General features: G+C 61.1%; 60 protein-coding genes (1 of these 60 only partly in view). 30 read left to right on the plus strand and 30 right to left on the minus strand.

The annotated features are described in order from the left end of the window. Positions 1–97: 97 nt before the first annotated feature. The 3 genes from lysA to argH all read right to left on the minus strand — a co-directional run bounded on the left by lysA (position 98) and on the right by argH (position 3,755). The gene (lysA, locus tag ASE94_RS05160; RefSeq protein ID WP_062629486.1) at positions 98–1,357 is read right to left on the minus strand and encodes a diaminopimelate decarboxylase; all 1,260 of its coding nucleotides are present in this window, start codon (positions 1,355–1,357) and stop codon (positions 98–100) included. A gap of 81 nt (positions 1,358–1,438) precedes the next feature. Continuing rightward, positions 1,439–2,164 (minus strand): gamma-glutamylcyclotransferase, encoded by a 726-nt coding sequence (locus tag ASE94_RS05165; protein WP_162236047.1) that lies wholly within the window; start codon positions 2,162–2,164, stop codon positions 1,439–1,441. A 142-nt stretch (positions 2,165–2,306) separates the two neighbouring features. Beyond that, positions 2,307–3,755, minus strand: coding sequence for an argininosuccinate lyase (argH, locus tag ASE94_RS05170; protein ID WP_082460933.1), 1,449 nt, complete (start codon positions 3,753–3,755; stop codon positions 2,307–2,309). Between the two features lie 23 nt (positions 3,756–3,778). On the opposite strand from argH, the gene ASE94_RS05175 reads away from it, so the two are divergent. After that, on the plus strand, positions 3,779–4,438 hold the full coding sequence (locus tag ASE94_RS05175; protein ID WP_062629488.1) for a TlpA disulfide reductase family protein: 660 nt from the start codon (positions 3,779–3,781) through the stop codon (positions 4,436–4,438). Between the two features lie 113 nt (positions 4,439–4,551). Here ASE94_RS05175 and ASE94_RS05180 read toward each other — a convergent pair whose 3' ends face one another. The 5 genes from ASE94_RS05180 to ASE94_RS05200 form a co-directional block, all read right to left on the minus strand. Further along, complete coding sequence (locus tag ASE94_RS05180) at positions 4,552–4,758, minus strand: hypothetical protein (RefSeq protein ID WP_061908190.1); 207 nt, start codon at positions 4,756–4,758, stop codon at positions 4,552–4,554. A gap of 5 nt (positions 4,759–4,763) precedes the next feature. Continuing rightward, entirely contained in the window at positions 4,764–4,946 is a 183-nt protein-coding gene (locus tag ASE94_RS05185; protein ID WP_046143266.1) for a putative motility protein, read from the minus strand. Positions 4,947–5,152: 206 nt separating this feature from the next. Continuing rightward, a complete protein-coding gene (locus tag ASE94_RS05190; protein WP_200913595.1) occupies positions 5,153–5,734 on the minus strand; it encodes a rhomboid family intramembrane serine protease in 582 nt (193 codons plus the stop codon). Positions 5,735–6,016: 282 nt separating this feature from the next. Next, the gene (locus tag ASE94_RS05195; RefSeq protein WP_061908188.1) at positions 6,017–6,217 is read right to left on the minus strand and encodes a twin transmembrane helix small protein; all 201 of its coding nucleotides are present in this window, start codon (positions 6,215–6,217) and stop codon (positions 6,017–6,019) included. A 20-nt stretch (positions 6,218–6,237) separates the two neighbouring features. Then, a complete protein-coding gene (locus ASE94_RS05200; protein WP_062629490.1) occupies positions 6,238–7,128 on the minus strand; it encodes a LysR family transcriptional regulator in 891 nt (296 codons plus the stop codon). Positions 7,129–7,220: 92 nt separating this feature from the next. Between ASE94_RS05200 and ASE94_RS05205 the strand changes: the two genes are divergently transcribed. Beyond that, on the plus strand, positions 7,221–8,168 hold the full coding sequence (locus ASE94_RS05205) for an NAD-dependent epimerase/dehydratase family protein (protein ID WP_062629491.1): 948 nt from the start codon (positions 7,221–7,223) through the stop codon (positions 8,166–8,168). An 80-nt stretch (positions 8,169–8,248) separates the two neighbouring features. Here the strand turns inward: ASE94_RS05205 and gluQRS are convergent, their stop codons facing one another. Next, positions 8,249–9,094 (minus strand): tRNA glutamyl-Q(34) synthetase GluQRS, encoded by an 846-nt coding sequence (gene gluQRS / locus ASE94_RS05210; RefSeq protein WP_062629492.1) that lies wholly within the window; start codon positions 9,092–9,094, stop codon positions 8,249–8,251. On the opposite strand from gluQRS, the gene ASE94_RS05215 reads away from it, so the two are divergent. The 5 genes from ASE94_RS05215 (at position 9,093) to ASE94_RS05235 (ending at position 11,702) form a co-directional block, all read left to right on the plus strand. Then, positions 9,093–9,770, plus strand: a complete 678-nt coding sequence (locus tag ASE94_RS05215) for a DNA-3-methyladenine glycosylase (protein WP_062629493.1) — start codon at positions 9,093–9,095, stop codon at positions 9,768–9,770. The genes gluQRS and ASE94_RS05215 overlap by 2 nt on opposite strands. Beyond that, positions 9,767–10,420: an alpha/beta hydrolase gene (locus ASE94_RS05220; RefSeq protein ID WP_062629494.1), complete on the plus strand. Its 654-nt coding sequence runs from the start codon at positions 9,767–9,769 to the stop codon at positions 10,418–10,420. Before ASE94_RS05215 ends, ASE94_RS05220 begins: the two co-directional genes overlap by 4 nt. Positions 10,421–10,509: 89 nt before the next feature. After that, positions 10,510–11,067 carry an HNH endonuclease gene (locus ASE94_RS05225; protein ID WP_062629495.1) on the plus strand — a complete coding sequence of 186 codons (558 nt, stop codon included), beginning with the start codon at positions 10,510–10,512 and terminating at the stop codon, positions 11,065–11,067. 78 nt (positions 11,068–11,145) lie between these two features. Continuing rightward, the gene (locus ASE94_RS05230; RefSeq protein ID WP_062629558.1) at positions 11,146–11,406 is read left to right on the plus strand and encodes a type II toxin-antitoxin system ParD family antitoxin; all 261 of its coding nucleotides are present in this window, start codon (positions 11,146–11,148) and stop codon (positions 11,404–11,406) included. Continuing rightward, positions 11,403–11,702 (plus strand): type II toxin-antitoxin system RelE/ParE family toxin, encoded by a 300-nt coding sequence (locus tag ASE94_RS05235; protein WP_062629496.1) that lies wholly within the window; start codon positions 11,403–11,405, stop codon positions 11,700–11,702. Before ASE94_RS05230 ends, ASE94_RS05235 begins: the two co-directional genes overlap by 4 nt. Here ASE94_RS05235 and ASE94_RS05240 read toward each other — a convergent pair. Further along, entirely contained in the window at positions 11,699–12,202 is a 504-nt protein-coding gene (locus tag ASE94_RS05240; RefSeq protein WP_062629497.1) for a disulfide bond formation protein B, read from the minus strand. The two genes, ASE94_RS05235 and ASE94_RS05240, sit on opposite strands and share 4 nt — an antisense overlap. A gap of 78 nt (positions 12,203–12,280) precedes the next feature. Beyond that, a complete protein-coding gene (locus tag ASE94_RS05245; protein WP_062629498.1) occupies positions 12,281–13,108 on the minus strand; it encodes a DUF72 domain-containing protein in 828 nt (275 codons plus the stop codon). Between the two features lie 145 nt (positions 13,109–13,253). Here ASE94_RS05245 and ASE94_RS05250 point away from each other — a divergent pair, with 145 nt between their 5' ends. Next, positions 13,254–14,048: a thermonuclease family protein gene (locus tag ASE94_RS05250; RefSeq protein ID WP_244483976.1), complete on the plus strand. Its 795-nt coding sequence runs from the start codon at positions 13,254–13,256 to the stop codon at positions 14,046–14,048. Beyond that, positions 14,045–15,523 (plus strand): M48 family metalloprotease, encoded by a 1,479-nt coding sequence (locus ASE94_RS05255; RefSeq protein ID WP_062629499.1) that lies wholly within the window; start codon positions 14,045–14,047, stop codon positions 15,521–15,523. Before ASE94_RS05250 ends, ASE94_RS05255 begins: the two co-directional genes overlap by 4 nt. 151 nt (positions 15,524–15,674) lie before the next feature. On the opposite strand, the gene mutT is transcribed toward ASE94_RS05255, so the two are convergent. The 4 genes from mutT to ASE94_RS05275 form a co-directional block, all read right to left on the minus strand. Further along, complete coding sequence (gene mutT, locus ASE94_RS05260; RefSeq protein ID WP_062629500.1) at positions 15,675–16,085, minus strand: 8-oxo-dGTP diphosphatase MutT; 411 nt, start codon at positions 16,083–16,085, stop codon at positions 15,675–15,677. Then, entirely contained in the window at positions 16,082–16,846 is a 765-nt protein-coding gene (locus ASE94_RS05265; RefSeq protein ID WP_062629501.1) for a GNAT family N-acetyltransferase, read from the minus strand. The genes mutT and ASE94_RS05265 overlap by 4 nt, the downstream gene beginning before the upstream one ends. 113 nt (positions 16,847–16,959) lie before the next feature. Beyond that, complete coding sequence (gene argJ, locus ASE94_RS05270) at positions 16,960–18,195, minus strand: bifunctional glutamate N-acetyltransferase/amino-acid acetyltransferase ArgJ (RefSeq protein ID WP_062629502.1); 1,236 nt, start codon at positions 18,193–18,195, stop codon at positions 16,960–16,962. 243 nt (positions 18,196–18,438) lie between these two features. Further along, positions 18,439–18,669: a hypothetical protein gene (locus tag ASE94_RS05275; RefSeq protein WP_156351881.1), complete on the minus strand. Its 231-nt coding sequence runs from the start codon at positions 18,667–18,669 to the stop codon at positions 18,439–18,441. A gap of 97 nt (positions 18,670–18,766) precedes the next feature. Between ASE94_RS05275 and ASE94_RS05280 the strand changes: the two genes are divergently transcribed. Further along, on the plus strand, positions 18,767–19,384 hold the full coding sequence (locus tag ASE94_RS05280; protein WP_062629504.1) for a TetR/AcrR family transcriptional regulator: 618 nt from the start codon (positions 18,767–18,769) through the stop codon (positions 19,382–19,384). 64 nt (positions 19,385–19,448) lie between these two features. Here ASE94_RS05280 and ASE94_RS05285 read toward each other — a convergent pair whose 3' ends face one another. Next, positions 19,449–20,393, minus strand: coding sequence for a peptidylprolyl isomerase (locus tag ASE94_RS05285; protein WP_244483977.1), 945 nt, complete (start codon positions 20,391–20,393; stop codon positions 19,449–19,451). A 477-nt stretch (positions 20,394–20,870) separates the two neighbouring features. On the opposite strand from ASE94_RS05285, the gene secA reads away from it, so the two are divergent. Next, positions 20,871–23,573, plus strand: a complete 2,703-nt coding sequence (gene secA, locus ASE94_RS05290; RefSeq protein ID WP_062629505.1) for a preprotein translocase subunit SecA — start codon at positions 20,871–20,873, stop codon at positions 23,571–23,573. 198 nt (positions 23,574–23,771) lie between these two features. Here the strand turns inward: secA and ASE94_RS05295 are convergent, their stop codons facing one another. From ASE94_RS05295 to ASE94_RS05310, 4 genes are all read right to left on the minus strand, one after another. Then, entirely contained in the window at positions 23,772–24,764 is a 993-nt protein-coding gene (locus tag ASE94_RS05295; protein WP_062629506.1) for an esterase-like activity of phytase family protein, read from the minus strand. Continuing rightward, positions 24,761–26,650 (minus strand): cobaltochelatase subunit CobT, encoded by a 1,890-nt coding sequence (gene cobT / locus ASE94_RS05300; RefSeq protein WP_062629507.1) that lies wholly within the window; start codon positions 26,648–26,650, stop codon positions 24,761–24,763. The genes ASE94_RS05295 and cobT overlap by 4 nt, the downstream gene beginning before the upstream one ends. A gap of 163 nt (positions 26,651–26,813) precedes the next feature. Continuing rightward, entirely contained in the window at positions 26,814–27,797 is a 984-nt protein-coding gene (gene cobS / locus ASE94_RS05305) for a cobaltochelatase subunit CobS (RefSeq protein WP_062629508.1), read from the minus strand. A gap of 135 nt (positions 27,798–27,932) precedes the next feature. After that, the gene (locus tag ASE94_RS05310; RefSeq protein WP_062629509.1) at positions 27,933–28,559 is read right to left on the minus strand and encodes a J domain-containing protein; all 627 of its coding nucleotides are present in this window, start codon (positions 28,557–28,559) and stop codon (positions 27,933–27,935) included. A 77-nt stretch (positions 28,560–28,636) separates the two neighbouring features. On the opposite strand from ASE94_RS05310, the gene ASE94_RS05315 reads away from it, so the two are divergent. Continuing rightward, the gene (locus ASE94_RS05315; RefSeq protein ID WP_062629510.1) at positions 28,637–28,897 is read left to right on the plus strand and encodes a BolA family protein; all 261 of its coding nucleotides are present in this window, start codon (positions 28,637–28,639) and stop codon (positions 28,895–28,897) included. Here the strand turns inward: ASE94_RS05315 and aroB are convergent. Both aroB and ASE94_RS05325 read right to left on the minus strand, forming a co-directional pair. Then, the gene (gene aroB, locus ASE94_RS05320; RefSeq protein ID WP_062629511.1) at positions 28,894–30,009 is read right to left on the minus strand and encodes a 3-dehydroquinate synthase; all 1,116 of its coding nucleotides are present in this window, start codon (positions 30,007–30,009) and stop codon (positions 28,894–28,896) included. The genes ASE94_RS05315 and aroB overlap by 4 nt on opposite strands. Positions 30,010–30,023: 14 nt before the next feature. Beyond that, positions 30,024–30,599: a shikimate kinase gene (locus ASE94_RS05325; protein WP_062629512.1), complete on the minus strand. Its 576-nt coding sequence runs from the start codon at positions 30,597–30,599 to the stop codon at positions 30,024–30,026. A 130-nt stretch (positions 30,600–30,729) separates the two neighbouring features. Between ASE94_RS05325 and ASE94_RS21630 the strand changes: the two genes are divergently transcribed. The 5 genes from ASE94_RS21630 to ASE94_RS05350 all read left to right on the plus strand — a co-directional run bounded on the left by ASE94_RS21630 (position 30,730) and on the right by ASE94_RS05350 (position 34,904). Next, positions 30,730–30,948, plus strand: a complete 219-nt coding sequence (locus ASE94_RS21630; RefSeq protein ID WP_320408915.1) for a hypothetical protein — start codon at positions 30,730–30,732, stop codon at positions 30,946–30,948. Beyond that, positions 30,945–31,850: a site-specific tyrosine recombinase XerD gene (locus ASE94_RS05335; protein ID WP_062629513.1), complete on the plus strand. Its 906-nt coding sequence runs from the start codon at positions 30,945–30,947 to the stop codon at positions 31,848–31,850. The genes ASE94_RS21630 and ASE94_RS05335 overlap by 4 nt, the downstream gene beginning before the upstream one ends. A 139-nt stretch (positions 31,851–31,989) precedes the next feature. Beyond that, positions 31,990–32,943 (plus strand): acetyl-CoA carboxylase carboxyltransferase subunit alpha, encoded by a 954-nt coding sequence (locus tag ASE94_RS05340; protein ID WP_062629514.1) that lies wholly within the window; start codon positions 31,990–31,992, stop codon positions 32,941–32,943. A 198-nt stretch (positions 32,944–33,141) separates the two neighbouring features. Next, positions 33,142–34,119 (plus strand): murein L,D-transpeptidase family protein, encoded by a 978-nt coding sequence (locus ASE94_RS21240; protein WP_200913597.1) that lies wholly within the window; start codon positions 33,142–33,144, stop codon positions 34,117–34,119. Positions 34,120–34,190: 71 nt separating this feature from the next. Beyond that, complete coding sequence (locus ASE94_RS05350; RefSeq protein ID WP_062629515.1) at positions 34,191–34,904, plus strand: hypothetical protein; 714 nt, start codon at positions 34,191–34,193, stop codon at positions 34,902–34,904. On the opposite strand, the gene ASE94_RS05355 is transcribed toward ASE94_RS05350, so the two are convergent. Then, positions 34,901–35,596, minus strand: coding sequence for a queuosine precursor transporter (locus ASE94_RS05355; protein ID WP_062629516.1), 696 nt, complete (start codon positions 35,594–35,596; stop codon positions 34,901–34,903). The two genes, ASE94_RS05350 and ASE94_RS05355, sit on opposite strands and share 4 nt — an antisense overlap. Positions 35,597–35,718: 122 nt before the next feature. Beyond that, on the minus strand, positions 35,719–36,003 hold the full coding sequence (gene rpmB / locus ASE94_RS05360; RefSeq protein WP_061908160.1) for a 50S ribosomal protein L28: 285 nt from the start codon (positions 36,001–36,003) through the stop codon (positions 35,719–35,721). Between the two features lie 235 nt (positions 36,004–36,238). Between rpmB and ASE94_RS05365 the strand changes: the two genes are divergently transcribed. The 5 genes from ASE94_RS05365 to ASE94_RS05390 all read left to right on the plus strand — a co-directional run bounded on the left by ASE94_RS05365 (position 36,239) and on the right by ASE94_RS05390 (position 42,720). Next, the gene (locus tag ASE94_RS05365) at positions 36,239–37,012 is read left to right on the plus strand and encodes a DUF3108 domain-containing protein (RefSeq protein ID WP_062629517.1); all 774 of its coding nucleotides are present in this window, start codon (positions 36,239–36,241) and stop codon (positions 37,010–37,012) included. An 885-nt stretch (positions 37,013–37,897) separates the two neighbouring features. Next, positions 37,898–40,900, plus strand: coding sequence for a helicase-related protein (locus ASE94_RS05375; protein ID WP_062629519.1), 3,003 nt, complete (start codon positions 37,898–37,900; stop codon positions 40,898–40,900). A 3-nt stretch (positions 40,901–40,903) separates the two neighbouring features. Continuing rightward, positions 40,904–41,308: an RNA-binding S4 domain-containing protein gene (locus ASE94_RS05380; RefSeq protein WP_062629520.1), complete on the plus strand. Its 405-nt coding sequence runs from the start codon at positions 40,904–40,906 to the stop codon at positions 41,306–41,308. 169 nt (positions 41,309–41,477) lie between these two features. Next, entirely contained in the window at positions 41,478–41,816 is a 339-nt protein-coding gene (gene fdxA / locus ASE94_RS05385) for a ferredoxin FdxA (protein ID WP_061908156.1), read from the plus strand. A gap of 337 nt (positions 41,817–42,153) precedes the next feature. Beyond that, complete coding sequence (locus tag ASE94_RS05390) at positions 42,154–42,720, plus strand: CarD family transcriptional regulator (protein WP_061908155.1); 567 nt, start codon at positions 42,154–42,156, stop codon at positions 42,718–42,720. A gap of 226 nt (positions 42,721–42,946) precedes the next feature. Here the strand turns inward: ASE94_RS05390 and ASE94_RS05395 are convergent, their stop codons facing one another. The 4 genes from ASE94_RS05395 to ASE94_RS05410 all read right to left on the minus strand — a co-directional run bounded on the left by ASE94_RS05395 (position 42,947) and on the right by ASE94_RS05410 (position 46,918). Next, positions 42,947–44,962, minus strand: coding sequence for a methyl-accepting chemotaxis protein (locus ASE94_RS05395; protein WP_244483978.1), 2,016 nt, complete (start codon positions 44,960–44,962; stop codon positions 42,947–42,949). Positions 44,963–45,141: 179 nt separating this feature from the next. Continuing rightward, positions 45,142–45,534, minus strand: a complete 393-nt coding sequence (locus tag ASE94_RS05400) for a cupin domain-containing protein (RefSeq protein WP_062629522.1) — start codon at positions 45,532–45,534, stop codon at positions 45,142–45,144. A 17-nt stretch (positions 45,535–45,551) separates the two neighbouring features. Continuing rightward, positions 45,552–46,088 (minus strand): AAA family ATPase, encoded by a 537-nt coding sequence (locus ASE94_RS05405; protein WP_062629523.1) that lies wholly within the window; start codon positions 46,086–46,088, stop codon positions 45,552–45,554. A gap of 2 nt (positions 46,089–46,090) precedes the next feature. Beyond that, positions 46,091–46,918, minus strand: a complete 828-nt coding sequence (locus ASE94_RS05410) for a hypothetical protein (RefSeq protein WP_062629524.1) — start codon at positions 46,916–46,918, stop codon at positions 46,091–46,093. A 56-nt stretch (positions 46,919–46,974) separates the two neighbouring features. On the opposite strand from ASE94_RS05410, the gene ASE94_RS05415 reads away from it, so the two are divergent. From ASE94_RS05415 to ASE94_RS05440, 6 genes are all read left to right on the plus strand, one after another. Then, entirely contained in the window at positions 46,975–47,772 is a 798-nt protein-coding gene (locus ASE94_RS05415; protein ID WP_082460939.1) for a ComF family protein, read from the plus strand. A 30-nt stretch (positions 47,773–47,802) separates the two neighbouring features. Continuing rightward, the gene (grxC, locus tag ASE94_RS05420; protein ID WP_061908150.1) at positions 47,803–48,057 is read left to right on the plus strand and encodes a glutaredoxin 3; all 255 of its coding nucleotides are present in this window, start codon (positions 47,803–47,805) and stop codon (positions 48,055–48,057) included. Between the two features lie 21 nt (positions 48,058–48,078). Further along, positions 48,079–48,906 carry a carbon-nitrogen hydrolase family protein gene (locus ASE94_RS05425; RefSeq protein WP_062629525.1) on the plus strand — a complete coding sequence of 276 codons (828 nt, stop codon included), beginning with the start codon at positions 48,079–48,081 and terminating at the stop codon, positions 48,904–48,906. Between the two features lie 64 nt (positions 48,907–48,970). After that, entirely contained in the window at positions 48,971–49,396 is a 426-nt protein-coding gene (locus ASE94_RS05430) for a DUF1178 family protein (RefSeq protein ID WP_062629526.1), read from the plus strand. Further along, entirely contained in the window at positions 49,393–49,752 is a 360-nt protein-coding gene (locus ASE94_RS05435; protein ID WP_062629527.1) for an MmcQ/YjbR family DNA-binding protein, read from the plus strand. The genes ASE94_RS05430 and ASE94_RS05435 overlap by 4 nt, the downstream gene beginning before the upstream one ends. A 68-nt stretch (positions 49,753–49,820) precedes the next feature. Then, positions 49,821–50,687: an aldo/keto reductase gene (locus ASE94_RS05440; protein WP_062629528.1), complete on the plus strand. Its 867-nt coding sequence runs from the start codon at positions 49,821–49,823 to the stop codon at positions 50,685–50,687. 306 nt (positions 50,688–50,993) lie between these two features. Here the strand turns inward: ASE94_RS05440 and ilvD are convergent, their stop codons facing one another. After that, positions 50,994–52,847, minus strand: a complete 1,854-nt coding sequence (ilvD, locus tag ASE94_RS05445) for a dihydroxy-acid dehydratase (RefSeq protein ID WP_062629529.1) — start codon at positions 52,845–52,847, stop codon at positions 50,994–50,996. Between the two features lie 208 nt (positions 52,848–53,055). Between ilvD and ASE94_RS05450 the strand changes: the two genes are divergently transcribed. Next, positions 53,056–53,427 (plus strand): hypothetical protein, encoded by a 372-nt coding sequence (locus tag ASE94_RS05450; RefSeq protein WP_062629530.1) that lies wholly within the window; start codon positions 53,056–53,058, stop codon positions 53,425–53,427. 31 nt (positions 53,428–53,458) lie between these two features. Here the strand turns inward: ASE94_RS05450 and ubiG are convergent, their stop codons facing one another. Then, positions 53,459–54,196, minus strand: a complete 738-nt coding sequence (gene ubiG / locus ASE94_RS05455) for a bifunctional 2-polyprenyl-6-hydroxyphenol methylase/3-demethylubiquinol 3-O-methyltransferase UbiG (RefSeq protein WP_062629531.1) — start codon at positions 54,194–54,196, stop codon at positions 53,459–53,461. A gap of 223 nt (positions 54,197–54,419) precedes the next feature. Here ubiG and ASE94_RS05460 point away from each other — a divergent pair, with 223 nt between their 5' ends. After that, on the plus strand, positions 54,420–55,227 hold the 5' portion of the coding sequence (locus ASE94_RS05460) for an aspartate kinase (RefSeq protein ID WP_062629532.1). 458 nt of this gene lie beyond the right edge of the window; the window shows 808 of its 1,266 coding nt (coding positions 1–808); its start codon is at positions 54,420–54,422; its stop codon lies beyond the right edge, outside the window.

Raw genomic sequence — 55,227 nt, forward strand, 5'->3', positions numbered from 1 at the left:
GTCGCGGAGCGACACCTCTCCCTTCGGGGGAGAGGTCGGCCCAAAGGGCTCACCGAATTTGCAATCGCGAATTCGGTTGGGGTGAGGGGGCCTTAGCTCACACCCAATCTGGCACGCTATCGAGCGCCAACAATTCTTCGATGCTCTTGCGCGGGCGGATGACGTGCCAGCGGGGGCCGTCCACAAGAACTTCGGGGATCAGGGGGCGGGAATTGTAGGTGGAGGCCATGACGGCCCCATAGGCGCCGGCGCTCATGATGGAGAGCAGATCGCCTTCCTTGACACCGGGGATGGTGCGGCCCTTGGCGAGATAATCGCCGGTTTCGCAGACGGGGCCGACGATGTCGCCGGTGATGGGCGGCAGGTTGGACTGGTTGACCAGTTCGACGTCATGATGGGCTTCGTAAAGCGTTGGGCGGATCAGGTCGTTCATGGCGGCGTCGACGATGATGAAGTTGGACGCGCCTTCCTTCACATATTCGACTTTTGTCACCAAGATTCCGGCATTGCCGACAAGGAGGCGGCCAGGTTCGATAACGAGGGTGCAGCCCAATTGGCCGATCTTGTCGCGGACGACGGCGGCATAAGCTTCCGGATGCGGCGGGGCTTGCTGATCGTGGTGATAGGGAATGCCGAGGCCGCCACCGACGTCGACATGATGGATATCGTGGCCATCTTCGCGCAAGGCCTTTACCAGCTCGGCCATGAGGCCGAAGGCGTTCCCAAAAGGTTCGAGATCGGTGATCTGGCTGCCGATATGCATGTCGACGCCGACGGCCACGATGTTGGGCAGTTCGGCGATGCGCTGGTAGACTTCGCGGGCGCGCTTGAACGGAATGCCGAACTTGTTTTCGCTCTTGCCGGTCGAGATTTTGGCATGGGTACGCGCATCGACATCGGGGTTGATGCGGACCGAGACGCGGGCGGTGAGGCCCATATCCCCAGCGATCATCGAGAGGCGTTCGAGTTCGGGTTCGCTCTCGACGTTGAAACACTTGATGCCGGCGGTTAGGCCCTGGCGCATTTCCGCGACGGTTTTGGCAACGCCAGAGAAGACGATCTTTTTGGCGGGAATGCCGGCCGCGAGGGCGCGCTGGAGTTCGCCGCCGGAGACGACGTCGGCGCCGCAGCCTTCATGGGCCATCAGGGTGAGGACGGCCTGATTGGAATTGGCCTTCATCGCGTAGGCCATCAGCGTCGGGATGCCTTCAAAGGCTTCGCGCACGACGCGAACGTGGCGGCGGAGGGTCGCGGCGGAATAGACGTAGAACGGCGTGCCGACCTTTTCAGCCAGGTCGTTGAGATTGACGTCCTCGGCATAAAGCGTGCCGTCGCGGTGGTTGAAGTGGTGGACCATTTTTCGCCCTTTGGTGCCGCGCTCGCCGCGTGGGTGCTGAACTCTGCGCTTCCCCTAAGCCAAAGGCCCAAAAAACAAAAGTCAGACTTCTCGATCCGTCTCATAAACGGCTTCGATGCGCTCGGCGACGAGGTTTTGGAGGCGCCAGAGGTGGGGGTCGTGGAGGCCCATCTGTTCGAGGTGTTCTACGGTGGCAAAGAGATAGTCGGCCATTGAGCCGCGACTGCCGACGGCCTTGGCGAGAACATCGGCGATCTCGGCTTCGGAGAGGCCCGATATGTAGCGACCTGAGTTTCGGTCGATGCAGAAGGTCAAGGCGTTGATCTTGCGCTCGCCGGAGCGGACGGTGACCATGCGCGGCGGAAAGGCGCTTGGTAGCCAGCTCATTTCGCGCTCGAAAAGTTTGATCAGGCATTCGTCGCGGCGGCCGGGCGGGAGGCGGTAGAGCGCGCCCTTGCAGGCGCCGCCGCGATCGAGTGCCAGCATCAGTCCGGGGTTTTCCTCACTGCCGCGAAAGCGGTTGTTCCAGCCGAGGCAGAAAGCGCGGTGCCAGCCGTGAAGAAGGCCGGTGCGGATTTCGACATAATCGCAGGCGGGTTTCCAGATCAGCGAGCCATAGGCGAAGATCCAGGTTTCGTCCGATGGGTCGGCGTCGCCGAAGAATTTGGCGATGGTGGCGCGGTGGTCGGCTTCGGAGGCTTGGTGCATGCCCTCGGGCGGTGGGGGCAGGTCTTCGCTGACGATTTCGGGCTGGAGATAGGCGACGTGGCGCGGGCTGAGGCGCATCTGTCGCTTGTTTCTTGCCACTCCGCGCTCCGCGTTCGTTATGACAGAAAGGAAGAGCGAATCGAGTTCGCTCGCCGTTCGTGCCATTCGAGCATAGCTCTCATGGCCTTCTCACCTAAAATCGCTCCACCGGAGCGATTTTGCCCTGCGGGCCGGATCGAAGTTATTCAACACCGCCATCGCCATGGCCGCCATGCTTCTTTTTGGTGAGCGGCTGGGGTTGGTGGTCTTCGCCGGTCAGGGTCGATTTCCAGCGGGCGGCCTGAGCCATGACGTTGATGGGGGCAGTGCCGCCATAGGATTTTCGCGCGGCGACGGAGGCTTCTACGGTCAGCACCTTATGGATGCGGCTGTCGATACGCTCATCGATGGTCTTGAAGTCCTCGATGGTGAGGCCTTCGAGGCCGCAGTTTTTCTTTTCGGCGAGGGCGACGATCTGGCCGGTGATGTGGTGGGCGTCGCGGAAGGGGATGTTCAGTTCGCGGACGAGCCAATCGGCTATGTCGGTGGCGGTCGAGAAGCCGGCGGAGGCCGAGGCGTGCATCTTTTCGCGGTTTGGCGCCATGTCGGCGACCATGCCGGTCATGGCGGCGAGCGAGAGGGAGAGCGCGTCGAGGGCGTCGAAGGCGACTTCCTTATCTTCCTGCATGTCCTTGGAATAGGCGAGCGGCAGGCCCTTCATGACGACGAGAAGCGAATTGAGCGAGCCCATGATGCGGCCGATCTTGGCGCGCACGAGTTCGGCGGCGTCCGGATTGCGCTTTTGCGGCATGATGGACGAGCCGGTGGTAAACTTGTCCGAGAGCCGGATGAAGCCGAACTGCGCCGAGGACCAGATGACCATTTCCTCGGCAAAGCGGGAAAGGTGCATGGCGCAGATGGCGGCGGCGGCTAGGGTTTCGAGGATGAAATCGCGGTCGGCAACGGCGTCGAGCGAATTGGCGGTCGGGCGGTCAAAGCCGAGGGCCGTTGCCGTCATGTCGCGATCGATGGGATAGGGCGTGCCGGCGAGGGCGGCGGACCCAAGCGGGTTTTCGTTGAGCCGGCGGCGCGCATCGGTCAAGCGACCGGCATCGCGTCCGAGCATTTCCACATAGGCGAGGAGATGATGGCCGAAGGTGACGGGCTGGGCGTTCTGGAGATGCGTGAAGCCGGGGAGGATGGTTTCGGCTTCTTCCTCGGCGCGCTTGACGAGGGTCAATTGCAGCGTGTGGATCTGGGCGACCAGGTGATCGATGGTGTCGCGGACATAGAGCTTGAAATCGGTGGCGACCTGATCGTTGCGGCTGCGGGCTGTGTGGAGGCGGCCGGCGGCATCGCCGATCTTTTCGCGCAGGCGCGATTCGACATTCATATGAATATCTTCGAGCGCCCGCGAGAATTTGAACGAGCCGTTCTCGATTTCGGCGAGCACCTCGTCTAGACCCGCAAGGATCGCATCGCGATCGGCCTGCGTCAGTATGCCAGTGGCAGCGAGCATTGTGGCATGGGCTTTGGATCCGGCAATATCCTGGCGGAAAAGGCGCTGGTCGAAACCGATCGAAGCGTTGATTTCTTCCATGATGGCGTCGGGGCCGGAAGCGAAACGGCCGCCCCACATCTTGTTGCTCATCTTATGCCTTTCGGGAGTTACCCATGTCGGAAACCAGCCAGCCCAAACCAGCCCGCCGAACAGTGCCGGCGCTTCTGGGGGTGGGGGTCGCAGGTTTGGCGCTAGCTATAGCGGCGTGGATTTATCTCGGCAACACTGCCCAGGCCAACTCATGCCCCGCCAAGATCGCGCAGGCGCAGGTGGTCGATGCGGCGGCCACAGGGGAACTTGCCGCGCTCATGGGCACAGGGGAAGGCCGGGGTTATGCCGACATGGCGTTCAAGGACGAGAGCGGCAAGGCGATGACGCTGGCCGACTTTTCGGGCAAGTCGCTACTCGTCAATTTCTGGGCGAGCTGGTGCGTGCCGTGCCGGGAAGAAATGCCGGCGCTCGACGCGATTGCCGGCGAGTATAATTCGGACAAGTTCCAGGTCGTGCCGATCAATCTCGATATCGGAGAGGGCGGCCTCGGCAAGGCCGAAGAGTTTTTGGCCGAGGGAATATTCCAGAACCTGCCGCTTTATGCCGACAATACGTTTGCCGCCTTCGATCGACTGAAGCGCGAGGCGGTGGCGGTGGGCCTGCCGGCGACGTTGCTGCTCGATCCCGAAGGGTGTGAGATCGCGGTGTTGCAGGGGCCGGCGGAGTGGAACAGCCGCGATGGCAAGGCGGTTATCGACGCGTTGATCGGGCTGAGGGGGTAACAGCCCACGGCTTCCGGATTTGATCCGGGATCCATCTCCAGATTTCAGGATGGGCCCCGGCTCAAGGCCGGGGTGACGACCGAGTTCTGGAACGTGCCTTAGTGCACTCGTGCCTAAACCAAAAGATCGACTTCCGCGCCATTGGTGGGCGTGAGCAGGGCTTTGCTCGGGGTTTCCGAGCGGGCTTCTTCGGCTTGGGCAGCGAGCATCTCGCCGCGGGATTTGGCGACTTGGGCGAGGAGCGAATTGGTGCTGGCGCCATCGCGGAGGGCGAGGCGGGTGACCATGGCATTTGGATTGGTAGCGATGGCGCTGGCCATCGGCGTTACGCCGATTTGTCGATCTGCGTGCCTTGACCGGGCGGGAGCACGGCCTGGGCCGGTTGCAGCAGCATGTCGAGAAGCTGGGTCTGCATATCGTGCTGCTTCTTGACGATCGCGATCTGGACCGACTGATGCGTCTGGGCGCTACGAGCCGCCATGAGGCTGGAGGCGAGGTCGGTATCCATGGCTGATTGTCCTGACGCGATACTTACGAGACGCGGGTTAGGTTAAGGGTTTTGGGTAAAGAAAGTGTCTGCGGAACTCAGGCTTCGTGGCTCCTTACACCCCTCCCGGCCTCCTCGCCTGAATTCGCTCCGCTGGAGCGAATTCCCCAACGGGACGGGTCAGAGCCCATCAAGGGGGAGGTGTGGCGCTTGTGAGTGAGGGTCGTTTATCGCCCGCCGAAAAGCGGAACACTTTTGCGGCGCATCAGTGGGGCGAGGGCGATGCCGGCCAGGAAGCCGCCGATATGAGCCCACCAGGCGACGGGTTCGGTCGATCCTATAAGGACATAGAAAAGCTGGGTGGCGACCCAGAAGCCGAGCATCCAGAAGGCGGGGACGGGCAGCGGAATGGGAATGACGATGCGCGCGAGGACGAAAACGCGCGCATGGGGGAAGAGGAGGATATAGGCGCCCATGACGCCGGCGACAGCGCCGGACGCGCCGATCAGCGGGCCATTGCCGGTCCAGTTGAAAAGGAGATGCGCCAACGCGGCGAGGACAGCGCAGGCGAGGTAAAACACGAGGAAGCGAACGTGTCCGAGCGCATCCTCGATATTGTCCCCGAAGACCCAGAGGAACAGCATATTGGTCAGGAGGTGCAGCCAATCGGCATGAAGGAAGGCATAGGTAAGGAGTGTCGCCCAATCGGGGAGCCAGGGGAGCGGAGCGGGGTAGAGATCGCGGACGACGATCGGGATCATGCCGAAGCGAATGGCGGCCTCATCGATCGCCGAGGGCGGCATCAGCATCTGAATGAGAAAGATCAGGACGTTTAGGCCGATGAGGCCATAGGTGACGGTGGGGAAGCTGACATGGCGGTGCGGGTTGACGTCATGGAGGGGGAGGAACAGGGTTTTTCTCCTTCGACGCGGCGCCTAGGACAGCACAGTGAGACCTGCACGCTGGCCGACTTGAGAAAGCTTTTTGATCAGTTCGACGTCATTGCCCGGCTTGTCCGGGCAATCCAGTTTGCTCGGCCATGGGACAAGCCCGGTGGTGACGAGGGCAAGGTAGTCTGGTTGGGCGAGATCTCAGCCGCCGCGGCCGCCGAAGAAGAAGAGGGCGCCCATGAGGAGAATGATGGCAACGGCCTGGCCCATCACGCGGAGGCGCATCAGGCGCTGACTGGTGTTGGACGAGCCGCCCTTGGTCATGTTCCACAGGCCCATGCCGAGAACGATGACGACGAAAAGGAGGGCCAGCGCGATGCCGATATTGAGAAGAGTGTCCATGAAGACCTGACTTGTGGCGTTCAGCCCTGCATATAGGCGGAAAGGCGCTCCGCCAAGGCATCATAGATGGCACGAATGCGATGGGAGGTGAACAGTTCCCGATGCGTCGTCAGCCATATGGGGAGGGGCGGGATCGCCAGATCGATGGGCAGGATTTCGAGCCCCGGCGTTTGCCGCGCCAGATTGGCTTGGCCGAACCCGATGCCGAGCCCCGCACGGATCGCCTCCCAGAGATGAGGCTGGTCGTCGGAGCGGATGATGAAATTGTCGCGGGTCAGCGGAAAACCGAGTTTTTGGGCGTGCAGGATGATCGCGTCTGACCGATCAAAGCCGAGGAGATCGTGTTTCCAGAGCTCTTCGGCTTTCGTGGGCCGGCCACGGCGCGCGAGATAGCGGTGATGGGCGATAGGAACGACGGGAATATCGCCGAGGTGTTTGGTGACCAGTTCGAGCTGGGTGGGGCGGAACATGCGGACCGCGATATCGGCCTCGCGCATGAGGATATTGCCGGCAGCGTCGGTGGGGACGATTTCGAGCGCGATGCGCGGATGCAGCATGCGAATGGTGTAGAGAATTTCGGGCAGCACATAATTGGAAATCATGGTGCTGGCGGTAATGCGGACGGTGCCGCCGGTATCGTCCTGGGCGCCTTCGGCCATCATGGTGGCTTCGGCCAGTTCGCCCTTGGCGCGGGCAATGGGGCCGTAAAGTTTTAGGGCTGTTTCATTGGGCTTTAGGCCGGAGAGGCTCCGCTCGAAGAGCTGAACGCCGAGTTGGTCTTCGAGCAGTTCAACATGGCGGCCGACTGTGGGCTGGCTGGATTTGAGCGCGCGGGCAGCGCCGGAGAGGGAGCCGTTTTCGATGACGGCGGCAAAGCTGCGCCACAGGGACCAGTCGGGCTCTCTATTCATGGGTGAATATCAAATCTCGAATTTTGCGCAATCGCTATAAATATCTGTAGCGCGCAGAGTGAGCTTCAGCAATCGCACAATGGAGCTGAAGAATGAACAAGGGTAAGGTGACGGTCCTCGGTAGCAATGGCCATATCGGGAATGCGGCGATGATCGCGTTTCGCGATGCGGGGTGGGAGGTTACGGGACTGGGGCGGACAAATCGGCGTCCGGTCAGCGGCACGACGTTTGTCGCGGGTGATGCGGATGATGTCGGGGTGGTGCGGGCCGCGATCGCGGAAGCTGATGTCGTCGTCCATGCGCTCCACCTGCCCTATGACCAATGGGGCAATGGCCGCTCGGAAAAGCAGTTGCAAGTGGTGATCGATGCGCTGGGGACGAGCGGCAAGACGCTGCTGTTTCCGGGCACGATTTACAACTATCGCGCCGGGGACCGGGTCGTTTCGCCAGCGACGCGGCAGAGTGCCGAGGCGCCGCGCGGGGAAATCCGCATCAAACTCGAAACCATGCTGCGGGAGGCTGCTGCGGCGGGCAAGTTTCAGACGATCATTTTGCGCGGTGGCGACTTTTATGGGCCGGGCAATCGCGGCGAATGGTTCGGCGACGGCATGCTCATGGATCTGGGCAAGGGCCGGATCTATCACATGGGCGATCTCGATATGCGCCATAGCTGGGCCTATCTGCCCGATCTGGCGCGGGCCTTTGCGGTGCTGGCCGAAAAGCGCGAGAGTTTGCAGGCGTTCGAGAATTTCCATTTTGCCGGCCATTGGGTCCCGCATCGTCAAGTGATGGCGGCGATAGAAGCCGCACTGCCGCAAAAGGTGAAGGTTGGGGCTTTCCCATGGTGGGGATTGGCGATGATGGGGCTGATCAATCCCGTGATGCGGGATTTGTACCGCATGCGCTATCTCTGGACCCATGAGATGGAGCTGGTCGATCCGCGGCTCGAATCGATATTGGGCGGGGGGTTCTTGACGCCGTTCGAGGTGGCCGTGGCGGCGACAGTGGAGGAGTTTGTGGAGGCGAAGAAGGCGGCTTGAGTTAGGAAGAAGGCCCCCTCAACCGCCGGCTTTGCCGTCGACCTCTACCCCAGAGGGAGAGGTGTCGCTTCGCGACTTTTTTAAAAGCCGACGGCCCGCTTCACATCGTCGGCGGTCCAACCCTCGCTGCGCAGATCGGCGAGGGTTTGGCTGTTTTTGGATTTGGAGAGCTTTTGGCCATCGTCGTCGAGGAGGAGGCGGTGGAAGTAATAGATGGGCGTCGCATAGCCCAGCAGCATCTGGAGGAGGACGTGAATATCGGTGGCCGCTTCCATGTCACGGCCGCGGGTGATGTGGGTGATGCCCTGGGCGGCGTCGTCGACGACCACGCTGAGGTGATAGCTGGTGCCGATGTCCTTGCGCTGAAGCACGACGTCGCCCCAGCGCTGGGGACGGGCGTAGCGGATCTGGGGGCGGTCGGTCAGCGTCGGGCCGATAACAGTATAGGTCAGCATGCCGGCTTCCTCGATCGCGAGATCGGTATGGAGGCGGAACTGGACGGGGTCGCCACGCTCGAAGCGCTCGATGCGCTCGGCATTGGAGAGATGTTTGCAGGTGCCGGGATAGATCGGCGCGCCATCGGGATCGGTGGCGTCGGCATGGGCGGCGATTTCGGCGCGGGTGCAGAAGCAGGGATAAATCAGATCACGCTGGCGCAATCGGTTCGCAGCCTCCGCGTAAACTTCGAAGCGCTCGGACTGGATCATGACCGGTTCGGGCCAGGAGAGGCCAAGCCAATGAAGGTCTTCGACAATCGCTTCGGTAAATTCGGGTTTACAGCGGTTGATGTCGATGTCTTCGATGCGCAAAAGCGCAGTGCCGCCCCAGGTTTTGGCGGCCGTCCAGGTGACGAGTGCGGACAGGGCGTGGCCGAGATGGAGGCGTCCGTTCGGGCTTGGGGCGAAGCGAAGAAGTGGTTTTGACATGGTTATTGCAGTTAGCACTTTCGCGCTGGGCGCGTCACCGCGGATCGACACGCCGGAGGGCGTTGCGGCCCATCTCGATAGCCTGATGGCTTTGGTGCCTCAGCTCATTCCCATGCGTGAGCGGGTCGGCGCGGTCTTGCCGCGGGTCAATCCCAAGGGTTTTGCCGGCATGGCCAAGGTGATTTGCGGGCAGCAGCTTTCGGTGCAAAGCGCGGCGGCGATCTGGGGGCGGTTTTCCCTTTTGCCCGGAGCGCTGGAGCCCGAGAGTTACTTGATGCTCGACGAGGAGACTGTGCGGGGCGCCGGGTTTTCGCGTGGAAAATATGTTGCGGTGCGGACGATTGCCGAGGCAGTGATGGGGGGCGAGCTCAACTTTGCCGAGGTGGATGCGCTGCCGGCAGAGGAAGCGATCAAGGCGCTGGTGGCGCTCAAGGGTATCGGGCCATGGACAGCTGAGGTCTATCTGCTCTTTTGCGCGGCGCATCCCGACATTTTTCCCGCCGGAGACCTGGCGCTCCTCAAGGCCGCGCATCACGGGCTTGACCTTGACGCGCGACCGACGATCAAGGAAATGATCGGGCTTGCCGAGAGCTGGTCGCCGCATCGCTCGGCGGCGGCTCTCTTGTTCTGGCGCTATTTCGCGATGATGCGGGACCGGGAAGGAATTCTTCTATGACCAAGCTTTCGGGTCCGATGATGGCGCCGAAGAATGGGCAGGCGCCGGACAGCGCAGTGGTGCTGCTGCATGGCTATGGTAGCGATGGCAACGACCTCATCGGCCTCGCGCCGCACTGGCAGAGCCTGCTGCCGGGCGCGCTGTTCGTTGCGCCCAATGCGCCGACGCCAACGGGCATGAGCGGGTTTCAATGGTTTTCGATCGACTGGACGGGTGATCGCGTCGCGGGGCGGCAGCGGGGCATTCTGGAAGCGCGGCCGGTGATCGAAGAATTCCTGCGCGATCTCTGGGCCCAGACTGGCATTGCGCCCGAGCGCACAATTCTCGCTGGCTTCAGCCAGGGTGCCATGATGGCGCTTCATACCGGAACGGCGCTCAAGGCGCGGCTGATGGGGGTCATCGGTTTTTCCGGCGCCTATCTGCCGCCCGATGACCTCGGCAACGACATTTTGGCCAAGCCGCCGATCTGCCTTGTCCATGGGGATATGGATCAGGTGGTCGATCCCAATCTTTCAAGCGATGCCAATGCCGTGCTGACCGAGGCCGGTTTTGATGTGAGCTATCACGTCAGCCGCGGCGTGGGGCACGGAATTTCGCCTGACGGACTCAGCTTTGCCAGCGATTTCATTGCGAAAATTGCCGCGAAATAAGTCCTTCATCCCCGCTTCACAGCCCTGACACAAAGGGCTTACTATAAAGGGGCTATGGACTTTACAGATTCCCGCTTCGGGAGACTCTCGTGACCATCCATGTGTCGCCTGAGGCCTGTCCCGCTCTCGTGTTGAACGCCGATTTTCGGCCGCTCAGCTATTACCCGCTCTCGCTATGGTCGTGGCAGGACGCGATCAAGGCGGTGTTCCTCGAGCGGGTCAATATCGTCTCGCTCTATGACACGGTCATCCACTCGCCCAGCTTCGAAATGCGGCTGCCAAGCGTCGTGTCGCTCAAGGATTATGTGAAGCCGGCGCGGCATCCGGCCTTTACCCGCTTCAACGTTTTCCTGCGCGATCGCTTCCAGTGCCAATATTGCGGCTCACGCGATGACCTGACCTTCGATCACGTCATTCCGCGCTCAAAGGGCGGGCTGACGACGTGGGAAAATGTGGTGGCGGCCTGTGCGCCATGCAATCTCAAGAAGGCAAACCGTTTACCGAGCGAGATCAAGATGTTCCCGCATCAGGCGCCGTTCGCGCCAACGGTGCATGATCTTCATAATAACGGTCGCGCGTTCCCGCCGAACCATTTGCACAAGAGCTGGCTCGATTATCTCTATTGGGACATCGAGCTCGAGCCCTGAGGGCATCGATGGTCATGCGGACTTGCTGCAAGCCCATCCAATAACTATTATTGGATGGAGTTTGAAGGAGATCTCGACATGGCGATCAGTGCGGATCTGGGTGCGACGCTCGAAAAGGTCGTGAACGATCTTGTCGAAAACGGGCGGTATAATTCCAAGAGCGAAGTTCTGCGCGAAGGTGTGCGGCTGGTGCAAGAGCGCGAGGCGCGATTGCGGGAACTGGACGAGAAGATCGCTGTAGGGCTAGCGCAAGCTGACGCTGGATTGCTTATACCTGCAGAAGAAGTTTTTGCCGAGCTTCGGCAACTCGTTGCCGACCTGGCCAAGAAAGCTTCTTGATCGTTGTTCAGCTCACCCCGGCCGCCGTCGAGGACCTTGCTGATATAGCGCGATTTATTGTGGTCGACAGCCCCAGCCGTGCGGCCAGTTTCGTCCAGGAACTGGTCGAAGCTTGTGAAGGGCTAGCGGACCACCCCGAGCGATTTGCAATGTTAGATCGCTATGAACACAAGGCCTTGCGGCGACGACCGATTGGACAATATCTGATCGTCTACCGCATCCTGAATTCGGGCGTCGAGGTTATCCGCGTGCTTTCGGCCTGGCAGGATCTTGATGACGCTTTGGACGGCCTTTAGCCCTTCCTCCGCGCTTGAAACAGCATCGCGGCGATTAGGAGCACCACCATCGCCAGAGAGATCAGGGCGTTGTAGCCGGCGAGGGAAATGCCGAGGAAGCGGAACTGGACGACGTCGCAGCCGATGACGGGCGTCATGTTGTTGAGCTGATCAAAGCTCATGGGGCCGCCGACGCCAGTGCAGGCCGTGGGGCCGGGCCAGAAACGCCATTCGACGCCTGCATGGTAGGCGCCCATATAGGTGCCCCAGGCGAAGATCGCGGTGGCGATGGCCATGGCGGTATACCAGACAGGCAGCGGCAGGCGGTTCCAGAGGATGAAAATGAGCGCGAGAAGCGGCAGGCCCCAATAGTAGGCGAGGCGCTGTTCGAGGCAGAGCTCGCAGGGCTGCAGGCCCCCGATATATTGGCTGCCAAGGGCGCCCAGAATGGTCGCGAAGCCGAGAAAGAATGCTGCGCCGGTGGCGAGCTTGTCGAGGGGGCGGGAGGCCAGAGTTGCCATGAAAATTCTCAAGTGACGCTTGGAGTGGGTGCGATATCTCCGCTTTACGGCAAAAACCAGCGGAGCACGGGGACGTGATCAGCTCTTCGGTGGAATACCAAGCTTGGCCGCAAGCGCCATGGCATTTGCCGGCGCATGCAGTTTGTCCTCGTGAACGAAATAGGCATAGGTGTCCACGCCCGCATCGCGCCAGCCGGTGATGGTTGTGGCGAGATCGTTGATGTCCGCGTCCTCGTAACCACTGGCGTCCGGCCGGGCTGGGCCTTGCAGGCGGCAATAGGCGAAATCGGCGGTCAGGTCACGGTTGGGGTTGTCGATCGTATCGGCGATGACGCGGGCGACGTTGTGTTCGCGCAGCAGCGCATCGACATCTGCCGTATAAAAGCTCGGATGGCGCATTTCCACGGCGTGCCGGAAATTAGTGAGGCCATTGGCCTCGAGATAGGGCGGTGCCTTTGCGCCGTCCGCTTTGCTGGCCAAAGCGAGATAACTGTCGATTTCGCGGGGCAGAGCAGCGAGGAACGCTGAAAAGCTCGTCGGATCGTAGCTGAGATTGGGCGGCAACTGCCAGACAAAGGGCCCGAGGCGATCTCCAAGCGCAAGCGGGCCGGAGGCGAAGAAACCGGCGAGGGCTTCGGTCACGTTCTTGAGCCGCTTGATATGGGTGACAAGCTGCGGGCCTTTGACCGAGAACTGAAACCCTTCAGGCGTCTCGGCGGCCCATTTCGCAAAGCTTTCGGGCTTCTGGTTGCCGCGAAAGGTGGCGTTGATCTCGATGCTGGTCAGATGCCGGCTGGCATAGTTGAGTTCTTTTTTCTGCACGAGCCCTTCGGGAAAGAAGGTGCCGCGCCAGGGCGCAAAGACCCAGCCTGCCGCACCTGTGCGGATCGTTCCCGTTTTGCTCATGTGCACTCCCCTTTGCCCCGAGCTTGGCTGAGAGCGATGTGATTGGCAATCTCGGCTTGTGATCGGGGATGGTCAGGATCTGGTAATGCTTTTTTGCCTTATTGGTCCTTATGGTGAACGAAGTCTTTCGGGGGCCGGATTGCGCGTGAACAAGCTTTTGTCGACTGCCGCCTTCGCCTTGCTGGCCAATTCCGCATTGGCCTGCGAGAGCCTCGACATGATGCCCGGCGGGACGATCGTCGAAGTGACCGATGGCGACACGGTGGTTCTGAACGATGGGCGCAAGGTGCGGCTGATCGGGACGCAGGCGCCAAAACTACCGCTCGGCCGGGAAGGTTTTGAGACCTGGCCGCTGGCGCCCGAAGCGCAAAAGGTGCTGTCCGATCTTTCGCTCAACAAGCCCGCTCGGCTCGGTTTTGGTGGCGAACGCATCGACCGCTATGACCGCGCGCTGGCGCATCTCTTCGTCGAGACGGCATATGGGGAAATCTGGGCGCAGCTTTTCATGGTCGAACAGGGCTTGGCGCGGGTCTATTCGTTCCCCGACAATCGCGCCTGTCTCGATCAGCTTTTTGCCGCCGAGGCGCGGGCGCGCACGGAGCGGCTTGGCATTTGGAGCAATCCCTATTACAGCGTGCGGGCGGCGGACCGACCGGACGAGTTGCTGAATCGGGTTGGACATTATGAGCTGGTGGAAGGCAGGGTTTTCCTCGCCGACCGGTCTGGCTCTCGTGTCTACCTCAATTTTGGCCGCTTCTGGAAAGAAGACTTCACCGCTGTGATCGAGGCTCCGGCCATGCGCCTTTTCGAGGCGGATGGCATGGATCCGACGGTGCTTGAGGGGGCGCTGGTTCGCATTAGAGGATGGGTGGACGATCGGGATGGTCCACGCATCGAAATCACCCATCCCGAGCAGATCGAGGTTTTGGCGACGCGATGACGGCGCTTTCTCTATCCAAGTCACTGCGCCTCGGCGCCCTAGCTTTGTCCGTCCTGGCTGTCGCGTCGTGCTCGTCGCTGACCGGGAAGTCTGTTGCCGTCACCAAGACCGGCGACAATCCCGCACCCATGGTCGTGCCGGAAGGCACGGAGCCCGATGATGTCGTCATAGGACGCCGCGAGCATCCTCGGATCATCGCCGCCTATGGCGGGGTCTATTCGGACCGCGAAGCCGAGATTATGGTGGCGCGGATCGTCGGACGCCTTTTGGCGGCGGCCAACCAGCCCAATGCGCAATTCCAGGTAACGATTCTCGACACGTCCGAGGTTAATGCCTTCGCTCTGCCGGGCGGATATATCTATGTGACGCGCGGCATTCTGGCGCTGGCCTCGGATACGAGCGAGCTGGCAGCGGTTCTGGCGCATGAAATTGCGCACGTGACGCTGCGCCATGCGCGCGCGCGCACGGACAAGACACGGACGACGCAGATCGTCGATCGCGTCATCACCGGGATTTTTGGTGGCGACACATCGACGGATGCGACGGCGAACCGGACGCGAGAATCGCTAGCGGCCTTTGGTCAGCAGCAGGAACTTGAAGCGGATCGCGAAGGCATCAAGTTTGCCGGCAAGGCGGGCTTTGATCCGCAGGCCGCGGCGCGCTTCCTTGGCGTAATGAGCCGGTTTGCGACATTCTCGGCCGGCGAGAATGCGGGCGACAACGGGTTCCTCTCGTCGCACCCGTCGACGCCGCAGCGTATTCAGAAGGCCATGGAAACGGCCCAGCAGATGTTTGGGACGGCGCCTGTCGGTGAGACGGATCGCGCAGGCTATATGGCCGCGATCTCGGGGCTCGCCTTTGGCGACAGCCCATCGCAGGGCTCGATCGTCGGCAACCGCTTCATCCAGTCGGGTTCAAAATTTACCTTCACGGTTCCGCAGGGCTATACGCTGCAGACGGCGCAGAGCGCGGTGGTTGGGGTTGCTGGCGATGGCGAAGCGGTGCGCTTCGACAGCGCCGATGTGCAGCCTAACATGCCGCTGACGGATTATCTGAAGTCCGGCTGGATCGCCGGGCTCAAGTCCGAGACGGTCACCTCGCACACCTATAACGGCATCGAGATGGCTTCGGGTCTGGCGCAGACAGAGCAGTGGTTCTTCCGCGTCGCCGTGATGCGGCTCGATGGCGCGGTCTATCGGTTCATTTTTGCCGCCAAGGCCGATAGCCAGCGTTTTGCCGCTGGGGCCGATGCGACGATCAAGAGCTTCCGTCGTGCCGAAGCCGGCGATCTCAACCAGATCCGCAAGCTTTCGATGCGCGTGTTGACAGCCAAGGCCGGCGATACGGCAGACAAGTTGGCCGCGCAGATGTCCGGCGTTCCCGGTGGCCGCGACCTCTTCTACATCCTCAACAATCTTTATCCGGGCGATCCGGTCAAGGTTGGCGAGCGCTATAAGGTCGTGGGGCCGAACTAGGGTGTGTGGGTATTCAGGTGATGGTTGGCTGCAAACACCAGTTTTCTGCGCTTCCGGTGCTCACGTACCCAAACGTACGCTCCGCTCCGGGTCTTGAAAACCGCCGTTTTCTCCTAACCCTGACCTGAATCCCCACACACCCTAGGCCCTATTAGAGCAAATCACAGAGAGCCGCGATGAGCGGTTCGTCGGCGGGCGGCATGGGGTAATCGCGTAGCGCCTGCGGGCGGACCCATTTGAGCGCTTTGTGCTCATTGGTCTGCGGCGTGCCCTGCCAGCGGCGACAGACATAGAGCGGCATCAGGAGATGCATGTGCTCATAGGAATGGCTGGCGAAAGAGAGGGGCGCCAGACAGGCTTCCTTGGTCTCGACGGCCAATTCCTCGCGCAGTTCGCGGATGAGTGCTGCCTCGGGCGTTTCGCCTTGTTCGACCTTGCCACCGGGAAATTCCCACATGCCTGCCATATGCTTGCCTTCAGGGCGCTGGGCGATGAGGACGCGGCGGTCGGCGTCGACGAGAGCGCAGGCAACGACCAGCAGGATGGGCTTGGCTTCACTCACTTGACCGCTCCCGGGATGCGATAGGTGTAATCGTATTGATGGGTGAAACCGAGCTTTTGGTAGAGCGCCTGGGCGCCGGGATTGTCGGCCTGGACATTGAGGGCGGCGGTTTCCGCGCCCTTGGATTTGGCCCAGTTGAGGCCCGTCTGCATCATAGCGGCAGCAAGACCCTGGCGGCGGCGGGTGGGGTCGGTGATGACATTGCCTGTGATGACAATGTCGTTGGAAATGGCCATTAGACCGGAGGCGACGGGCTCGCTATCCCGATAAACGACGATGCCGGTCGCGGGGACGGCCATGACGCCAAGAAGGGCTTTCATGCCCGCAAGGACCGGTTCGGAATAATTCTGAAGTTTTTGCTGGACCGCGATGAATGCCGGATCGAGCACGGAGAAGAGTTTTGCCTCGCTGTCCTGCTCGTGATCGGCAATAGGCATCGCATAGAGATAGGAATGATCGATCGTGTCCCAGCCGGCGTCATCGAGCGCTTCATTAAGTGCGGGGGCGGAGAGTGGGGTGATCCGGAAGACCGGTTTGACGCCACGGACGACCAGCCAGGAACTCGCGCCGATGATGCGATCTTCGACATCGGCGTCGTCATTGGGGTCAAAGCACTGCACGGAATTGGCCCGCTTGGTGTAGCCGCCGGCGGCGCGGCGCACCCAATTGCCGTCCCACTTCACCTCGATGCCGGGCCAGGCTTCTAGGCCGGCGCGTTCGAAGGTTTCGACGGAGGGGAGGGGGGCGGCTTGTTCTGGCATGGTCCTGTCGCTTTACTCGGTGTCATCCCCGCGAAAGCGGGGATCTCCGGTGCGGGCTCGTAGTGAGGGATTCCCGCTTTCGCGGGAATGACGTTGTGGGAGAAGCCTTTGCCCTAGCTCCGATAATCGCCGTTGATGGTGATGTAACCGTGGGTGAGGTCACAGGTATAGACGGTGGCCGAGCCGGTGCCGAGGCCGAGGGAGACGGTGACTTCAAGCTCTTCGCCTTTCATATAGGCGGAGGTGGCGGCTTCGTCATAGACGGCGGCGCGTTCGCCGTTTTCAGCGACGAGCAGGTCGCCGAAGCGAATGGCGAGGCGGTCGCGATCGGCGGGTTCGCCGGCCTTGCCCACGGCCATGACGACGCGGCCCCAGTTGGCGTCTTCGCCGGCAATAGCGGTTTTGACCAGCGGGCTATCGGCAATGGACTTGGCGATGCGGAAGGCGGAGGCGTCGTCGGTGGCGCCTTCGACATTGACGGCGACCTGCTTGGTGGCGCCTTCGCCATCGCGGACGGTGAGAATGGCGAGTTCAAAGAGAACATCGAAAAGCGCTTCGCCAAAGATTTCGGCGCGCTGATCGTCAATGCTCGTGATCGGATCGAGCTTGGCCTTGCCGGTGGCAAAAGCGAGGAGCGTGTCCGAGGTAGAGGTGTCGCTGTCGACGGTGATGGAATTGAAGCTTTTCTGGACGTGCTTCGAGAGCAGCGCCTGCAGCACCGGGGCTGCTATCGGCATGTCGGTGACGACAAAGGAGAGCATGGTGGCCATATCCGGCGCGATCATGCCCGAGCCCTTGGCGATGCCGTTGATCTTGACCTCGACCCCATCGATATCGAGCACGGCGCCCGAGAGTTTGGGGAACGTGTCGGTGGTCATGATCGCCTTGGCCGGCTCGATCCAGGGGGTCTGGGTAAGGCGCGTCGCGGCTTCATCGAGCACGCCGGCAAACTTGGCGGCGGGGAGGGGCTCGCCGATGACGCCGGTCGAGGCCAGGAAAATCTCGTCAGTCGAGCAGCCGAGCGCCTTGGCGGCATAGTCGGCCGTGAGCTGAACGCTTTCCTTGCCCTTAGCGCCGGTAAAGGCATTGGCATTGCCCGAATTGACGACGAGGCCACGCGCCTTGCCACCAGGCAGGTTGGCGCGGCACCAGTCGACGGCGGCCGAGGAACATTTCGAGCGGGTCAGAACACCGGCAGCCGTGGTGCCTTCGTCGAAGGTCATCAGCAGGACGTCGGTGCGGTTCTTGTACTTGATGCCGGCTTCGGCGGTGGCGAAGCGCACGCCATCGATTGCCGGCAGGTCCGGATAGGATTTCGGGGCAAGCGGGGAAACCGGATGGGCAGCCATGGCAGAACCTTGAGCGGTAAAATGACCGTCCCGGTTTGCCCGATTAGTGTGATGGGTGCAAGGCTTGGTGGGTTTCAGGGATGAGGGCGCTTTGGTGGCCTATTGATAGATCCCCCTCATCCGCCCTGCGGGCACCTTCTCCCCGAGGGGGAGAAGAATAAAAAGTGGCCCCCTCTTTTCCTCTCCCTCTCGGGGGGAGGTGGCTCGGCGCAGCCGAGTCGGTGAGGGGGAAGCTTTGCTGACTTACGCCGCTACTCTCTTCTTGCCGGCGATGAAGGCGCCGAAACGGGTGGTGATGAAGGGGACGATGAAGAAAACGATGGTCGTTGCCATGAAGGGCACGAGGATCATGCTGCGCTGCCAGAATTCCCAGCCGGGGGTGAGGGCGGCGACGATGGTCGCGTAGACGACGACCACGGGATAGACCGCAAAGGTCATGAGGAAGGCCATGCGAGCACGGGCGGAAAAGGACATAGGAACCTCTATCGAAACGGTACGTTCCGTTAAATAACGAAACGAGCCGTTTCGTTCAAGCCTTTTCTTTGCGATTATTTCGGCCCATATAGGGGCCATGACCAGCACGGCTGAATCAGACGAAAACACCAGGCGATCGATCGGTGCGCGGCGTAATCCGGCGAGCCAGGAAGCGATCCTCGATGCGGCGCAGGAAATCCTCAACGAAGAGGGGATTGCTGGCTTTTCCATCGAGGCCGTGGCGCGGCGCGCGCGGGCGGGCAAGCCCACGATCTATCGCTGGTGGCCCAATCGCACGCTGCTGATGCTCGATGTCTATCAGCGGTTCAAGAATGCGCGAGGCTTTCCCGATACGGGGTCGGTGCGCGGCGACCTGATATCGCTCCTTGAAAATCACCTGCTCGGCTTCTGGAAGGATAGCCTTTGCGGCACGGTCTATCGCGCCATCATTGCCGAGGCGCAGAACGATGCCGATGCGGCTGCCGCACTCTTTGCCTATCAGACAGAGCGCAAGAAAACGACGGCGGTGATCATCGAGCGAGCCAAGGCGCGCGGTGAGTTGGCGCCGGAGGTCAATGGCGAATTGATCATCGACATGATCATCTCCTTTGCCTGGCACCAATTGCTGATCAACCGGCTCGAAGAGGCGATGGGCTCGATCGAGGGCGTCGTCGACGGCATGCTCATGGGCTGCGCGGGCTATAACCCAGCCTGACAATTGCCCAAACAAAAAGGCCACCGGTCGAAACCGAGTGGCCAAAATTGCAAAAACTCAAAAACTACTGCTGAGCGGCTTCGCCTTCGGCGGGCGCGGCGGCAGCGGCGTCCTGGGCGTCCATGGCGGCCTTGAGTTCCGGGTCGGTGACATCGACGGTGACGCCGTTCATCAGCTCGGCGACCTTTTCATTGAAAACGCGCATCAGGACCTGCTGCTGGAGCTGCGGCGCAACCTGTTCGAAGGCCGGCGGCTGGCTTTCGCGCTTTTCTTCGAGCTTGATAATGTGGAAGCCGAACTGGGACTGCACCGGCGCCGAGATGTCGCCGGGATTGGCGAGGGCAAAGGCGGCGGTTTCAAATTCAGGGACCATCATGCCCTTGGAAAAGAAGCCGAGGTCGCCGCCATTGGCGCCTGAACCTGGATCGATCGACTTTTCCTTGGCGATGGTGGCGAAATCAGCGCCGCCCTTGAGCTCGGCCTCGATGGCGTCAGCTTCTTCCTTGGTCTCGACCAGGATGTGGGCCGCGTGGATTTCTTCCTGCGGCTGGAACTGGGCGACGTATTTGTCGTATTCGCCGCGAACCTGTTCTTCGGTGACGCCGGCAGCGATGGCATCGGCGAAATAGGCGCGGCGGAGCGCCCGGTCCTTGAGATATTCAAGGCGCTGGGCAAACAGCGGGGTCTGGTCCATGCCGGCAGTCTTGGCGGCACCAGCCATGACCTTCATGTCGATGAGGACGCGAAGGAGAAATGCCCGGCGTTCGGATGCCGGCATCTGCGCGATGTCCTGGGCCAGGTCTTCGGCGGCAAAGTTGAGATCGGCTTCGGTGATCTCGTCATCGCCGACCTTGGCGACGACGGTTTCCGGCGCGACTGCGGCAGGTGCCTCAGCGGTGGGAGCGGCCGGTGCGGCAGCATCCTGAGCGAAGGCGCCCAGCGTCGGCGCAGCGCCAATGAGAGCGGCAAGGCAAAGGGTGCGCATCAGGCGCGAGGAAAACTTCATCATGAACGTCCTGGATCTCCTGGGCCGGCCAGCGGGCCGGGCATGATCAATCGGGGCAGCGGGGCCCAAAGCGCGCCTTGCCTCACATAACAAGGGGGCCAAATTGTGCCGCTTTCCGGTCGGTTTGGGCTGGTGCCGAGGCGCCAGCGGTGCCGGGCGAGAAAGGTGTGGCCCATTTCGCCAACATTGACAAGACAGGACCCCACTCTTACATCTCAGCCGCTTTTTCAAAGCGTGGAGCAGGGGCCGTTTGCCACTGCTTTCCACGGATCAATCCACACGGGGAGCCAAAAGGGCCTCCCAGAGTTGTGACGAGGCGAGATGGGCCGATGGCGCCCTTGGTTCATTCGCCCGAATGAACCAGGTCTTTGTTCCGAACGTTTTCAAAATGGAAGAGTGGGATTCACTTTTTCTGAAAGCGCTCCGGCGCAAGCTGCCCGCCCCTTTCGCCACGCCACAAAAATTGAAGGATGAACACCCATGGCTCTCGCTTCGCTCGCCCGGCGGATTTTCGGATCGCCGTCGGATCGGCAGGTCAAGCGCTATCAGGGCAAGGTGGCTGCGATCAACGCGCTCGAGCCCGAACTGGCCAAATTGAGCGACGATGAACTGCGCGCCCGCACCGAAGAATTCAAGGCGCAACTGGCTCAGGGGGCTGACCTCGAAGACCTGGTCGTGCCAGCTTTTGCCACCGTCCGAGAAGCCTCCAAGCGCGTGCTCGGCATGCGCCACTTCGACGTGCAGCTCATCGGCGGCATGGTGCTCAACGACCGCGCCATTGCTGAAATGCGCACCGGCGAAGGCAAGACACTCGTCGCGACGCTTGCGGTTTATCTCAATGCCCTGACCGGAAAGGGCGTTCACGTCGTGACGGTCAACGACTATCTCGCCCGCCGCGACGCGAGCTGGATGGGTCAGATCTACAGTTTCCTCGGGCTCTCATATGGCATCATCGTCCATGGCCTGACCGACCAGCAGCGTCGCGAAAGCTACGCCGCCGACATCACCTACGGCACCAATAACGAATTCGGCTTCGACTATCTGCGCGACAACATGAAATATGCGCGTAACCAGATGGTGCAGCGTGGGCACGCGTTTGCCATCGTCGACGAAGTCGACTCCATTCTCGTCGACGAAGCGCGTACGCCGCTGATCATTTCGGGTCCCTCCGAAGATCGGTCCGAGCTTTACATCAAGATCAATGCGCTGATGCCGATCATCGGTGAAGGCGATTTCGAGCTCGATGAAAAGCATCGCGCTGCGACCTTTACCGATCAGGGCGTCGAAAAGCTCGAAGCGGCGCTGGCTGAAGCTGGCCTCCTCAAGAGCGAGTCCATGTATGACGTCGAGAACGTCGCGCTCGTGCATCACGCCAATTCGGCGCTGCGCGCACACAAGCTGTTCCGTAGGGATAAGGACTATATCACCCGCGACACGCCAGAAGGCGGCGAGGTGGTGATCATCGACGAATTCTCCGGCCGCATGATGCCGGGTCGCCGCTATTCCGAGGGCCTCCACCAGGCGCTGGAAGCCAAGGAAGGCGTCAAGATCCAGTCGGAAAACCAGACGCTCGCCTCGATCACCTTCCAGAATTATTTCCGCCTCTATGAAAAGCTCGCCGGCATGACCGGTACGGCCTCGACGGAAGCGGAAGAATTCGCCGACATCTACAATCTCGGTGTCGTCACCATCCCGACCAATCTGTCGGTGCAGCGTATCGACGAAGACGATGCGATCTATCGCACGGCGGCAGAAAAGTTCGATGCCATTGCCGACCTGATCAAGGAATGCCAGGAGCGCGGCCAGCCGGTGCTCGTCGGCACGACCTCGATCGAAAAGTCGGAAATGCTGGCTGACATTCTTCGCAAGAAGAATGTGGGGCAGATGAACGTGCTCAATGCGCGTCACCACGAGCAGGAAGCTTTCATCGTCGCCGATGCGGGCCTTCCCGGTGCGATCACCATCGCGACGAATATGGCGGGCCGCGGTACCGACATTCAGCTCGGCGGCAATCTTGAAATGCGCATCGAGCGCGAGGCCGGCGAGCTTGAAGGCGAAGCACGCGAAGCCAAGATCGCAGAGATCAAGGCAACGATCGCCGAAGAGAAGGCCAAGTCGCTTGCGGCTGGTGGCCTGATGGTGATCGGCACCGAGCGGCATGAAAGCCGCCGTATCGACAATCAGCTCCGTGGCCGTTCAGGCCGTCAGGGCGATCCAGGCCATTCGAAGTTCTATCTGTCGCTTCAGGATGACTTGATGCGCATTTTCCCGGTGGATTCTATGGATTCCATGCTGGGCAAGCTTGGGCTCGAACAGGGCGAGAGCATTACCCACCCATGGGTGACCAAGGCCATCGAGCGTGCGCAGGGCAAGGTCGAAAGCCGCAACTTCGATATCCGCAAGAACATCCTCAAATATGATGACGTGATGAACGATCAGCGCAAGGTGATCTTCGAACAGCGTCTCGAATTCATGGATGCCGAGGACGTCAGCGAAACCGTCACCGAAATGCGCCATGACGTGGTCGACAATATCGTCGCCAAGTCCATTCCGCCGCGCGCTTATCCCGAGCAGTGGAATGCCGAGGAGCTACAGGCTGACGCCAAGACCTATCTCAACGTCGATGCGCCGATCAGCGAATGGGCCAAGGAAGAGGGCATCGAGGCGGAAACCGTCGAGACCCGCATTCGCGACGCTGCCGATGCCGTTATCGCGGCCAAGAACGAGGCCTATGGCGAGGTGATGCGCCAGGTGGAGAAATCCGTCCTGCTGCAGTCGATCGATGGCCTGTGGCGCGAGCACCTCGTGCTCCTTGACCACCTCTCCAAGGTCGTTGGCTGGCGCGGTATCGCCCAGCGCGATCCGCTGACCGAATATAAGCAGGAAGCTTATGAGCTCTTCCAAGGCCTGCTTTCGGGCCTGCGCGAGCAGGTCACGCAGCAGATGAGCCATATCCAAATCCAGATGCGTCAGCCCGAGCCGCCGCCGATGCTTGATCTGACCAAGCTCGAAGAGACCCATATCGACCCGACGACCGGGGAGAATGATGCGGTGGGCGATGATTCCGACGTCGGCGCACTGCCGCCGCTCGATCCGAAACTGCTCGTCGGCCTCTCGCGCAATGCGCCTTGCCCTTGTGGTTCGGGCAAAAAGGTCAAGCACTGCCACGGCGCGTTTGTCTGAGGTTTTTTGGGTTTTTGAAGTTTGGGGCTCCGGAGATTTTCGGGGCCCTTTTTTGTTTTTCGTAATGGCTGTCACCCCGGCGCAGGCCGGGGCCCATCCTGATGATTTGGCCCAAGTACCAATCTTGGCTCACGTCATGCAGGAGATGGGCCCCGGCCTGCGCCGGGGTAACAGTCAGTGTGCGGCGTGGGCAGACCCCTATTCCGGCAGCGCGAATTCCAGCAGCAGTTGCCGCTGCCAATCGTTGAAATTGTTGTCTGAGCCGATGAGGATCCGGGTTTCGCCGGCGGGGGTCTGGTGGACGAGGATCGATTCCATATTGTCGATCTCGGCGCCTTCGGCGGAGAGCAAAAGTTCGCCGCGCATGAGATTGCCGGGGCGGACTTCGGCGGCGGGGACGCGGCGCAGGTTCATGACGAAGCTGAAGAGCGCGACGCCGCGTTCGAGGACGAGAAGGTCGCCATTGGGCAGGAACGCGCAGTCTGTCGGGTTGACGACCGGCGAATTGAAATAGCTCACCGGGCCCTTGTCATTCTGGCCGAGGAAGTGGCCGCGATGATTGCCGTTTTCGTCGAGCGCTTCCTCGGTGAGGAGAAGCGTCGAGCCCGCGATCGGGGAGGTCGCGGGAGCGATGCAGATCGATTCGAGCGAGCGATTGGTCCGGAGCTTCGTCATCCAATCGGGGATGGCGATTTCGCGGGCAGGACCGCCAGGACGGCCATCGGTGATGGCGAAATCGGCGACGCGGGTGAGATTTTCGAAGCTGACGCGAACAGCGACGGGCTGGCCATCGCGATAGACCGTATCCATGCCTTCGGCATCACGTGCGAATTGGCGGGGTAGGGGTTCGCCGGCAGAATTCTGGATCGGGTCCATGGTGACGCCGATGAAGCTCAACAGCCGATCGTCTTGGTCATAGGCGAGCTTACCGGAGACGAACTGGCCGCGATCGGTGACGAAGGCGACATTCTGGTCGGGACCGGTCATGGTGACGCTGGAAAGGCCACCGAAGAGATCGTCCTGCGACTGCATGGTCAGGCCGCCGCGAAAGATCAGTTTGTCAACGGGCTGATCGAGCGACGCGCCCTTGAAGCGCGTCACTTGAGCGGCGGTAACGATTACATCCAAAGCATAATTTGGCGAGGCGAGAAGCGCAAAGCAGCAGGTCGCTAGAAAGACCCGCCGCTTCATCCCCGCGGCCGCCTGCGGGCTTGTGCCGGGAGTTCTTCGTCAAAGAGCGCGGCAAGCTCGTCGGTGAGCGCGCCGGCTAACTCCTCGGCATCGAGCAGCGTCACCGCGCGGCGATAATAGCGCGTGACGTCGTGGCCGATGCCAACGGCGACGAGCTGGATCGGCGAGCGCGTCTCGATGTCTTCGATCACCTGACGAAGGTGCGCTTCGAGATAATTGCCGGCATTGACCGACTGCGTCGAGTCATCGACCGGGGCGCCGTCGGAAATCACCATCAGGATGCGGCGCTGCTCGGGGCGGGCCATGAGGCGCTTGCGCGCCCATTCGAGCGCTTCGCCGTCGATGTTTTCCTTGAGGAGCCCTTCTCGCATCATCAGGCCAAGATTACGACGGGCATGGCGCCACGGCTCGTCAGCGGCCTTATAGATGATGTGGCGGATGTCGTTGACGCGGCCGGGATTGGCCGGGCGGTTGGCCTCAAGCCAGGCTTCACGGCTCTTGCCGCCCTTCCAGGCGCGCGTCGTAAAGCCGAGGATTTCGACCTTGACGCCGCAGCGTTCGAGCGTGCGCGCGAGAATATCGCCGCAGATCGCCGCGATGGTGATCGGGCGGCCGCGCATGGAGCCGGAATTGTCGATCAGGAGCGTCACGACCGTGTCGCGGAAGTCGGTATCGTTCTCGACCTTGAAGCTGAGAGCCTGCAGCGGATCGGTGACGACGCGGGTCAGGCGCGCGGTGTCGAGGAGGCCTTCTTCGAGATCGAACTGCCAGGAGCGGTTCTGCTTGGCCATCAGGCGGCGCTGCAGCTTGTTGGCAAGACGGGCGACTGCGCCGGCGAGATTTTCAAGCTGCTTGTCGAGGAGGGCCCGCAACTGGTCGAGCTCGTCGGGCGGGCAGAGTTCGGCTGCCTTGACGATCTCGTCGTATTTCTGGGTGAAGACCTTGTAGTTGAACTGGTTCGAGAGGCGCTCACCGCCGTCCTTGGCGGGCGGGGGCATGGGCGCGTCTTCGCCGGCTTCCGCCTCGGCATCGTCGTCGACATCGGCCATGTCGGCTTCCATGCCTTCGACATCGCCGGTTTCTTCGCTTTCGCCCGACTGCTGATCTTCTTCCGATTCGGCCTGTTCGTTCTCGCCTTCGCCCTGTTCGGGCGACTGGTCGGAGCCCTGAGCCTGTTCGGGCTGGCTGTCGTTGCTCTCGTCTTCGTCCGAGGCGTCGCCGTCCTCGAATTCGCTTTCGGCAATGAGGTTAAGGTCGCGCAGAACGGCCTTCACCGCGCGCGAAAAATCTTCCTGGCTTTCGTAGGTCGACAGCAACTTGTCGATCGAGGTGCCGGCCTTGGAATCGATCTCCTGGCGCCAGAGATCGACCAGCGCGTGGCCCGAGGGCGGCACGGGGACACCAGCGAGCTTTTCGCGCAGCATCAGGCCCAGGGCTTCGGCGAGCGGGGCTTCGTTCTTATCGTCGACTTCGGCGAAATTGGCGCGAAACAGCCGGTCTTCCAGCATTTCGTGGATATTGCCGGCCATGCCGGGCATGCGGATCACGCCGAGGGATTCGACCCGCGCTTGTTCAAGGGAATCAAAGGCGGCGCGGGCCTGCGGGTCCATCGGGCTGCGCTTCCGGTGCGCATCGGGGTCGTGGCTCGCAAGGCGCATGGCCATGGCGTCGCCCTGGCCGCGAGCGATGGCAATGTCGCGCTTGGTGGGCAGGCGCGGCAGATTGGCAAGGCGAGCCTTGTCCGAGGTCAGCAGAGGCCGGTCAGCGGTGAAGGTGACTTCGAGATCGGCCTTGCCCCCGATGGCGCGCACCGTCGAACCCATGGCCGATTTGAAGACCTGGGTTTGATCGGGCTTATTGGGCTTGCTGCGCGGGGGATTTGCCATGGTCGTATCCGTAATGCCCGTTTTATGCAAAGTCCCCCTCACCCGGCCCTGGGGGCCGACCTCTCCCCCAAAAGGAGAGGTGTCGCTATGCGACTTTGGCTACCACCCACCTCTCCCTCTGGGGGAGAGGTCGCCGCAAAGCGGCGGGTGAGGGGCCATATATTTACGCCGTGATCGCGAGGTTGGCCGAGGATTCCGGCAGGTCTTCGCCGAAGACGCGCTGGTAGAATTCGGCGACCACGGGGCGTTCGAGTTCGTCGCACTTGTTGAGGAAGGTGAGACGGAAGGCAAAGCCGACATCGCCGCCGAAAATCTGGGTGTTCTCGGCCCAAGTGATCACCGAGCGCGGGCTCATCACGGTCGAGAGGTCGCCATTGATGAAGGCCGAGCGGGTGAGATCGGCGAGGCGCACCATGTTGGAGGCGAGCTTCTTGCCCTTATCGGTCTCAGTAAGAACCTTGTTCTTGGCAAGGATGATGCCGACTTCCTTGTCATGCGGCAGATAATTGAGCGTCGTGACGATGCTCCAGCGGTCCATCTGTCCCTGGTTGATCTGCTGCGTGCCGTGGTAGAGGCCGGATGTATCACCGAGACCAATGGTGTTGGTCGTGGCGAACAGGCGGAACGAGGGATGGGGCACGATGACGCGGTTCTGGTCGAGGAGGGTCAGGCGGCCCGACTGCTCGAGCACGCGCTGGATCACGAACATCACGTCGGGGCGGCCGGCATCGTATTCGTCGAAGACGAGGGCGATATTGTTCTGCACGGCCCAAGGCAGGATGCCGTCGCGGAATTCGGTGATCTGCTTGCCGTCCTTGAGGACGATGGCGTCCTTGCCGACGAGATCGATGCGGCTGACGTGGCTGTCGAGATTCACGCGGACGAGCGGCCAATTGAGGCGCGCCGCGACCTGCTCGATATGGGTCGACTTGCCGGTGCCGTGATAGCCCTGGACCATGACGCGGCGATTGAAGGCGAAGCCAGCAAGAATCGCAAGGGTCGTGTTGCGGTCGAAGAGGTAATCCGGGTCGGCCGGCGGCACGTGATCGGAGCGCTCCGCATAGCCTTTGACCACCATGTCGGTATCGATGCCGAAGAGATCCCGGGCCTTGTATTCGGTGTCGGGCTGGTTGGTGAAATCGGTCATGGCAGGACTCGTGGATCAGAGATTTTCAAAGGCGGGAGGCCCATCGGCCATGGGCTCTATAGCAGCAATGCTGACATGCTGGTAGCCAAACTGTCACGCGGGAATCCCGCCTGACATCGGCTTTTTTGGATCAGCTCAGCGGACGACGAAGCCCATTTTCTTGAGGTGAGAATAGGCTGCGATGATCGTCCGGAGCTTTTCTTCGGAGGATCGGTCGCCGCCATTGACGTCGGGATGGTGGGTCTTCACGAGGTTCTTATAGGCGTGCTTGATGTCATCGGACTTCGCATGGCCGGGAAAGCCAAGCTGTTCGAAAGCGCGGCGATCGTTCTCGTTGAGCGGTTTGACGCGCTCGGCGGCCGGGGTCTGGGACTGGCGATAGCGATATTTGGCGAAGACGCCGAAGGGATCACCATATTTGTCGCCCGGCCGGGTGCTGGCTGTGCGGCCGGCAGCGCGGGCGTTTTGCGGATTGCCGGTCGCAAAGCTTGAACGTGACTCGGCCTTGGGAGGCGTTGTTAGCGCTTCGTCCAATTCTTCCTGGCTCATGCCGGCGAAGAAATTGAAGGCCTTGTTATAGTGGCGGACGTGTTCGAGGCAGAAATGGTGATACTGCCCTTCGCTGCGCGGACCCTTGGGCGCACGATATTCGCCCGCCTCCTCGCAGCCTTCCCACTCGCAGGTGAATTCGGCCGGTTCGGGCTTTTCTTCCCGGCGCGGTCTGATGCGGATCCCATCGAAAAGCTTGGATTGCTGTTTCATAGCACCTAGTTAAATGCCTAGTTTTCAATAGTGGCGCTCATCGGAGCGCATTCAAAAGCCCAAAGCGGAGACCGCCAATGTCCATGAAGGACACCATTACGACCAAGCTGACCGAGCGGTTCTCACCAACCCACCTCGAGGTGATCGACGAATCGAACAAGCATCGGGGTCATGCCGGATGGCGTGAAGGCGGGGAAACCCACTTCCGCGTCAGAATCGCGACCAGCGACTTTGACGGTTTGAGCCGCGTGGCGCAACACCGCGCGGTGTTCGAAGTGCTCAATGCCGAACTCAAGGAGCGGGTTCACGCTCTCAACATCGAGGTTTTGCCAAGTTAAGGAGAACGCATCTCCTCCAAAAATGCCGAAACCTTGGCAGGATCGACATTCTTTTCGATGAAAGCCTGACCAATGCCTCTTGTGAGGATGAAAGTCAGCGCGCCGCGCGAGACTTTCTTGTCCTGCGCGATGGCGGCCATCAAGGTCTCGGTCGAGCCGAGCGTTCCGGGGATGTCGCCCAATGTGGTGGGCAGGCCCGATTTCTGCAAGTGGGCCGAGACGCGGCCGGAATCCTGACCTGGTGAAAGACCGAGGCGATTGGAAAAGGTATGGGCGAGCACCATGCCGATCGAGACGCCCTCGCCATGGAGCAGGCGATCTGAGTAGCCAGTGTCTTTTTCGAGCGCGTGCCCAAAGGTGTGGCCGAGATTGAGGAGGGCACGGACGCCGGTTTCCTTCTCGTCCTCGATGACGACGCGGGCCTTGTGGGCACAGCAGCGGGCGATGGCTTCGCCGCGCGCCGGACCGCCGGAAAAGATATCGGCGTGGTTCGCCTCAAGCCACTCAAAGAATTCGGGATCATCGATCAGGCCATATTTGACGACTTCGGCATAGCCGGCAGCGAACTGGCGCGGGGGTAGGGTGTCGAGGGTCGACAGGTCAGCCAGCACGAGCTTGGGCTGGTGGAAGGCGCCGACCAAATTCTTGCCATGGGGCGAATTGATGCCGGTCTTGCCGCCGACCGAGGAATCGACCTGCGCGAGGAGCGAGGTGGGCATCTGGATAAAATCCATGCCGCGGCGGGTGATCGAAGCGGCAAAGCCGGCGAGATCGCCGATGACGCCGCCACCCAGCGCGATCACGAGATCATTGCGCTCAAGCTTGGCAGCGAGCAGGCCCTCGACGACTGTTTGCAGATGCTCCCAACTCTTGGTGCTTTCGCCGGCGGGCACGGTGATGGTCTGGTGGGTGAGGCCGGCTTTATCGAGGCTCGCGACCAGCCGCGGCAATTGTGCTTGGGCGACATTGGTGTCGGTGACGATGCCATAGCGGCGGCCGGGAAATTTTTCGGCCAAAATCGTGCCGGCATGATCGAGAAGGTCGGGGCCGATCAGAATGTCATAGGCGCGCTCGCCCAGAGCGACGTGAACCGTATGGGTGATTTCGGCCATTTTTTTTCGGACCTTCAGCGCAGATGATGGAGGAGGGCGGAAATCACGTCGGCGGCGACGCTGTCTTGCGGCACGTCGCGGCTGAGGACGGTCAGGTCTGCCTCGGCATAGATGGGATAGCGATCTTCGATCAGCTTTTGCAGCGTCGCCTTGGGGTCGGTGGTCTTCAAAAGCGGTCGATTGGAGCGGCGCGAGACCCGTTCGAACAGTATATCGAGATCGGCCTTGAGCCAGACTGAAACCGCCCCGGACTTGATCTGGGCCCGAGTTTCAAGATTGACGAAGGCGCCGCCACCCGTTGCGAGGACGATGCCGTCTTCCTTCAGAAGCCGCGATATAACGCGGGTTTCCCCTGCGCGAAATTCGGGCTCCCCGCGCTGCGCGAAAATTTCCGGAATGGTCATCTGCGCGGCTTTTTCGATTTCTTCGTCGCTATCGATGAAACGCCGATTGAGACGGGTGGCGATGCGCCGCCCAACCGTGGTCTTGCCTGCGCCCATCATCCCGACGAGCACAAGCGGACGGCCGCCGAGACGCTCGGCCAATGCCTTGGCGCGCGCAGAGCGCGCGGTGGTGTCCGATTTGCTCACGCCAGGCGCCCTCCGACTTCATGTCGCTTGAAGCGATCTCACTCACCTATGTCAAGCGCGACGCGATTTCACCTACCGGATGGAAACCTTTCTGTGTCAAGGTTTGCTCTCAAACGCCGACTGGACTGCCATGCCGACACTGTTTCGCCTCCTGATCACGATCGTTTTTCTCGTGGGCCTCGTCTATGCGGGCATGTTCGCGCTTGTCTCATTCGTGGAACCGACGCCCAAGGCTGTCACCCTGCGCCTCTCGACGCAGGACCTGTTGGGTGAGAGTGCGCCGACGCGCCCTGCGGGTCTACCGACACCCAATGTGACGAGCACGCCGAGCCCGGCACCCGCGCAATGAGCGGCAGCCACCTGATCGGCGCTTTTCTCGAAATGATGAGCGCCGAGCGTGGGGCTGCGGCCAATACGATTGCGGCCTATCGGCGCGATCTGGCGAGCTATGCCGGGTTTGTCGCGGGGAAGAAAGAGACACTCGAAAACTCTTCTCGCGAGACGGTCAACGCCTATCTTGATTTTCTCAAGCAAGAGGGACTGTCTGCCTCGTCAAGCGCGCGGCACCTTTCCGCTGTGCGCCAGTTTCACAAGTTCTTATGTGCCGATGGGATCAGGGGCAACGATCCGACGCGGATCGTCTCTAGCCCCAAGACCAGGCGGCCACTGCCCAAAGTTTTGTCGGTCGCCGAGGTCGATAAGCTGCTCATTCTGGCCGAGGTAGAGGCCAACACTGCGGAGGGAGAGGGGCAGAACGCGGCGCTGCGGCTCTATTGCCTCCTCGAAATGCTGTACGCCACGGGGCTGCGGGTGTCCGAGCTGGTCGAGCTCAAGCGCTCGGCAGTCATGCGGGAAGCAGCGTTCATCACCGTGGTCGGCAAGGGCCGCAAGGAACGGGTGGTACCGATGAATGACCGGGCGCGCGATGCCGTCCGCGCTTGGGTCAAGACGCTGCCCGCGGGGACCTGGCTGTTCCCGGCCAAGGGAGAATCGGGGCATCTGGCGCGTCAGGTGTTTGCGCGCGATCTCAAGGGACTTGCGGCGCGGGCCGGTATTTCCTCGGCACGCGTCGCGCCGCACGTCTTGCGCCATGCCTTTGCCAGTCATCTTCTGGCCGGTGGGGCCGATTTGCGGGTGGTGCAGATGCTGCTTGGGCACTCGGACATCTCGACCACGCAGATTTACACCCATGTGCTCGACGACAAACTCAAGACCCTGGTCGAGACGCATCACCCGCTCGCTAGCGACTAAGATTGAGCTTTCCCCGGCAAATCCGTCGCAAAACTTGACTCGGTGTTGAACCATCGCCACTTTCCGGCCACTTTAGGGCGCAAGAGCCGGGGCCTGGAATAGTCCGGGTCGGCAATAACGACCCTTACGGGCGGGTGGGATGCAGTCTTATCTCGATTTTGAAAAGCCGGTTGCCGATCTTGAAGCCAAGATCGCCGAACTCAAGTCCTTGGCCGCGTCCGATCAGGCCGTGTCGATCGATGAGGAAGTGAACCGGCTCTCCGCCCGGGCTGAAGAAGCCCTGGTCGAGATCTATAAAAAACTCACACCCTGGCAAAAGACGCAGGTGGCCCGCCATCCGCAGCGGCCGCATTTCTCCGACTATGTCGGCGCGTTGATCACCGAATGGACGCCGCTGGCCGGCGACCGGACCTTTGGTGAAGACGCTGCGCTTCAGGCCGGCTTTGGCCGGTTCAATGGCGAATCCGTTGCCGTGATCGGCCAGGAAAAGGGCAATTCCACCGAAACGCGCCTCAAGCATAATTTCGGCATGGCTAACCCGGAAGGCTATCGCAAGGCCGTCCGCATCATGGATATGGCCGACCGATTCAACATTCCGGTGATTTCCTTTGTCGACACCGCCGGCGCCTATCCCGGCATCGGCGCCGAAGAGCGCGGCCAGGCCGAGGCGATTGCGCGCTCGACCGAAAAGGGTCTCGAACTCGGTGTGCCGAACATTGCCATCATCATCGGCGAAGGTGGTTCGGGTGGCGCTATCGCCATTGCGACGGCCAATCGCGTGCTGATGCTCGAAAATTCGATCTATTCGGTGATTTCGCCCGAAGCCGGCGCATCCATCCTCTTCCGCGATGCCGCCCGCGCGCAGGACATGGCAACAGCGCAGAAGATCACGGCACAGGACCTCTTGGGCTTCAAGGTGATCGACGGCATCATTCCCGAGCCAACCGGCGGCGCGCATCGCCACCATGGTCAGGTGATGGACGCGACCCGCCGCGCGCTCAGCTCTTTCCTCGGTGATTTCGCCGGCAAGTCACGGCTCGAAACGCGCGAGCAGCGGCGCGAAAAATTCCTCGCGATCGGCACCAATCTCTAGGTCTTTGGATCTGCGTTCAACGAACAGGCTCCCGCATGCGGGAGCCTTTTTCTTATGCCGACATCCCACACACACTATTGCGTGAAAAACCGCCGCTTTTCCCCGAGATCGGGAGCGTGATAAGGCTTCGTTCACTCAGCCCGCTCATGCTGCGCTAACCATTGCTCCCGTGTGGAGCCGTTATTTGGGCCTTGTTAAGTGACTGCCACCTTCTTTCATCGCCTCGCCGCCATCATCATTCTCGCCTGGCTGGGTGTGGGCCTTGCTGCCTGTTCCAACTTCGTCAAGGGCGGGGACAACCGCCACAATATCCCGCTGGCTCCGGCCATGGTGAAGGCGCTTCACGACATTGGATCGTCGCCCGGCGAAGGCATGGTCGTGCGCATCTTCAAGAAAGAGGCCGTGCTCGAGGTGTGGAAGCACACCAATTCGGGGCAGTTCAAGCTGTTCAAGACCTACAATATCTGCGCCTTTTCGGGCGATCTCGGTCCCAAGTTCAGGGAAGGCGACTATCAGAGCCCGGAAGGGTTCTATACGATCACGCCCGGCCTCATGAACCCGAAGTCGGCCTATTTTCTCGCCTTCAACACGGGCTTTCCGAACAAGTTCGACCGCGCCAATGGCCGCAGCGGCTCCAACCTGATGGTGCATGGCGACTGCAAGTCGGTGGGGTGCTATGCGATGACGGATGGTGGCATGGCGGAAATCTATGCCTTGGCGCGCGAGAGCTTTAAGGGTGGCAATTCCTCCTTCCAGGTGCAGATCTATCCCTTTCGGATGACGACGGCGAACCTTGCCCAGTTCGCGTCCAATCAGCACCTCGCCTTCTGGCGCAATATCAAGGAGGGCTATGACCTCTTTGATCTCAACAAGACGCCGCCAGCTTGGGACGTGTGTGAGAACCGCTATATCTTCAATCCTGTTGCAGCGGGACCATTGGATGCCGCGGCCCTTTGCCCGCCCACCGTGCCGGACGCTCAGGTTGCGGCCCGAAAGGCAGCTGATGATAAAGCCCTGGCCGATGCCGGGAACGCCATCACCCGCCAGGCGGCGACCGAGGCGGCCATCAAGGATCGTGGCGCAGCGGTATCGGGCTTCTTTTCCGGGATCGGTTCGGTGTTTACCGGCGGCCAGCAGGCACCGGCGCCGATAGTGGCCGCAACGCCAGCGCAATAGTTGTGGTCCTTAGTTCGGCCCCAGTTGGATGAAAGGCCAATCGCGACGTCGATTGGCCGGGAGCATGCTGCGTGGATGACAAGCCGAGCCAGGATCGGGACGAGACGACCGTTGGTGGCGTAACTGCCGATATGCGGGTTGGTGCACGCGAAAAGCTTGGCCTCTCCGCGCCCCGCAAGGCGCCGCGGCGCAAATGGCGGCTAAGGCCGGGATCGCTTCTAGCCGGCGTTGCCGCCATCGTTGGTGTTGCTGCCCTCGCGACAACTGCCTGGACCTATACCGAAATGCGCCGGGAAGTTTTGCGGATCTCGACCGAGATGGCGCAAGTGCGCTTGAGCCTTGATCTTTATGCCCAGCGTAGCAGCCCGCAAGCCAGCGCTGCCGCTGTGGCGCCGACGAGCAGTGACACCAGTCTTGCAGCCATCGAAAATCGCCTGGCGGTGCTCGAACAGAATTGGCGCGCTGGCAACGGCGCTGCGGCCGGTACTCAGCCTGCCGCCTTGCCATCGATTTCAGGGCCGACGGTTTCGGCCGAGAGCGACGGCGATTGCCTGCCATCAGGCATGCGGCTGCTCGTCGCTTCGGGCGATAGCTATCCCGTCTGTGGGACCGACGCGACCATCACGGTGATGAACGTCAACAATGGCTATATCTCGCTGACCGATGGCACGACCGTTCCCTCTGGCGGCAATGTGCCGCTCAACGGGACCGCCTGCATGTTGGCCGTTACCTCGGGCGGTAACGAAGCCGAGACCGGCTTCGCCGAGATCCGCGTAACCTGTTAGCGCAGAGCCGCCACATTGCCGAGCGGCGGAAGCGGCTTTAGCCGGCCCATGAGGGCGCGGTAGGGCGCGAGCAGCACGAGTGCTGCGAGGAACTTCACCATGAAGTCGCCTGCCGCGAGCGAAATCCAGAGCGGCACTTCGGGGCCAATCCCGAGGAAGGGCGCGGGGAAGGCCAGCGAGCCATCCTGCAGCCCGAACAGCGCATCGATGCCGGCAAGGAAAGGCGCGAATGCGACTGTAAAGAAGATCGTGGTGTCGATCAGCGAGCCAAACAGCGAGGCGACGAGCGGGGGCAGGAACCAGGCCCGCACGGCGCGGAGCCGTGAGAAGATGCTGATATCGAGCAGTTGGCCGGTAACGAACGCTGCGGCCGAGGCGAGCGCGATGCGCTGGGTGGTGGCTGAAGCGCCGCCTGCATTCCAAGGTAGCGGATGGAAGCTCAAATAGAATGAGAGCGCGAGGCCGACGAGGAAGCCCACGAGCACGACGAGACGGGCATTGCGCGGACCATCATAGCGATTGGTCAGGTCGGTGATCAGAAAGGCGAAGGGGAAGGTGAAAGCGCCCCAGGTCAAAAGATCGGCGAGGTTTATGCCGCCAAGCTGTACCTGAAAGGGATAGAGCACAAGAACGTTGGACGCGGCAACGACCACGACCATGGCCGCGACAGCGCCAAGGAAACGAGACAGCATCAGAATGCACCTCTGAGAGCCACTCTCCGGCAGAAGACCGGCGTGGCATTGATGAAGCTTATATAAAAAGAAAAGCCGCGCGGCTTTTGGCACGCGCGGCTGAAATCTTGAGAAGAATGCGATTAGCCGGCGAGAGCGGCGCGCACTTCCTTCTTGATGCCGAGAGCGAGCGGGGACAGGTCGGCGTCGTCCTGCTTGACGAGGAAGGCGTCGAGACCACCGCGGTGCTCAACCGAGCGCAGGGCAGCGGCAGAGATGCGCAGCTTGACCGGGCGCTGCAGAGCGTCCGAGATCAGCGTCACGTTGATCAGGTTGGGGAGGAAACGACGACGGTGACGGTTGAGAGCGTGCGAAACGGTGTTACCCACCATAACGCCCTTGCCGGTCAGTTCGCAGCGACGTGCCATGTTCAGAATTCCTATTTGTGTAAAGGTCCTGCGTGGCGGGGAATCCCGCAACGGGCCTCGATTGTGATGAAATCTGCGGGCGTCTTAGAGAAAATGGCTTGGCGCGTCAAGGTCGGGCAGGGCTCAAAGACCCGCGAGTGCCTTGCCAGTACCACAAGAGCCCGGCACTTTGGCCTCTTATCGTGATTCGCGAAGGGCCCGATGCCCGCCTTTTGCACGAGCCGAGACCTTTATCTTGATCCGAACCAGTCTTGCTTCCCTAGCCCTTGTTCTTGGCCTTACTCAGGTCCAGGCCTCTCCAGTCGACGCCAGCGCCAGCTACGTCCTTACGCTTGGCGGCATCAATGTCGCCATGATGCGTGTGGACCTCGATGACACGGGCAGCGCCTATACGCTCGATGTCAAAGCCAATGTGGCCGGGCTTGGCGCAGTGGTGGCGAGCGGCACGGCCAATATCACCGCCAAGGGCAATTCCTCGGGCTCAACGCTGCGCTCGGAAAGCTTTGCGCTCGAAACCCGGGCCAATGGCGAAAAATTCAATGTCGATGTCGGCTTCTCGGGTCAGAACGTCACGTCCTTCAAGGTCGATCCGCCGGTAGGGGATTTCGATCGCGTTCCCGTCGAGCGGGGACATCTGACGGGTGTGGGCGATTTCGTTTCGGCCTTTGTCCTCAAGGGCGGGGCGCTCGACAAATCGGTTTGCGATCGGCGCATGCGCATCTTTACCGGCGTCGAACGCTTCAACCTCGACATGAGCTTCGTCGATACCGACGACGCGACGTCACCGCGGACGGGGTATCAGGGGCCGGTCGTGCTCTGCTCGATCGATTATGAGCCGATTTCGGGCCATTATGAGAGCAACGAGATCACCAATTACCTGGCCGACGAGAGCCGCATTCTCATCTGGTACATGCCGCTCGGCGAAACGGGATACTTTATTCCTTATCGCGTGCTGCTCGGCACCTCGATGGGTGACCTCTCGATGGTGCTGGTCAAAGCCGAGAGCTGAGGCCCTCCGTCCCGGCTTGGGACGGTCAAAAGGTTTTTTCTCAATTTTGCTGATTTTTCGCCCGGATTTGCAGGGCAAGATTGTTAAGGGCGCTTCGGCGCCCTTTTTGTTTGCGGTAACGAACTGATCGGAAAGCCGGGCTACACCTTGAAATTAGGGGTTTGGTCATGGACGTGAAGGCCAAGAAAGCGGTTAGCGGCTTCCAGGAGGTCTAACGGTAGAGCCTTGCCCATAGGCCTACCAGCCATAGCGTAGAACAAACCGGGTATCTCAACCTCGATCGTGATTCTGACCCTGTTCGTTCCCGGTGTGGTCCAGATGTTAAGGAGCCAAAGCCGGGAGAAGCAAAGTGCCCCGCTTTGGGACAAAGCTTATTTTTAGCGTCGCAACTGGGATGCGATCGATATTCTTCAAAGAGCCTAGTTGTACGCGCGCCTTGGTCGCAAGATTTCTCACAGGCTCGGCGACCCAGAATGGGACGTCAAACGAAAAGGTATGAATTTCACGGTTCAACGCCGCCAGCAGGCCAAGACAAAGCTCTTAACTCCGCAAATAATTTGAGCGTCCTGGCATTTCTAGTTCGTTACGAAACGGCCCGATTTCGCCGAAATTTACGCTTTAGCAATCAAGATGAAGCCCAGATGGCGTTATAGGGGCGCGGACACAGACCATCCAACGACACTTGTGTGCTTCGAGCGATTCTCACCACCACCCATCGCCGTGAACAAAAGCGGATTTACTGAACTGCGCCGATTCTGTCCCTGTTCGTTTCCGCTGCGTTCCAAAGCTTAACGCCTCGCCGCTTGATCACAAAAACCGTGCTTTTGTGGGACAATGCGTGCTGCCCCTCGCCATAGGCATTTGCGCACCCTACATTGTTGCTCAATGACTTTCGCATCCTCCCAGTCGGTCAAGGCCATTTTGGGCCCAACCAATACCGGCAAGACCCATTTTGCCATCGAGCGCATGCTGGCTCATCCCACGGGGATGATCGGCCTGCCGCTGCGTCTATTGGCGCGCGAAGTCTATGCGCGCGTCGTCGAACGCGTCGGCGAACAGGCCGTGGCGCTGGTGACGGGCGAAGAGCGAATCGTGCCGCCAAAACCGCGCTATTGGGTGGCGACCGTCGAAGCCATGCCCATGGATATCCATGTCGATTGCGTTGCAGTCGATGAGATCCAGACGGCGACCGATTTTGACCGCGGGCATATTTTTACCGATCGCATCCTTAAGGCGCGCGGGTTTCATGAAACGCTGCTGCTCGGCTCGGGAACGATGGCGAGCGTCATCCGCAAGCTGTTGCCGCATGCCGAGATCATCGAGCGGCCGCGGTTTTCGCAGTTGATGTATGCGGGATCGAAAAAGATCTCACGCCAGCCAAGCCGCAGCGCCATCGTCGCGTTCTCTGCGCGGCAGGTTTATGCCATCGCCGAATTGATCCGCCGCGAGCGGGGCGGGGCGGCAGTGGTGATGGGGGCTCTGAGCCCCCGCACGCGCAACGCCCAGGTCGAGCTCTATCAGAATGGCGATGTCGACTTTCTGGTCGCCACCGATGCCATCGGCATGGGGCTCAATCTCGATATCCATCATGTCGCCTTTGCCGATGACATGAAATTCGACGGCCGCCAGAGCCGGCCGCTGACACCGGCCGAGATGGGCCAGATCGCGGGCCGAGCGGGGCGGCACAAGCGCAACGGCACCTTTGGGGTGACGGGCGGCACCGACGCATTCGACCAAGAACTGGTGGTGCAGCTCGAAACACACGATTTCGAGCCGATCAAGGTTTTGCAATGGCGCAATTCCGTGCTGGATTTTTCGTCCATCGATCGGTTGCGCTCCAGCCTAGAGCGAACGCCCGACGACAAAACCCTGACGCGGGTGCCGATTGCGACCGATCAGCTCGCCCTGGAATTCCTCTCGCGTAACGAGGCTGGTGGGCTGGCGCGCGGCCACGAAGCGGTCAAACTCCTTTGGGAATGTTGTCAGACCCCTGACTATCAGGGGATTTCGCCAGCAGCCCACGGCGAGATCGTCACGCGGATCTTTTCGGATTTGAGGCAAAATGGATCGGTCAACGCAGACTGGATTGCCGAGCAGGTGCGCTTTTGCGACAATGCAGAGGGCGACATCGAGACACTTAGTCATCGGATCAAGCAAATCCGGACGTGGACCTTCGTCGCCAACCGCAAAAACTGGCTTGCAGACCCATCACATTGGCGCGAAAAGACCCGAGAGATTGAAGATCGCCTGAGTGATGCGCTCCATGAGCGTCTCACCCAGAGATTCGTCGACCGGCGCACCAGCGTGCTGCTCCGCCATCTGAAAGACAAACGTATGGTATCTCCCGAGATCAATGAGCGCGGCGAAGTGAGGCTTGAGGGCCATCTTCTCGGCACGCTTGAAGGCTTCCGCTTCACTTTGGCGCGGATGGATGGCGAACTTGACGCCAAGGGCACGCGCAGTGCCGCGGATCAGGTCGTCGCTCCAGAGATCCGCAATCGCGCCGACCGTCTGGCGGGCGCGCCCAACGAAGAATTCGTTCTGGCCACCGATGGACGCCTGCGCTGGCGCGGCGATCTCGTGGCTGAACTCGTCGAGGGCGACAGCCTTTATCGTCCGCGGATCCTGATCCTTGCCGACGAATCGCTGACCGGCACCGATCTCGAACGCGTTCAGGATCGCCTGGGCCTCTGGCTGCGCCACCACGTCAATACGACGCTGGAGCAGGTCATGGCGCTCGAAGCGCCAGCCGATCTTGAAGGGGCGGCGCGTGGCATTGCCTTCCAGCTTTTCGAGCATCTTGGTCTCCTGCCGCGCGGGCAGGTCTCCGACGATGTCAAAAATCTCGACCAGGACGTGCGCGGCAAGATGCGCAAGCTTGGTATCAAATTCGGCGCCTATCATATCTATGTGCCGCTCTCGCTGAAGCCAGCGCCGCGCGAACTCGCGCTGATCCTGTTTGCGCTGAAAAATGGTGGCGTGCGCCAGCCCGGCGTCACCGATATCCCCCATATCGTCCTCTCGGGCCGGACCTCTTTCCTCGTCGATCCCGAAGTCGATCCGCGGCTTTACGAGATTGCCGGCTTCAAGGTGGCCGGTAAGCGAGCCGTTCGTATCGATATTCTCGAGCGTCTCGCCGACATTATCCGGCCGCTGATTGCCATCGATCCCATCCGCTTCCAAGGCGAGCCGCCAGCCGGCGCTGCCGAAGGCAATGGTTTCCGCGTCACCGTCGAAATGACGAGCCTTCTCGGTTGCTCGGGCGAGGATTTTGCCTCGATCCTGACGTCGCTCGGCTATCGCGTTCGGCGCACGCCAAAGTCTGCCGCACCGGCACCGGTCGCCGAAATCGGTGCGGAGGCTCCGGCGCTTGAGGCAGTGCTGGACGATAATGCTGCCGCCCTCGATGCGCCCGCAGAAGACGTTCCGGTTGCTGAAGTGGCCGCTGAGCCGGTCCTCGACGCGACGCCGACTGCGGAAGAGGGCGTGATCGACGAAGCCAAGGCTTCGGAAACTGCAGCGCCGGCTGAACCGGAATTCGACGAGATCTGGTTCCCCGGTGGGCGTCGTCACAACGACAACAATCACAATGGCCGCAAGCCTGGCAACCGCCGGCCTGAAGCTGCCGAGGGCGGCGAAGCCAAGCCTGAAGGCCGCGGCCGTCCGGATCGCTCGCGTCCCAAGGGCCCGCGTCGTCCCGAGGGCGAAGTTGCCAATGCGCGTCCGCAGGCCCGCCCAGCCAATACCCGACCGCGTAACGACGAGCGGCCGCGCCCCGAAAAGGTTGAGCGTCCCGAACGTCGTCCGCAGCGCGAAGAACGCAAGGTCGCTTTCGATCCCGATAGCCCCTTCGCAGCCCTTGCCGCCCTGCGCGGCAAGTCGGAGTAAGATTTGACAGGGCCGGGCGAACCTCTCCGCAAGGAGCGGCTCGACCGGTTCCTGTTTTTCTCGCGCGCCGTCAAATCGCGCACCCTGGCTCAAAAAATCATCGAGACCGGCGCCATTCGCGTCAATTCCGAGCGAACCGATCGCAGCGATCACAAGATCGGCGCGGGCGATGTGCTGACCATGTCGCTGCATGGACGGATTGTGGTCTGGCGCGTGCTCGATCCCGGGACGCGACGCGGCCCGGCGACTGAAGCGCAGGGGCTTTACGAAGATATGTCCCCCGCTCAACCACCGCGGCAGGAGCGGAGCGCATTCGAGGCCGCGATTGCCGAGCGCCCGTCCGGAGCCGGACGGCCGACCAAGAAAGAGCGCCGCGAGACCGATGCACTACGCACCGAGGACGAGTGAACCATCCGCGCGCAAATGTCGTAAGGTGTGCGGTGCTTGCGGGTATGAGGTGGGCTTTTGCGGCCGGTTCGATGCTTGCAGGCCCGCCCAAAAAAGTTTAGCACCAAAGCCGTTGAGACTGTCGCCTGGCCCGCCCCGGCCGCGATGACCGCCAAGGACTGCCCTTTCTATGACCTATATCGTCACTGACAATTGCATCGCCTGCAAATACACCGATTGCGTGGAAGTCTGTCCGGTCGACTGTTTCTACGAGGGCGAGAACATGTTGGTCATTCATCCCGATGAATGCATCGATTGCGGCGTCTGCGAACCGGAATGTCCTGCCGAAGCCATCAAGCCCGATACCGAAAGCGGTCTCGACAACTGGCTTGAACTGAACCGGAAGTATTCGAGCGTCTGGCCCAACCTGACCGAGCGTCGCGATGAGCTGCCCGAGGCCAAGGAACGCGATGGCGAAGAAGGCAAGCTCGAAAAGTACTTTTCCGAGACGGCCGGCGAAGGCGATTGAGGCTAACTATCGGACGCGTCTCGATTCGACATTGAATCGTCGCACAAAATCAAAGTTCAGCGAACGCCAGTGCTGGCGATTCGTTCCTTTTGATTTTGCTGATTTTTTGTGCTATGGTCCCACCAAATGCAGTTAAGCCCTTCACCCAGAGCGTGCCTTAGGGCACGATTTTTTTGACACAACATCTCCTGTTGCATGGCGCTTCGGAACAAAGCGGAACCGAAGCCTGTGGGTGCTCGTACTGCTATAAGGCCCCTTTTGGGGGCAGTAGTGTGGATGGACAGTCTTTTCCGCGAGGAACTGGCCATTCTGGGGCGTCAACAAGGAGTTCCAGCTTATGGTAGCCAAGAAGTCTCAGCAGCGGCTCGGGTTCAAGACGGGTGAGTATGTCGTCTATCCGGCCCACGGTGTTGGCTTGATCGTCAACATCGAAGAGCAGGAGGTCGCTGGCCTCACGCTCGAACTGTTCGTCATCAGCTTCGAACAGGACAAGCTGACCCTTCGCGTTCCCGTTGCCAAAATCAAGTCCGTCGGTATGCGCAAGCTTGCCGAGGAAGACGAAGTCAACAACGCCCTGCACACCGTCACCGGCCGTGCTCGCGTCAAGCGCACCATGTGGTCGCGCCGCGCCCAGGAATACGAAGCAAAGATCAATTCGGGCGATCTGATCGCCATCTCGGAAGTCGTGCGCGATCTCTATCGCTCCGACGACCAGCCAGAGCAGAGCTATTCCGAACGCCAGCTCTTCGAGCAGGCCATGGATCGCATGAGCCGCGAAATCAGCTCGGTCAACAAGCTGACGCTGACCGAAGCCGTGCAGCTCATCGAAAAGCAGCTCGCCAAGAGCCCGAAGCGCACCAAGGCCGATGCGGCCGAGAGCGAAAGCGACGAAGAAGCCGCGTAAGCGCTTCTTTGAAACTGAAATTGAAAAGGCCGGCAGTGATGCCGGCCTTTTTGTTTCTGATGGATAGAGGCTGGGTGGGGCTTGCGACGTCACCCCCTCCCATCCTCCCCCATCAAGGGGGAGGTGTTGCATCGCGGCCGAGGTTGGATGGTGCCTCATCTACCGGCCTTGCACCTCCCCCTTTGATGGGGGAGGCTGGGAGGGGGGGGTGGCGAGCGTGAGAGCCTTAGAACTCGCTCCAGTCTTCCGAGATGGCGGCGTTGCCTTGCGACAGGTAGCGGCCGGCAGCGGCTTTCTGCGGTGCGGGCTTGGCACGCGGGGCTGGGGCACGAGGAGCCGCGGCACGGGCAGCAGGCGCCTCGTGGCCGAGCTTGAAGATGTCGACCATGCGGTCGAGCTCGGTCGCCTGGCCTTCGGTCTGTTCGATTGCCGCATTGGTTTCTTCGACGAGCGCCGCGTTGTGCTGGGTCATTTCGTCCATCTGGCGTACGGCGACGGCGACTTCGTCGATGGCCGAGGCCTGTTCGCGGCTGTCGCGGGCAATGCCTTCCATCAGGCCATTGCTGGTGCGGGCCATGTCGAGCATGAGATCGAGTTTTTTTGCCGCATCGACGACGAGTTGCGAACCGGCGGCGACTTCACGTGCGCTCTGCTCGACCAATTGCTTGACGTCGCGTGAAGCTTCGGCGGTCGACTGGGAGAGACGACGGACTTCGACGGCCACGACTGCAAAACCCTTGCCGGCTTCACCGGCACGGGCCGCTTCCACCGACGCATTGAGCGCGAGGAGATTGGTCTGGAAGGCGATGTCGTCGATCATGCCGATGATGTTGGATATGCTGGCCGAGGAGCCAGAAATGCGTTCCATCGCGGCCGTGGTTTCGGCCATGACGACGCCGCCTTCTTCTGCGGCCTGGGTGAGGGCGCCAGAAGCACGGCTCGCGTCATTGGCGTGCTCGGCATTTTGCTGCACGGTCGATGCCAATTGTTCCATGGCCGCCGAGGTTTCCTCGATGGTCGCAGCCTGACGGGTGGTGCGCTCGGCAAGGTCATTGGCGCCGGAGAGGATTTCGCCTGTTGCCGTCTTGAGCATGCGCGAGGTGTTGCGCAGGCGGCTGACGATTTCGGCGAGGCGATCGGCCACAGCATTGGTATTGGTCTTGAGGTTGGCGAAGGCGCCTTCATATTGGCCTTCGACACGCGGGGCGAGGTCGGCCTGCGCTAGCGCGGAAAGGACTTCGCCGCTCTCGGTCAGACCACGATCGACCGTATCGATCAGGTCATTGACGCTCTGAGCAATGGCATTGAAGCCCGCATCACCGAATTCCCCCGAGACACGGCGGGAGAAATCGCCGCGGCCTGCAGCGCCGACGGCGCCATGAACTTCATTGGCAAGGCGATCCATGACCTTGGCACGATCGGCAAGGCCACGGGCGCGTTCGGCTTCTTCAGCGCTGAGCGCGGCAATCTGACGGGCGTTTTCGCGGAAGATTTCGACAGCGCGGCCCATATTGCCGATTTCATCGCGACGGGTGGCTTCTTCGATTTCGATATCGAGCTGGCCCTCGGCCAAGAGACCCATTTTTTCCGTCAGGGCGCGAACTGGCGCGACGATGGCGCGGCGGCCGATCAAAATGGAAAGGACGAGGCCAAGGATGATACCGATCGCTGCGGTGCTGATCACGATGATCAAGGCGCGGTTGGAGCTGGACTCCGCTTCGGCGCGCATCGACGCCATCAGTTCACCAGAATAGGTGCTGTAGAGCTTGACCGTATCGGTCACGGTCTTTTGGGCGGTCAGGGCCTGTGCGAGAGCCGCGCGGATCTGAGTGTCATCGCCGGTGGCGGCAACGGTCAGCATCGTGCCAATCTTGTCGAAATAGGCCGCCATGACCGGCTTCACGTCGGCCAGGAGGCGCAATTCTTCGGCATCGGCAGCAGCTTCGATCACGGGGAAGCGAGCGAGCATTTCCTGGGTGCGGCGGGTGCGTTCGGCGGTGAAGTCCTCAACGCGCTGTGGCTCCATGGCGAGCTGATAGGTCATGCGCGATATGGCGATGATATCCATGCGCAGGTCCATAGCCTCACGCGCGGCCTCTTCCTTGGCGCCAACATTGAGCATCGTGTCCCGGAGGCTCGTGATCTCGCGCCAGCTCACCGTACCGAGGATCAGCGCGACGGCTGCCATGACGACGATGGTCAAAAGGAATTTCTGAAGAATAGGGAGGTGCTTTAGGGACATGGGCTTCCTGATCCGCATCCTGCGGTACGCTGACGACAAACTCCTGTCGGAGAGCCCTTCGGGCCTTTGTCCCATGTAAAGAAATAAGGCTAAAAATCGGTAAGTTTGCGCATAAACCTATGTTTTAGGCGTCAGAGACCGCGCGTCTTCCGGTAAACCATTCAAAAGACTGTCGAAGTCTACATCCGGCTCATGCTTTGAGGAAGGAGAACAACGCTTTCTTGTTCTTTGGGATCGGTGCGAGCGATCAGCGCTCGAGCAGTTTGGCCCGTCGAATTAAATGGCTGATGCGGCACGCCGGCGGGACTATAGACATAGTCACCTTCCCGGACCTTATCGAGAAATTCGAGGTTCGGCCCGTGGTAGAACGAGGTCGAGCCTTCGAGCTGGAAGATGGCAGTCTCGTGATGCTCATGGAAATGCGGCTTGGCCTTGCCGCCGGGCGGTAGAACCAGAAGATGCATGCAGATGCCGGTGGCGCCGGCACTTTCTGCCGAGACGCCCGAGAAATAGTCCATGCCCTGCTTGCCGTGAAAGCCTGCGCCGCCGCGGATCACCTTGCATTCTTTCATCGTGTTCTCCCACCACCTCAAGGCAGACGATAATCCCCACTTTCAAGCGCGGCAATGACGGCTTCGATGGTGGCTTCTGGGTCAAGCCCGTCGGTTGGCAAGACGTGCCTTTCATAGACACCGAGATCGGCGAATTGGCCATGAATGTCGGTGACGACGGCGGGGTCGGTCAGGCTGTCGCCGCCGCGGGCAAGGCAGCGGGCGACAACGTCTTCCACGGACGTGCGGAGAACAATGTAATGCACTGGGCGACCGGTGGCCTCGAACGCCGGGAGCCACCAGGGGCGGACGACGCCATCGAGGAGGACGAGATAATCGTGCTCGGCATAGCGGGCAGACACATCCGCGGCGATCTGGTTGACCATGCGGTTTTGCGCATCGGACTCGGGGAGCCAAGGCGGGATGTGGCCGTTTTTGATATTGCCCCAGAAATCGTCGGAATGGACATGCACCTTGGCGATGCCGGGCCGGTGGGCAAGGGTTTCGGCCGTCGTCGTCTTGCCCGAGCCGGGCGAGCCGGAAATGATCGCGATGTGGCCTTTGAGATGGTCCATGCTTAGTCTTTCTTGAGAAGATCGCCGAGGCTGACCTTGGCGCTGCCGGGGCGCAGCGGCTTTTGCTGGCTTTCATGCGGCACCCAGCCGGCGAGCCAGATCACTTCGAGCGTGGCGCGGACACGGCCATCGGGGTCGGATGAGCGCTCGTGATAGGACTCTGCGGCCTTGGCGAGCAGCGTGCGCGTGGCGAACTTTTTCGGCCGATCGACCAATGGGTTTGAGGCACCGAGGGTCTTGAGTTCGGCCATGAGGGCGATGGCGCTCGAATAGCGGACGCGGTGGGTTTCGACATCGGCGACCGGCAGGGCAAATCCGGCGCGCTGGAGGAGGGCGCCGCCATCGCGGACCTGGACCATGGGGGCGACGCGCGCCGAGGCGCCGCCCGAGGTGGCGACATCGGCGGCAAGAAAGGCTTCGCGCAGTTCGCTAAAACTTTCGCCGCCGATCATGGCGACGAGGAGCAACCCATCGGGGCGCAGTTTGGCGCGAAGGCGGGCGAGGTGGCCCGGCACGTCGTTGACGGCCTGGAGATGGAGGAGGGACACCACAAGGTCGAATTCGCCCGGGGGCAAGTCCGGAAAATCTTCGCCTCCAAAGGCTTCGATCGGCTGGAAGGTGACCATGCTGGAACCGGTCGCGACTTGCCTTGGCAGGAGACCGACATCTGGCGCGATCAGGAGGGCGTCGGTGAAATCGCGCATATGGGCGCCGAGGCGATCGACGAGATCGTCGAAGACCAGATCGCGGACAAAATTTTCGCGGGCTGGGCGACGACGAAGGTGGCTGCTGATTGCGGCGGCGTCGAAAATATTGGGTGGCTGGGACATGAAAATGTCCTCCAAAAGAACTGGCCAGATGCGAGCCAGGGGGCAATAGTGGGGTTATGGAGACGGGGCGGCGGGAAGTCAAAGGGGCTGATCTGATCGCGAGCCTTTGGGCGCAAGCCCGGGCGCTCGGCACGATCGTGCTTGATCAGCTCTATCCGCCCGCCTGCGCCGTTTGCGCGGCGCCCATGGCGGGTGGGCAGGGGATTTGTGGTGCCTGTTTTGCGCGGCTCGGCCCTATCACAGCACCGCTCTGTCCCGTGCTCGGTATCCCTTTCGATGTGTCGCTCGGTGACGATGCGTTGAGCGCCGAGGCATTGGCCGATCCGCCGCCCTTTTCGCGCGCGCGGGCGGCGGTGCGCTATGGCGAGGGGGCGCAGAGCCTTGTCACACGGCTCAAATTTGGAGATCGGACAGAATTGGCGCCGTTCTGCGCAAGATTGATGAGCGGGGCAGGGCACGAATTCTGGGCTGCACGGCCATTGCTGGTGCCGGTACCGCTCCATGCGAGTCGATTGCGCTTCCGGCGCTATAATCAATCGCTGCTGCTGGCGCAGGCGCTGGGGAGGCAATTGCGGCTCGATGTCGATCCGCATTTGCTCAAGCGGCATCGCAAGACGCGGTCGCAAATCGGGCTTTCGGGCGACGGGCGCGCGCGGAATGTGCAGGGGGCGTTCGTCGCGCATACTGACGCTTTGGTGAGGCTGCGTGGGCGGCGGGTGGTGTTAGTGGACGATGTCTATACGACAGGCGCGACGGTGAAGGCGGCGACGCGCGCGCTTTTGCGCGGGGGCGCGAGCGGGGTGGATATTCTGACCTTTGCGCGCGTTGTCAGGGGAGATGAAGACCCCATATAAAAGATCAACCCCGCGACGGAGCCCCATTCCATGGCCAAAATAGAAATCTACACGACCCCTACTTGCCCTTATTGCCACGCGGCCAAATCGCTGCTGAACGAAAAGGGTGCCGATTATACCGAGATCACCGTGCTCGATCCTGATCTGCGCGCCGCGATGACCCAGCGCGCCAATGGCCGCCGCACCGTGCCCCAGATTTTCATCGGCGAGACCCATGTCGGCGGCTATGATGATATGGCGGCGCTCGACCGAGCCGGTGGGCTCGATCCGCTGCTCGCGCAGTAAACTTTTCCAGGGTTCAGCGTCATGAAAATCGCCGCCATCCAGATGCGTTCGGGCCTTGATCCGAACGCCAATCTTGCAGCGCTCGAACCCATGCTGCGCAAGGCCGCGGCCGAGGGCGTCGATTATGTGCTGACCCCAGAGGTCACCATGATCTTTCCGGAAAACCGGGAGCAGTTGAGCTCGGTAGCGGCGCCGTTCGAAAACCATCCGCAGCTTAAGCGCGTTGGCGAATTGGCGCGTGAACTCGGCATCCATATCCATATCGGTTCGCTGCCCGTGCCGCTCGAGGATGGGCGCTTTGCCAATCGCTCGGTGCTGTTTGCGCCGGATGGCAGCCAGCAGGCGGTCTATGACAAAATCCACCTGTTCGATGCTGATATTGCCGGGCTCAATGCCTATCGCGAAAGCGCGACCTATAAAGGAGGCGAGGAAGCCGTCGTGACGCCAGTGGGCGATTTCACGCTCGGCTTTTCCATCTGCTACGACATGCGCTTCCCAAAACTTTACAATGCGCTCGCCAATGGCGGGGCAACCCTGATTGCGGTGCCGGCGGCGTTTACCGTGCCGACGGGACAGGCGCATTGGCATGTGCTGTTGCGAGCGCGGGCTATCGAGACCGGGTCCTATGTGATCGCGGCGGCGCAGGGCGGGGTGCACCAGAATGGCCGCGCCACCTATGGGCATTCGCTGGTGATCGACCCTTGGGGGAAAATCGTCGCCGAGCTCGATCACGACGAGCCCGGTGTGCTGGTGGTCGAGATCGATCCGGCCGCGGTGGTCGAGGCGCGGCAGCGCATTCCGGCGCTGGCCAATGCAAAAGAGTTTGCGCGACCGGGTTTGCAGAGCTGAACCGGCTGCCTATATCCTGAAAGAACCGGCGCTGACACTTGCGCCCTAGAAGACGACAACAGCCGTGATCCAATACGCCCTTCAGTGTTCGAGCGGACATCGTTTCGATGCCTGGTTCAAGAGTGCTTCTGCCTATGACGAGCAAAAGGCGCGCGGGATCGTGACCTGCGCCGTTTGTGGCGGTGGCGAAGTCGACAAGGCCCCGATGGCGCCAGCGGTGGCGCGCACGGACCATGAGCGGGTGCCGCTAACTTCGTCCTCGCCGGAAGCGATAAAATTTCGCGAATTGCTGCGGGAGTATCGGAAGAAGGTCGTCGATGAGGCCGATTACGTCGGCGATCGCTTTGCCGAAGAGGCGCGCAAAATCCATTTCGAAGAGGTCGAAGCCCGCGGCATTTATGGCCAGGCATCGCAGGATGAAATTGCCGCCCTCATCGAGGATGGCGTCGATTTCCTGCCGCTGCCCGATGTGCCCGAGGAGCATAATTGAGCCTCTTCACGCGCGCTGGGTTCGACGCGGAGCTTGGGCAACTGCCGGGCGTCAGCTTTGTCGATCAGTGGGAGGCACGGGTCGCCAAGGTGGGCGGCAAGGTCTTTTGCCTCCTTTCGGACGCTCCCTCGCATCGGCTGGTATTCAAGAGCGGCGAGGCCAGTTTCGATATTTTGACCGCGCTCGATGGTGTCGATCAGGCGCCCTATTTCGCCAAGCGGCAATGGGTTTCGATCACCCAGGATGCGCCGCTCGGCGCGGATGATTTAAGTGCCTATATCGCCCGTTCCCACGCTTTGGTGGCGAGCGGGTTGACCAAGAAATTGCGCGCCGAGCTCGATATTCCCACTGGCTGATCCGGTTTTCGGGGATCGAACCCGGCGCGACGATAGTTCCTTTCGCATCCACATATGGAGTGACTGATATGACCACACTCGACGCTTCCCTGTCGGGCAGCTTTGCCATCGGCGGTGACCTGAAGGTCAATCGCCTCGGCTTTGGCGCCATGCGCATTACCGGCAAAGGCATCTGGGGTCCGCCCGAAGATCGCGACGAGGCCATTCGCGTGCTGAAGCGCCTGCCGGAAGTCGGTGTCGATTTCATCGATACGGCTGAAAGCTATGGCCCCTATATCAGCGAAGAGCTGATCGGAGAGGCGCTGGCGCCCTATTCCAAGGGCACGATCGTTGCCACCAAGAGCGGCCTGACCCGCACCGGCCCCAATGAATGGCCGCAGCTCGGCCGTCCGGAATTTCTGCGTCAGGGCGCGCTGCTGAGCCTTCGTCGTCTCAAGGTCGAGCGCATCGATCTCTGGCAGTTGCACCGCATCGATCCCAAGACGCCGCGCGAAGAGCAGTTCGGCGTGATCGCCGACATGCAGAAAGAAGGCATTATCCGCCATGCGGGCCTTTCCGAAGTCAGCGTCGGCGATATCGAAGAAGCGCAAAAATACTTCAAGGTGACGACGGTGCAGAACCTCTACAACTTTGCCAATCGGCAGAGCGAAGAGGTGCTGAACTATTGCGAAAAGAACGGGATCGGGTTCATTCCCTGGTTCCCGCTGGCGGGCGGCGAACTCGTGGAAGGCCATGAAAAGGCCCGCGAAATTCTCAAGAAGCACAATGCATCGGGCAGCCAGATCGCGCTCGCCTGGCTCTTGAAGCGCTCGCCGGTCATGCTGCCCATTCCGGGCACCGGCAAGGTCAAGCACCTCGAAGACAATGTCGCCGCCGCTGCGCTAAAACTCAGCGACGAAGACTTTGCAACGCTGGATGCGATCGCCGGCAAGTAAGCACCACGACACGCAAGATCAGGGCCGGGGGCAAGCGTCTCCGGCCTTTCTTTTTGAAAGGCGGAACGAGGCGTCAGCGTTTTTGGGAGGTTAGGTCGGCCCGATAGGGAGGGTGGAATCCCCGCTATCGAGCCTGACCAGATTAGCTGTCTTGGCAGACCGCTAAAGTGGCTGGGCGGGGCTATAGCAGCGCTTCTGCCGATTGTCACGCGATAGTCGTATTGAGGTGTGGAGAGACGACCCGCACCTAACCTCCCCCTAGGAGGGGGAGGAATGGATCGCGTTTGTGTCGGCCGCAGTGGCCAATCAGTGCCAGAGCTTGTCGATGGCCTTGGTGTCGCGGACGGCGCCCTTGGAGGCCGAGGTGACGAGAGCGGCATAGGCTTTGAGGGCGGTAGTCACCTTGCGCTTGCGCGGGTGAGCCGGACGCCAGCCAAGCTTGTCCTGTTCGGTGCGGCGGGCAATCATTTCGGCGTCGGAGACCAAGACGTTGACGGTGCGGTTGGGGATGTCGATTTCGATGATGTCGCCTTCGCGCACCAGGCCGATGGCGCCGCCTTCGGCTGCTTCTGGTGAAGCGTGGCCAATGGAGAGGCCCGAAGTGCCGCCGGAGAAGCGGCCGTCCGTGAGGAGCGCACAGGCTTTGCCGAGCCCCTTCGATTTCAGGTAGCTGGTGGGATAGAGCATTTCCTGCATACCGGGGCCGCCCTTAGGGCCTTCATAGCGGATGACGAGAACGTCGCCGGGCTTGATCTCGTTGGAGAGGATTGCCTTCACCGTGGCGTCCTGGCTTTCGAAGACGCGGGCTGGGCCGGTGAATTTCAGGATAGAATCATCCACGCCAGCTGTTTTCACGATGCAGCCGTCGATTGCGATATTGCCCTTGAGGACGGCGAGGCCGCCATCCTTGGAGAAGGGATTTTCCGGCGAACGGATGACGCCATTGGTGCGGTCGGTGTCGAGATCAGTCCAGCGGTTGGACTGAGAGAAGGCTTCCGTGGTGCGCACGCCGCCTGGGGCGGCCATGTAGAAATTGCGCACGGCTTCGGAGTTGGTGCGGGAAATATCCCACTTGTCGATGGCGTCGCCCATCGTCGCGGCATGCACCGTCGGCTCTTTGCGATTGATCAGGCCGCCGCGATCGAGCTGGCCGAGGATTGCAAAAATGCCGCCAGCGCGGTGGACGTCTTCCATATGCACGTCGTTCTTGGCCGGCGCGACTTTCGAGAGCACCGGGACGCGGCGCGAGAGAGCGTCGATATCGTCCATGGTGAAATCGACGCCGCCCTCATGGGCTGCAGCGAGGATGTGCAGCACGGTATTGGTCGAGCCGCCCATGGCGATATCGAGCGCCATAGCGTTTTCAAAAGCCTGCTTCGTCGCAATCGAGCGCGGCAGCACGGTTTCGTCGTCCTGCTCATAGTAGCGGCGGGCGAGATCGACGATCAGGTGGCCGGCTTCCTGGAAGAGGCGCTTGCGATCAGAGTGCGTCGCGAGGGTCGAGCCATTGCCGGGGAGCGAGAGGCCGAGGGCTTCGGTGAGGCAGTTCATCGAATTGGCGGTGAACATGCCCGAGCAGGAGCCGCAGGTGGGGCAGGCGGCTTCTTCGACGGCCTGCACTTCTTCGTCGGTATAATGATCGTCGGCGGCCATCACCATGGCGTCGACGAGATCGAGCGCCTGGAGCTTCCCCTTGACGATCGCCTTGCCGGCTTCCATCGGGCCGCCGGAGACGAAGACCACGGGGATGTTGAGACGCATGGCGGCGTTCAGCATGCCGGGCGTGATCTTGTCGCAATTGGAAATGCAGACCATGGCGTCGGCAGTATGGGCGTTGACCATGTATTCGACGGAGTCAGCGATGATATCGCGGCTCGGCAGCGAATAGAGCATGCCGTCGTGGCCCATGGCGATGCCATCGTCGACGGCAATGGTGTTGAATTCCTTTGCCACGCCACCGGCCGCTTCGATTTCACGGGCCACAAGCTGGCCGAGATCCTTCAAGTGCACGTGGCCGGGCACGAACTGGGTGAAGGAATTGACCACCGCGATAATGGGCTTGCCGAAATCGCCTTCCTTCATGCCGGTGGCGCGCCACAGGCCACGTGCGCCGGCCATGTTGCGGCCATGAGTGGTGGTGCGTGAGCGATAGACGGGCATGGCGGTTCCTCGAAGTGTTGCGCCGGTGGGGCCGAGATTGGTTGCCCTGTTTAGACCCATTCCAGGGCAGCTTCAAGGAATTACCGTACCGTGCGGTACGGTTTGTGATCGACGCTGCCGGGATGGCGAGAGGCGAGCCCAAAGAAAAGTGAATGAACGTCGGCTTTAGGCCAGGCGTTCAGCCCTTATCAAGACGGAGGATTTTTCCATGGACGCCATTCCAAATACGATTGCAGAAGGCATGAAGGTTTTCGATAGCGCGATGCATTCGATCGGCAAGGTCGACACGTTCCGCATTACCGATGAAGCGCCGGATCAGCCGGAGATCGATGCGGCCGGTGTAAGCCCGGTGCTCGAAGACGAGCGCGATACGATGTCGGCGCTTTTGGCCGATGTGTTCAGCCCCGGGGACGACCTGCCCCGTGAATTGCAGGAAAAGGCGTTGCGCGAAGGTTTTGTCCTGCTCGACGCCGATGGCTTCCTCGCCTCTGACCGCTACATTTTCCCCGAGCATATCGATCGGGTGGAGGGGGATCGGCTGATCCTCAATGTCCGCAAGGATGATCTGCTAAAGGCCTGAACCAAGGAGCCCGCGTCAAGCGGGCTCATTTTCAGGCGGGGCGGTGGGCGAGGACCATGTAATTGATCCCGGTATCCGCCGAGAGCCGCCATTCGTCGGCGATGGGGTGGAAGACGACGCCCTTGTCTTCGATGACTTTCAGGCCATTGCGGGTGATGAGGCTGTGGATCTCATCGGGCGTGAGAAACTTCCGCCAGTCATGCGTGCCTTTGGGCAGCCAGCGCAGCACATATTCGGCGCCGACCACGGCAAGCGCATAGGCGCGGGCGGTGCGGTTGAGGGTGGCGGTGAACATCAGGCCGCCCGGCGCGACGAGATCGGCGCAGCTTTTCATATAGAGCGGGACATTATCGACATGTTCGACGACTTCCATATTAAGGACGACGTCGAATCTTTCGCCTGCCGTTACGAGCGCTTCCGAGGTCGTGACGCGATAGTCGATGTCGAGCCCGGATTTCTCGGCATGGATTTTGGCAATCGTGATGTTGCGCTCGGCCGCATCGACGCCGGTAACCGTGGCGCCAAGGCGGGTCAGCGGTTCGCAGAGAAGGCCACCGCCGCAGCCGATGTCGACGATTTTCAAGCCTTCAAGCGGGCGCATGACGGTCGTGTCGCGGCCAAAATGGCTGATGAGATTGTCGCGGATATAAGCAAGACGCACCGGGTTGAATTTGTGGAGCGGCTTGAACTTGCCCTTGGGGTCCCACCACTCTTCGGCCATGGCCGTAAATTTGGCGATTTCGGCGTCGTTGATCGTGGTCTCGGACATGGGGAACTCCTTTGTCCTCATATGGCCCAGCTTGTGTCCTCCGTTCAAGGCGCGCGGTGCCGCAGGCGCGATCGCGGGCGACGCTGGCGATCACGGGGTGACGCAGGGGTTGCGATGCCAGTTGATCCCATCGCCGGTTTGTGGCATTCCCCCGCGCTAATGAAAGCGTACCGCCGGGTTCGGCGAGAAACGCTTTGGATTGTCGCTTTAGCCGGGGAAGCCAGTGGCCCGTATCGTCGTCAAGTTCGGTGGCACTTCGATGGCCAATATCGAACGCATCCGCCATTCCGCTCTCCATGTGAAGCGCGAGATCGAAGCCGGCAATGAAGTTGCCGTCGTCGTCTCCGCCATGTCCGGCAAGACCAATGAACTGGTCGGCTGGGTCAATGACGCCAGCAAATTCCACGACGCGCGCGAATATGATGCTGTCGTGGCTTCGGGCGAGCAGGTGACGGCCGGCCTGATGGCCATCGTGCTCAGCGAAATGGGCATCCAGTCGCGGTCTTTCGCTGGCTGGCAGGTACCGATCCATACCGACGACGCGCATGGCGCGGCGCGGATCACCGGGATCGATCCGACCGAACTCGACAAGCGCATGAGCGATGGCTGGGTGCCTGTCATCACCGGCTTCCAGGGCATTTCGCCCCATGGCCGGGTGACGACGCTTGGCCGCGGTGGTTCTGACACTTCGGCCGTTGCGGTCGCCGCAGCAGTCGGCGCGGATCGCTGCGATATCTATACCGATGTGGACGGCGTTTACACGACCGACCCGCGCATCGTCCCCAAGGCCCAGCGCATGACCAAGATTTCCTTTGAGGAAATGCTTGAGATGGCCTCGCTCGGCGCCAAGGTCTTGATGATCCGCTCGGTCGAAATGGCCATGGCGCACAAGGTTCGCCTTCTGGTGCGCTCCAGTTTTGATGACCCCAATGCGCCCCAGATTGCGCCCGATGGGTCGCCCGGTGTTCCCGGCACGCTCGTTTGCGATGAGGATGAGATCATGGAAAAGCAGATCGTTTCGGGCGTGACGC

It is taken from the genome of Devosia sp. Leaf64 (genome assembly GCF_001421945.1).
In the GTDB taxonomy this organism is placed as follows: Bacteria; Pseudomonadota; Alphaproteobacteria; order Rhizobiales; family Devosiaceae; genus Devosia.

Excerpts from the sequence above, each read along its gene's own strand:
- secA (WP_062629505.1), top strand. The coding sequence starts at position 20,871 with ATGGCTCTCGCTTCGCTCGCCCGGCGGATTTTCGGATCGCCGTCGGAT.
- aroB (WP_062629511.1), bottom strand. The coding sequence starts at position 30,009 with ATGGCCGAAATCACCCATACGGTTCACGTCGCTCTGGGCGAGCGCGCC.
- ASE94_RS05190 (WP_200913595.1), bottom strand. The coding sequence starts at position 5,734 with ATGCTGATGCCGCCCTCGGCGATCGATGAGGCCGCCATTCGCTTCGGC.
- gluQRS (WP_062629492.1), bottom strand. The coding sequence starts at position 9,094 with ATGTCAAAACCACTTCTTCGCTTCGCCCCAAGCCCGAACGGACGCCTC.
- ASE94_RS05310 (WP_062629509.1), bottom strand. The coding sequence starts at position 28,559 with ATGAAACAGCAATCCAAGCTTTTCGATGGGATCCGCATCAGACCGCGC.
- ASE94_RS05400 (WP_062629522.1), bottom strand. The coding sequence starts at position 45,534 with ATGAAAGAATGCAAGGTGATCCGCGGCGGCGCAGGCTTTCACGGCAAG.
- ASE94_RS05185 (WP_046143266.1), bottom strand. The coding sequence starts at position 4,946 with ATGGATACCGACCTCGCCTCCAGCCTCATGGCGGCTCGTAGCGCCCAG.
- ASE94_RS05220 (WP_062629494.1), top strand. The coding sequence starts at position 9,767 with ATGACCAAGCTTTCGGGTCCGATGATGGCGCCGAAGAATGGGCAGGCG.
- argJ (WP_062629502.1), bottom strand. The coding sequence starts at position 18,195 with ATGGCTGCCCATCCGGTTTCCCCGCTTGCCCCGAAATCCTATCCGGAC.
- ASE94_RS05425 (WP_062629525.1), top strand. The coding sequence starts at position 48,079 with ATGAAAATCGCCGCCATCCAGATGCGTTCGGGCCTTGATCCGAACGCC.
- ASE94_RS05410 (WP_062629524.1), bottom strand. The coding sequence starts at position 46,918 with ATGTCCCAGCCACCCAATATTTTCGACGCCGCCGCAATCAGCAGCCAC.
- ASE94_RS05355 (WP_062629516.1), bottom strand. The coding sequence starts at position 35,596 with ATGCTGTCTCGTTTCCTTGGCGCTGTCGCGGCCATGGTCGTGGTCGTT.
- ASE94_RS05195 (WP_061908188.1), bottom strand. The coding sequence starts at position 6,217 with ATGGACACTCTTCTCAATATCGGCATCGCGCTGGCCCTCCTTTTCGTC.
- argH (WP_082460933.1), bottom strand. The coding sequence starts at position 3,755 with ATGAGCAACAAGATGTGGGGCGGCCGTTTCGCTTCCGGCCCCGACGCC.
- cobT (WP_062629507.1), bottom strand. The coding sequence starts at position 26,650 with ATGGCAAATCCCCCGCGCAGCAAGCCCAATAAGCCCGATCAAACCCAG.
- ubiG (WP_062629531.1), bottom strand. The coding sequence starts at position 54,196 with ATGTCCGAGACCACGATCAACGACGCCGAAATCGCCAAATTTACGGCC.
- ASE94_RS05255 (WP_062629499.1), top strand. The coding sequence starts at position 14,045 with ATGACGGCGCTTTCTCTATCCAAGTCACTGCGCCTCGGCGCCCTAGCT.
- ASE94_RS05390 (WP_061908155.1), top strand. The coding sequence starts at position 42,154 with ATGGTAGCCAAGAAGTCTCAGCAGCGGCTCGGGTTCAAGACGGGTGAG.
- ASE94_RS05275 (WP_156351881.1), bottom strand. The coding sequence starts at position 18,669 with ATGTCCTTTTCCGCCCGTGCTCGCATGGCCTTCCTCATGACCTTTGCG.
- fdxA (WP_061908156.1), top strand. The coding sequence starts at position 41,478 with ATGACCTATATCGTCACTGACAATTGCATCGCCTGCAAATACACCGAT.
- ASE94_RS05230 (WP_062629558.1), top strand. The coding sequence starts at position 11,146 with ATGGCGATCAGTGCGGATCTGGGTGCGACGCTCGAAAAGGTCGTGAAC.
- ASE94_RS05200 (WP_062629490.1), bottom strand. The coding sequence starts at position 7,128 with ATGAATAGAGAGCCCGACTGGTCCCTGTGGCGCAGCTTTGCCGCCGTC.
- ASE94_RS05295 (WP_062629506.1), bottom strand. The coding sequence starts at position 24,764 with ATGAAGCGGCGGGTCTTTCTAGCGACCTGCTGCTTTGCGCTTCTCGCC.
- ilvD (WP_062629529.1), bottom strand. The coding sequence starts at position 52,847 with ATGCCCGTCTATCGCTCACGCACCACCACTCATGGCCGCAACATGGCC.
- ASE94_RS05240 (WP_062629497.1), bottom strand. The coding sequence starts at position 12,202 with ATGGCAACTCTGGCCTCCCGCCCCCTCGACAAGCTCGCCACCGGCGCA.
- ASE94_RS05285 (WP_244483977.1), bottom strand. The coding sequence starts at position 20,393 with ATGATGAAGTTTTCCTCGCGCCTGATGCGCACCCTTTGCCTTGCCGCT.
- ASE94_RS05180 (WP_061908190.1), bottom strand. The coding sequence starts at position 4,758 with ATGGCCAGCGCCATCGCTACCAATCCAAATGCCATGGTCACCCGCCTC.
- grxC (WP_061908150.1), top strand. The coding sequence starts at position 47,803 with ATGGCCAAAATAGAAATCTACACGACCCCTACTTGCCCTTATTGCCAC.
- ASE94_RS05375 (WP_062629519.1), top strand. The coding sequence starts at position 37,898 with ATGACTTTCGCATCCTCCCAGTCGGTCAAGGCCATTTTGGGCCCAACC.
- ASE94_RS05395 (WP_244483978.1), bottom strand. The coding sequence starts at position 44,962 with ATGTCCCTAAAGCACCTCCCTATTCTTCAGAAATTCCTTTTGACCATC.
- ASE94_RS05450 (WP_062629530.1), top strand. The coding sequence starts at position 53,056 with ATGGACGCCATTCCAAATACGATTGCAGAAGGCATGAAGGTTTTCGAT.
- ASE94_RS05315 (WP_062629510.1), top strand. The coding sequence starts at position 28,637 with ATGTCCATGAAGGACACCATTACGACCAAGCTGACCGAGCGGTTCTCA.
- ASE94_RS05215 (WP_062629493.1), top strand. The coding sequence starts at position 9,093 with ATGGTTATTGCAGTTAGCACTTTCGCGCTGGGCGCGTCACCGCGGATC.
- ASE94_RS05245 (WP_062629498.1), bottom strand. The coding sequence starts at position 13,108 with ATGAGCAAAACGGGAACGATCCGCACAGGTGCGGCAGGCTGGGTCTTT.
- rpmB (WP_061908160.1), bottom strand. The coding sequence starts at position 36,003 with ATGGCACGTCGCTGCGAACTGACCGGCAAGGGCGTTATGGTGGGTAAC.
- ASE94_RS05405 (WP_062629523.1), bottom strand. The coding sequence starts at position 46,088 with ATGGACCATCTCAAAGGCCACATCGCGATCATTTCCGGCTCGCCCGGC.
- ASE94_RS05175 (WP_062629488.1), top strand. The coding sequence starts at position 3,779 with ATGTCGGAAACCAGCCAGCCCAAACCAGCCCGCCGAACAGTGCCGGCG.
- ASE94_RS05415 (WP_082460939.1), top strand. The coding sequence starts at position 46,975 with ATGGAGACGGGGCGGCGGGAAGTCAAAGGGGCTGATCTGATCGCGAGC.
- ASE94_RS05440 (WP_062629528.1), top strand. The coding sequence starts at position 49,821 with ATGACCACACTCGACGCTTCCCTGTCGGGCAGCTTTGCCATCGGCGGT.
- ASE94_RS05335 (WP_062629513.1), top strand. The coding sequence starts at position 30,945 with ATGAGCGGCAGCCACCTGATCGGCGCTTTTCTCGAAATGATGAGCGCC.
- ASE94_RS05280 (WP_062629504.1), top strand. The coding sequence starts at position 18,767 with ATGACCAGCACGGCTGAATCAGACGAAAACACCAGGCGATCGATCGGT.
- lysA (WP_062629486.1), bottom strand. The coding sequence starts at position 1,357 with ATGGTCCACCACTTCAACCACCGCGACGGCACGCTTTATGCCGAGGAC.
- ASE94_RS05205 (WP_062629491.1), top strand. The coding sequence starts at position 7,221 with ATGAACAAGGGTAAGGTGACGGTCCTCGGTAGCAATGGCCATATCGGG.
- ASE94_RS05340 (WP_062629514.1), top strand. The coding sequence starts at position 31,990 with ATGCAGTCTTATCTCGATTTTGAAAAGCCGGTTGCCGATCTTGAAGCC.
- cobS (WP_062629508.1), bottom strand. The coding sequence starts at position 27,797 with ATGACCGATTTCACCAACCAGCCCGACACCGAATACAAGGCCCGGGAT.
- ASE94_RS05265 (WP_062629501.1), bottom strand. The coding sequence starts at position 16,846 with ATGCCAGAACAAGCCGCCCCCCTCCCCTCCGTCGAAACCTTCGAACGC.
- ASE94_RS21630 (WP_320408915.1), top strand. The coding sequence starts at position 30,730 with ATGCCGACACTGTTTCGCCTCCTGATCACGATCGTTTTTCTCGTGGGC.